Source organism: Blastocatellia bacterium, from assembly GCA_035275065.1.
Lineage (GTDB): Bacteria > Acidobacteriota > Blastocatellia > UBA7656 > UBA7656 > DATENM01.
This window is the reverse complement of record DATENM010000046.1, coordinates 115,344-173,014: the sequence shown is the minus strand read 5'-3', so window position 1 is coordinate 173,014 and position 57,671 is coordinate 115,344. Positions and strand designations below refer to the sequence as shown.

At 59.8% G+C, this 57,671-nt stretch carries 41 protein-coding genes (2 of these 41 cut by a window edge); 18 read left to right on the top strand and 23 right to left on the bottom strand.

The annotated features are described in order from the left end of the window. The 9 genes from VJ464_10705 to VJ464_10665 all read right to left on the bottom strand — a co-directional run. A protein-coding gene (locus VJ464_10705) for a hypothetical protein (GenBank protein HKQ05593.1) crosses the window boundary here: on the bottom strand, positions 1 to 492 show its 5' portion. The gene continues 42 nt to the left of window position 1, outside the view; only the first 492 of its 534 coding nucleotides appear in the window; it begins with the start codon at positions 490 to 492; its stop codon lies beyond the left edge, outside the window. A gap of 36 nt (positions 493 to 528) precedes the next feature. Further along, positions 529 to 2,502, bottom strand: coding sequence for a type IV secretory system conjugative DNA transfer family protein (locus VJ464_10700; protein HKQ05592.1), 1,974 nt, complete (start codon positions 2,500 to 2,502; stop codon positions 529 to 531). 31 nt (positions 2,503 to 2,533) lie between these two features. After that, positions 2,534 to 3,190 carry a hypothetical protein gene (locus VJ464_10695; GenBank protein ID HKQ05591.1) on the bottom strand — a complete coding sequence of 219 codons (657 nt, stop codon included), beginning with the start codon at positions 3,188 to 3,190 and terminating at the stop codon, positions 2,534 to 2,536. Then, positions 3,187 to 4,215, bottom strand: a complete 1,029-nt coding sequence (locus VJ464_10690; protein HKQ05590.1) for a MoxR family ATPase — start codon at positions 4,213 to 4,215, stop codon at positions 3,187 to 3,189. Before VJ464_10690 ends, VJ464_10695 begins: the two co-directional genes overlap by 4 nt. A 1-nt stretch (position 4,216) precedes the next feature. Then, positions 4,217 to 5,761: a hypothetical protein gene (locus VJ464_10685; protein HKQ05589.1), complete on the bottom strand. Its 1,545-nt coding sequence runs from the start codon at positions 5,759 to 5,761 to the stop codon at positions 4,217 to 4,219. Between the two features lie 34 nt (positions 5,762 to 5,795). Further along, complete coding sequence (locus VJ464_10680; GenBank protein HKQ05588.1) at positions 5,796 to 7,028, bottom strand: hypothetical protein; 1,233 nt, start codon at positions 7,026 to 7,028, stop codon at positions 5,796 to 5,798. Between the two features lie 23 nt (positions 7,029 to 7,051). Next, a complete protein-coding gene (locus tag VJ464_10675) occupies positions 7,052 to 7,735 on the bottom strand; it encodes a hypothetical protein (GenBank protein ID HKQ05587.1) in 684 nt (227 codons plus the stop codon). A gap of 133 nt (positions 7,736 to 7,868) precedes the next feature. Beyond that, the gene (locus VJ464_10670) at positions 7,869 to 8,129 is read right to left on the bottom strand and encodes a hypothetical protein (GenBank protein ID HKQ05586.1); all 261 of its coding nucleotides are present in this window, start codon (positions 8,127 to 8,129) and stop codon (positions 7,869 to 7,871) included. Between the two features lie 215 nt (positions 8,130 to 8,344). Next, positions 8,345 to 9,178, bottom strand: coding sequence for a transglycosylase SLT domain-containing protein (locus VJ464_10665; protein HKQ05585.1), 834 nt, complete (start codon positions 9,176 to 9,178; stop codon positions 8,345 to 8,347). A gap of 205 nt (positions 9,179 to 9,383) precedes the next feature. Between VJ464_10665 and VJ464_10660 the strand changes: the two genes are divergently transcribed. From VJ464_10660 to VJ464_10620, 9 genes are all read left to right on the top strand, one after another. Further along, entirely contained in the window at positions 9,384 to 9,851 is a 468-nt protein-coding gene (locus tag VJ464_10660; GenBank protein ID HKQ05584.1) for a hypothetical protein, read from the top strand. Between the two features lie 25 nt (positions 9,852 to 9,876). Next, positions 9,877 to 10,233, top strand: coding sequence for a hypothetical protein (locus tag VJ464_10655; GenBank protein ID HKQ05583.1), 357 nt, complete (start codon positions 9,877 to 9,879; stop codon positions 10,231 to 10,233). After that, positions 10,221 to 13,064, top strand: a complete 2,844-nt coding sequence (locus VJ464_10650) for a hypothetical protein (GenBank protein ID HKQ05582.1) — start codon at positions 10,221 to 10,223, stop codon at positions 13,062 to 13,064. The genes VJ464_10655 and VJ464_10650 overlap by 13 nt, the downstream gene beginning before the upstream one ends. A gap of 49 nt (positions 13,065 to 13,113) precedes the next feature. After that, entirely contained in the window at positions 13,114 to 14,016 is a 903-nt protein-coding gene (locus VJ464_10645) for a hypothetical protein (GenBank protein ID HKQ05581.1), read from the top strand. A 13-nt stretch (positions 14,017 to 14,029) separates the two neighbouring features. Further along, the gene (locus tag VJ464_10640; GenBank protein ID HKQ05580.1) at positions 14,030 to 16,129 is read left to right on the top strand and encodes a hypothetical protein; all 2,100 of its coding nucleotides are present in this window, start codon (positions 14,030 to 14,032) and stop codon (positions 16,127 to 16,129) included. A gap of 41 nt (positions 16,130 to 16,170) precedes the next feature. Then, on the top strand, positions 16,171 to 16,683 hold the full coding sequence (locus VJ464_10635) for a PH domain-containing protein (GenBank protein HKQ05579.1): 513 nt from the start codon (positions 16,171 to 16,173) through the stop codon (positions 16,681 to 16,683). A gap of 407 nt (positions 16,684 to 17,090) precedes the next feature. After that, positions 17,091 to 18,329 (top strand): hypothetical protein, encoded by a 1,239-nt coding sequence (locus tag VJ464_10630; GenBank protein HKQ05578.1) that lies wholly within the window; start codon positions 17,091 to 17,093, stop codon positions 18,327 to 18,329. Positions 18,330 to 18,502: 173 nt separating this feature from the next. Further along, positions 18,503 to 18,775 (top strand): hypothetical protein, encoded by a 273-nt coding sequence (locus VJ464_10625; GenBank protein ID HKQ05577.1) that lies wholly within the window; start codon positions 18,503 to 18,505, stop codon positions 18,773 to 18,775. Positions 18,776 to 18,821: 46 nt separating this feature from the next. Further along, positions 18,822 to 20,000 (top strand): tyrosine-type recombinase/integrase, encoded by a 1,179-nt coding sequence (locus VJ464_10620; GenBank protein ID HKQ05576.1) that lies wholly within the window; start codon positions 18,822 to 18,824, stop codon positions 19,998 to 20,000. Between the two features lie 695 nt (positions 20,001 to 20,695). Here the strand turns inward: VJ464_10620 and VJ464_10615 are convergent. The 5 genes from VJ464_10615 to VJ464_10595 form a co-directional block, all read right to left on the bottom strand. Then, positions 20,696 to 24,919 carry a tubulin-like doman-containing protein gene (locus VJ464_10615; GenBank protein HKQ05575.1) on the bottom strand — a complete coding sequence of 1,408 codons (4,224 nt, stop codon included), beginning with the start codon at positions 24,917 to 24,919 and terminating at the stop codon, positions 20,696 to 20,698. Positions 24,920 to 24,928: 9 nt separating this feature from the next. Then, positions 24,929 to 25,963 (bottom strand): hypothetical protein, encoded by a 1,035-nt coding sequence (locus tag VJ464_10610; GenBank protein HKQ05574.1) that lies wholly within the window; start codon positions 25,961 to 25,963, stop codon positions 24,929 to 24,931. Then, positions 25,915 to 26,889, bottom strand: coding sequence for a MoxR family ATPase (locus VJ464_10605; protein HKQ05573.1), 975 nt, complete (start codon positions 26,887 to 26,889; stop codon positions 25,915 to 25,917). Before VJ464_10605 ends, VJ464_10610 begins: the two co-directional genes overlap by 49 nt. Positions 26,890 to 26,900: 11 nt before the next feature. Continuing rightward, entirely contained in the window at positions 26,901 to 28,244 is a 1,344-nt protein-coding gene (locus VJ464_10600; protein HKQ05572.1) for a toll/interleukin-1 receptor domain-containing protein, read from the bottom strand. A gap of 651 nt (positions 28,245 to 28,895) precedes the next feature. Further along, positions 28,896 to 29,477: a dihydrofolate reductase family protein gene (locus VJ464_10595; GenBank protein ID HKQ05571.1), complete on the bottom strand. Its 582-nt coding sequence runs from the start codon at positions 29,475 to 29,477 to the stop codon at positions 28,896 to 28,898. Between the two features lie 422 nt (positions 29,478 to 29,899). Here VJ464_10595 and VJ464_10590 point away from each other — a divergent pair, with 422 nt between their 5' ends. Together VJ464_10590 and VJ464_10585 are read left to right on the top strand one after the other, a co-directional pair. Further along, positions 29,900 to 31,831, top strand: a complete 1,932-nt coding sequence (locus VJ464_10590; GenBank protein HKQ05570.1) for a HAMP domain-containing sensor histidine kinase — start codon at positions 29,900 to 29,902, stop codon at positions 31,829 to 31,831. A 19-nt stretch (positions 31,832 to 31,850) separates the two neighbouring features. Further along, positions 31,851 to 32,537 carry a response regulator transcription factor gene (locus VJ464_10585; GenBank protein HKQ05569.1) on the top strand — a complete coding sequence of 229 codons (687 nt, stop codon included), beginning with the start codon at positions 31,851 to 31,853 and terminating at the stop codon, positions 32,535 to 32,537. A 93-nt stretch (positions 32,538 to 32,630) separates the two neighbouring features. On the opposite strand, the gene VJ464_10580 is transcribed toward VJ464_10585, so the two are convergent. The 5 genes from VJ464_10580 to rffA are packed head-to-tail and all read right to left on the bottom strand — an operon-like array spanning position 32,631 to position 38,075. Next, positions 32,631 to 33,362 (bottom strand): Wzz/FepE/Etk N-terminal domain-containing protein, encoded by a 732-nt coding sequence (locus tag VJ464_10580; protein ID HKQ05568.1) that lies wholly within the window; start codon positions 33,360 to 33,362, stop codon positions 32,631 to 32,633. A gap of 45 nt (positions 33,363 to 33,407) precedes the next feature. Beyond that, positions 33,408 to 35,246, bottom strand: a complete 1,839-nt coding sequence (locus tag VJ464_10575) for a glycosyltransferase family 39 protein (protein HKQ05567.1) — start codon at positions 35,244 to 35,246, stop codon at positions 33,408 to 33,410. Positions 35,247 to 35,264: 18 nt separating this feature from the next. Continuing rightward, positions 35,265 to 35,867: a class I SAM-dependent methyltransferase gene (locus VJ464_10570; GenBank protein ID HKQ05566.1), complete on the bottom strand. Its 603-nt coding sequence runs from the start codon at positions 35,865 to 35,867 to the stop codon at positions 35,265 to 35,267. After that, positions 35,845 to 36,879, bottom strand: coding sequence for a glycosyltransferase family 2 protein (locus tag VJ464_10565; protein HKQ05565.1), 1,035 nt, complete (start codon positions 36,877 to 36,879; stop codon positions 35,845 to 35,847). The genes VJ464_10570 and VJ464_10565 overlap by 23 nt, the downstream gene beginning before the upstream one ends. Next, positions 36,876 to 38,075, bottom strand: coding sequence for a dTDP-4-amino-4,6-dideoxygalactose transaminase (gene rffA / locus VJ464_10560; GenBank protein HKQ05564.1), 1,200 nt, complete (start codon positions 38,073 to 38,075; stop codon positions 36,876 to 36,878). The genes VJ464_10565 and rffA overlap by 4 nt, the downstream gene beginning before the upstream one ends. A gap of 328 nt (positions 38,076 to 38,403) precedes the next feature. Between rffA and VJ464_10555 the strand changes: the two genes are divergently transcribed. From VJ464_10555 to VJ464_10545, 3 genes are read left to right on the top strand one after another with little or no spacing between them, the layout of a single operon-like run. Continuing rightward, a complete protein-coding gene (locus VJ464_10555) occupies positions 38,404 to 40,077 on the top strand; it encodes a glycosyltransferase family 39 protein (GenBank protein ID HKQ05563.1) in 1,674 nt (557 codons plus the stop codon). Between the two features lie 43 nt (positions 40,078 to 40,120). Then, positions 40,121 to 41,683, top strand: coding sequence for a DolP-mannose mannosyltransferase (locus VJ464_10550; protein ID HKQ05562.1), 1,563 nt, complete (start codon positions 40,121 to 40,123; stop codon positions 41,681 to 41,683). 13 nt (positions 41,684 to 41,696) lie between these two features. Then, the gene (locus tag VJ464_10545; GenBank protein HKQ05561.1) at positions 41,697 to 43,286 is read left to right on the top strand and encodes a DolP-mannose mannosyltransferase; all 1,590 of its coding nucleotides are present in this window, start codon (positions 41,697 to 41,699) and stop codon (positions 43,284 to 43,286) included. A gap of 74 nt (positions 43,287 to 43,360) precedes the next feature. Here VJ464_10545 and VJ464_10540 read toward each other — a convergent pair whose 3' ends face one another. Further along, positions 43,361 to 45,112: a glycosyltransferase family 39 protein gene (locus VJ464_10540; GenBank protein ID HKQ05560.1), complete on the bottom strand. Its 1,752-nt coding sequence runs from the start codon at positions 45,110 to 45,112 to the stop codon at positions 43,361 to 43,363. 130 nt (positions 45,113 to 45,242) lie between these two features. Between VJ464_10540 and VJ464_10535 the strand changes: the two genes are divergently transcribed. Further along, entirely contained in the window at positions 45,243 to 48,443 is a 3,201-nt protein-coding gene (locus VJ464_10535; protein HKQ05559.1) for a PSD1 and planctomycete cytochrome C domain-containing protein, read from the top strand. Positions 48,444 to 48,466: 23 nt separating this feature from the next. Then, entirely contained in the window at positions 48,467 to 49,909 is a 1,443-nt protein-coding gene (locus VJ464_10530; GenBank protein ID HKQ05558.1) for a DUF1501 domain-containing protein, read from the top strand. Between the two features lie 48 nt (positions 49,910 to 49,957). Here VJ464_10530 and VJ464_10525 read toward each other — a convergent pair whose 3' ends face one another. Beyond that, positions 49,958 to 50,587 (bottom strand): outer membrane beta-barrel protein, encoded by a 630-nt coding sequence (locus VJ464_10525; protein HKQ05557.1) that lies wholly within the window; start codon positions 50,585 to 50,587, stop codon positions 49,958 to 49,960. A 411-nt stretch (positions 50,588 to 50,998) separates the two neighbouring features. Between VJ464_10525 and VJ464_10520 the strand changes: the two genes are divergently transcribed. Further along, positions 50,999 to 53,311 (top strand): sulfatase-like hydrolase/transferase, encoded by a 2,313-nt coding sequence (locus VJ464_10520; GenBank protein ID HKQ05556.1) that lies wholly within the window; start codon positions 50,999 to 51,001, stop codon positions 53,309 to 53,311. A 70-nt stretch (positions 53,312 to 53,381) separates the two neighbouring features. Next, positions 53,382 to 54,008, top strand: a complete 627-nt coding sequence (locus VJ464_10515) for an SCO family protein (GenBank protein HKQ05555.1) — start codon at positions 53,382 to 53,384, stop codon at positions 54,006 to 54,008. Between the two features lie 56 nt (positions 54,009 to 54,064). Here VJ464_10515 and VJ464_10510 read toward each other — a convergent pair whose 3' ends face one another. Beyond that, positions 54,065 to 56,881 (bottom strand): protein kinase, encoded by a 2,817-nt coding sequence (locus VJ464_10510; protein ID HKQ05554.1) that lies wholly within the window; start codon positions 56,879 to 56,881, stop codon positions 54,065 to 54,067. A gap of 128 nt (positions 56,882 to 57,009) precedes the next feature. Next, positions 57,010 to 57,671, bottom strand: partial view of a carbohydrate kinase gene (locus tag VJ464_10505; protein ID HKQ05553.1) — the 3' portion only. The gene runs 253 nt beyond the window's last position; the window shows 662 of its 915 coding nt (coding positions 254–915); its start codon lies beyond the right edge, outside the window; it ends in the stop codon at positions 57,010 to 57,012.

The window sequence follows — 57,671 nt, the reverse complement described above, 5'->3', positions numbered from 1 at the left end:
CCCCAGCACGTTCATCTCCCTGTATTGCGGGACCGAAGGCAGCTTCTTCACCTCATCGAGTGACAATGGGGCACCTTTCCATCGCCTGAGTCCATCGGGGGTGAGAAGAAGGAAATGCGTTGCTCCTTCTTCGCGGCGCGGCCCCGTCGGGATGATCCAAATCGTGCAGGACTTTGCATCTACCGGGTAGTAGATGTAAGTGTAATTGGCGACCGAAAGGCTGCGGCCATCAACGCCGAAATCCGAGGCTTTGCTGTGCTTCCATACGCGCGTCTCAAGCTCGTGGAAGTTGGATGGGAAACTGCCCGTTTGCTGGTAATAGCTGCGAAGTGCTTTGACAAGGCTGTCCGCCGCCAGCCGTGGTATCTCTTTCTGAGAACGCCAGGCCGCCGCCATCGTGACACAGGCGTAGGTCACGATGAGCGCGCCCAGACTGAGGCCGACCATCACCACCGAGATTCGCAACTTCGATTTACCTGCTCCTTCGCTCATCACTTCACCAGAATTTCATGCGGGCCGCGATGATCCCTATTCGCCTTGACGGGGTTGATTGAGACTGGCTTCCCAGTCCGTTTCGATAAAACCATTTCGCGCCACTCTCCCGATGATGGAGCGGGCGTCTATGTTCATTGCTGCTGGGTAACCATCGGTCAGAGCGTGAGCGCTATCAATCGCTGTACTTACGGGTGCGCTTGATACATTCAGTTGATTTGTGTCGCTCTCGCCGACATCAGTCTCTCTTAGGTGCGGCTGTTGGCGAGTAGTTTCTTGAGCCTGCCGCTTTATGTACGCCGATTCCGCATCCTTCAATGAAACGGCGTGGGCCACTTCGCGTGGCAGTGGGTGAGCTACAGGCCCGCCTTTGCTGAAGGGCGGGAAGCCAAAGATCACCGGCGGCGCAGTCCCAGTGATCGCCACCGCCTGGCTGTGCTCGACCATCTGCCTCAATTCGGCAGCGTCGAGAAGATCGCGACCCGTTTCAGAATCGCGCTCGTTGTCGAACTTCGAGCCGGGCGCGTCAACGCTGGTGTGCTGCAAGACCGTTGTGCGCCCGATCCGGCGCGCCGCATACTGCGCTGTCTCGCTATCGAGGCCCGGTAGAAAGACCATCGTGCCGACCGAGCCGAGAATGGCGTTCGCGCCATCGTGCCCGTGTTGTTTGTAGAGCTGCCCGATGTTTTGATAGCCAAGCACGATCCCGCAGCGGCGGCCACGGCCCACGCCGAGCTGCTCGCTCAGGTGGTGAATCGGGATGTTGCCTGCTTCGTCCAAGGCCATCAGCACCGGCGCGGCGTGCGGGTCGCCGCTCGTCTTTCTCACAACACTCGCCACCAGGCCGAATAAAATAGAGAGCACGATGCGGTAGCGCGTCGCGTCACCCTCAGGAACGATGACGTAGATAGCAGTGCCCGGCTCTCTCAGATGATTCAGATCAATCTCACGAACGCCGCGCCGACGCTCCTCTGCCGAAGCGGATTGCATCACCGCCATCGCGTGCGGCGTGCGCAGCGGGGCCAGCTTAGTGCCCAACCCCACGAACACACCGCCTTGCGTCTTCTCGCGATCTGCCTTCTTGAAGATGCCCCACTGGATGCGCGCCTCTTCGTCGGGCGATTGAGTCATCTCCGCATCGAGCCGCTTGAGTTCCCGTGTGGCGAGAAACTCGGCCAGCATCGCTGGAGTCGGAAAATCGGCAATCTGTGGCATGTGAAGCAGCACGCCGGTGGCCAGGGCGGTCTCAGCCTGCGGCCAGAACGGGTCGCCGTTGTAAACCTTGTTGGCGTCGAAGCCGACGATGATAGATGCGACTTCGTGCGCCAGCTCCGCATCCCCTTTACACGCCGGGACGAAGTTCCACCGGTCGGAGAGCCAGGGCTGCGCGAGGTCGAGCCGGTAGACGGTGCGAAAGTGCCGGGCCGTGTGCTTGAACAACTCACCTTTGGGGTCGAGGAAGATGGCCGAGCCGGTGCGCGACCAGTCCCGCGCCATCGTCATGATGAAGCTCGATGACTTGCCGGAATTGGGCGGGCCGAAGAGGGCCGTGTGGCAGATGACCCGCTCGAACGGGAGCGCCAGGTCATATTTTCGGGTCAGCCGTCCGAGCCTGAGCGCGCCGTTCGGCAGCGGTTGATTCGTTAGATGCGCAAGACCCATACTGCGCAGCGTGGGCACGTCAGCCCACCGCGCCGAGCCGTGCGTCAGTCGCTGTGAGATGCGATAGTAAGGCAGTATAAGCGATAACGCTTCCGACAGGCTGATGAGTACAGCAATGACCATTCCGAAGATGAAATAGATTCGCGTCTCGAATGTCGCCTGGAGAACATTTGCGATCACCCAGATGATGAAGGCGGTAATCACACCACACGCCAGCATGATAAGTCCTTCACCGGCATCGCGCAGCAAGCGGAAGCCCGCCTGGTAAGCATCGAGGTGCAGGGCATTGGCGGGGCGCGGCAGCCTGTACTTGGCGTCAATCCGTTTGAAGAAGTGATCTAATGACACGAATCTGATCTCAATCGAGAAAGTTGAGGAATCATTTGAGCGAGCGAAGAGGCTCAAGCGACCAGCCTGCCGAGATAACTTCGGAGGCAGGCGCGAAAGCCGGAGGTAAATTCACATCCCGGATGCGGGTCGCCATAAACAGGCTGGCCCCGCCATCCTTGGCGTTGTCATCAGGCACACGCACCAGGAGCGCCGGACCATCCCTCGGTTCGCGCCCCAGTGCCAGAACTTCGATAGCTAGGGGCACGGGCCGGTAACGCACAAACAGGTTGCTGTGAGCCGAAGCCATCGCGCCTTCACCTTGAGTCAGTGCCAGGCCCGGAGGCAGCAGGTTTTGCGATACTACTCCAGCGAGAAGATCATTGACGGTGCGGGGAGTGCGCCCTTTGATCTGTTCAGTGGCCGCGTAGAGGCTTGTCGCAATCGCTACTGCTTGCGCCTCGCCGGCGCGATTAGCTGTGCGCGCCACCTCCCCGTCCATCGCCGTGACGACGACTCTGCGGCGCACCTCTTTGTCCTTTGACTCTTTCTCCTCCGCGCTCCTGCTCCCCTCCATCGTGACACGCGGATCAATGGCGCGAGTGCGCTTGCCGAGAAAGTGATTGGCGATGGCTGAGGAGGCGACCACCAGTATCGCGGTAGCGCAAACGACGGTCAGTGGTGAAATCCTAGCAATGATGCTTCTCATGCGACGGCCTCCAGAACTTTCCCCTCCTGTGCGCAAGCCCATTCGATCCATTCATCAATTTCACGGTCGGACGCGTGTGCCGCAAATTCCAAGCGGGCTATGCCTTGACGAAGGTTCATCAGCTCTTTCTGCCGCTTGCCGAGAAAGCACAGATACTCGTCAATGACTTCGGCCTTGAGGGTTTGAACATTGTCGCGCACCAGTGCTTCCAGCAGGTCAATCGATTCGCGCAGGCCCGGCTTATCTCTCACCGCCGGCATATCGCGGCGGATGCAGTTGATCAATTTTGTGACGCCGAGCAGCAGATCGGGCCTGGCTTCTGGCACACGGGAGCGAAGGATTCTCACCTCTTCGCGCGGGGTCGGTGGCTCAAGCCAACTGTAGAGACAGCGCGACCGCAGCGGCGCTGAAAGATCATGGCGGATGTCGTTAGACAGCAGAATCACGATAGGCCAGTGCTTCGGGTCGCGCACGCCGATGTCGCCGAAGCGTGGAACGTGCGCCCAGCCGCGCCCTAAGAGTTGAAGCAGCATATCTTCGATCTTCTCTTTGAGCTTGTCGGCCTCGTCAACGATGAGAACTGGCACGGCATCAAATTGAGAAGCGTAGTCGAACGCGCCGAGCGCTTCACCGAGGAGGAGATACTCGCGGGAGAATTGCCGGGTTTGCGCTTCTTTGAGACTACAGCCTGCCGCAATCTCCTGCCGCACCATCTGCGTTTGCGCCTCGCGGTCCCAACTGTAGAGCACATCCGCGAGAGTAAGTTCTTCCATCCCCTGTAAGTAGAAGGTCGAGAGGTTGCACGCTCTGGCCAAGGCTTCAGCAAGGGCAGTCTTGCCACCGCCGCGAGGCCCTTCAATGAGTAGTGGCTTGCCGCTGCGCAGACTGTGCGCGAGATCGATCAGGATGCGGCGCTGGATGATGTAACCGGCTGAAGCGAGCAGTTCGGCCAGCCCATTCACGTCGCGTTCTTCAATCACCTGGCGCGGGTCAATGCTGGGGGCGTTCGGATTATTGGGCTGCATATCAGTTCCCGGCCTCGGCGATGACGGCTTCGGCGATACGCCTCATCTGCGGTGTCATTCGCGGCATCGCGGCGCGGATCTGTTCGGGTGAGCCTGAAGACAGAAGATCGGCCAACTCGCGCTCGCTGAGGCCCGTCGAAGCGCGTACATCGTTCGAATCGGAACGCTCGGCCAACTCTTTCGCGCTCAACTCCGAAAGCGCGTCTACGCCGCGAATCTCCTGCGGCAGATCAGTGACCATCACGTAGCCTTGGGTGCCGGCAGCGACTTCAACGAAGCCGCGCTGCTGTTGGTTGGTGCGCTCGCTGATTAGGCCGCTCAACTCGGAGGAGACAGGGTTGACGACGCGGTAGCCGTAAGCATCACTGACGACGACCGAGTTGTTGCCCAGGCCGCTGAGCATGAGGCTGGCGACGTTCACGGCGGAGGTCCCGATCCGGCTGAAGGTGCGTGACCAGGCGCTCGTGAGTGAGCGGCGGCGACCGCGCAGTCCTGATCCGCCGTCACTACCAAGCACGTCACCGGTAAGCTTCACGAATCGTCCCGACTCAGGGTCAATGAAGCCGACGATGGCGAGGTAGGCGCGATCATATTCGCTGCCGCGATTTACTCCTACGATCACCGTCCCTTTCCGCATCGCCCAGCCTTGCCCGCGCACGTCGCGCATCAACTCCAGGCGGACGAGAGAGCCGGATCGCAGGGTGTAGAGGGTGCCCAGCGTTCGCACCGGCAGCATTGAGCCGAATGCAGGTAAGATCACACTGGATTCAGTGCGAGGGGAAGGTTCAGACCCTGACGGTTCACTCTGATGCGGCACAGTCCGCGGTGTCATTGAATTCTTCTGTGCCGCAGGTGACGCCACTTGCACAGCACAGCGGATCGAATGTTCAGGGTTACGTCGTGAGGTTGTGGCGGTTGTCTGGTTATTGGTATGCGTCGCGTCAATAGGTTCCGTCCCTGAAGTAATAGAAGTGCCGGTGTTCTTCGCTGTCGGTACGTCTGTTGTCGTGCTTGTCGCTCCCGTGACTGAAGGACTGACCGTCCCGCCCAGACTTTCAATCGGAACCGTGACGGGCGTGTTGGGTGAAACGCGACCAGAGCCGCTCGGCGCATTAGGAGTTGGAGATGCGGGTGAACTGGTTTCCGGCGTCGCGCTACGCACTTCGGCGATGGCCTGGGAAGTCACATCGTCGGGGCTATGTTGCGCTTCCTTCGTCTTCAACTCCTGAGTTCGAGTGTCACGCACGCGCAGGTTGAGCGGCGTGCGGTTGCTGCCGAACATGAAATACAGCACGAAGGCAATGCTTCCGATCAAAAGCAAAATCAGAAGTGTTCCGATGATGAGCTTGCGCCGCCTGCGACTCTGTCCTTGAGGTGTTGCTTCTATCGCCGGCGCGTCCAACCCTTCCGCGTCGAACACGATATATTCGTTGCCAATGGAGTGAGCTTCTGAAGCGGCAGGTTCGCTATGCTCGACGCCGACGCCGCTCCCCAATGCTTGGTCTCCACGATGGCCGTTGCCACTTCCACTTCTATTGCTTTTCATACCAGTCTCCTGATGGGCGAACTTGCCGTTGGAACTACTTCCTGGAAGATGTCAGCTCTGCCGCTGAAGGCTCATCCGCCGCGTTGATTTGCGCAACGGCGATGCGAAGACGCTGGCTTGCTCCGAGTATCGGCGTCTCATACACCAGCGCGTAGTAACAGGTCGCGCCCGCAGGGATAGCGCCGTCAACAGCGGTCGTCTCCACGTCGAGCTTCTTGATCTGCTCAATCTGGAGCGGAATGCCTTTCTTATCCAGTGTCTGGACGTAGATGTCGGGCGCGCCCGGCACTACGCGGATCGCCGTGCCCTCGATATTGCGGACGGCGATCACGACCACCCGCGAATGGTTATCCACATCGCGCACCGGCGAAAGCGACACAGCCAGGCCGTGAACAGGGTTATTCCATTTCTTGAAACGGCTCGGCGACTTGACTGCTTCAGCCAAGGCGTTGCGGGCAGCGAGATCAGGGTCGCCGGCGTCGCTCTTGTTACGCTTTAATGGCGATTGTGTTGTATCGATCTCGGCGACCGACGGTTGAGACTTGGTCGTCCGGGGGCGCGAACCGGAGGCAGATGCGGAGAGGGATGCATCCTCTGGAAGCGCCCCGGACGACGGCGCCACGCGCACCGATGCCGTCTTCGGCTTGTCCTGCTCAGTGCCATCAAGATTGACGGCGAGACCGGCAGCGCGGCGCGCGCTAACCACTTCGTTGCGGTCATAGCCGACCACGCAACGGTGAGCCTGTTGTGAGAGATACTGCACCGGGTAGATCAGGAAGGTGACGACCATTCCCGATTGCATCTGCACGATGATCGAGGTGGCGGGGCCGCGCCCCGCGTTAGCCTGTATAGTTGGGGAAGCGAAACCACTGCCGGCGCGCATGACCAGGAAATGATCCGTCGCCTTGGTGGGCGAATCGTCAATTGTCACCAGGTCGCTGTTGCCGGGATGAATGGCGAAAAACCTATCGGCCACTGGAAACTCGACCATCGTCACACCATTGGGCGAAAGACCCAGGCGGATGATCGGATTCATATTGCCTTTGACCGAGACGTTCGCCTCACCCGACAGGTAATCGGCGGCAGGTTGCTGAACAAGAGCGACCGGTGGCACAGGGGCAATGGTTTGGACGGGCGTGCGGCTTTCCTGACGATTCTCCTGACGCGCCGGCGCTCTCCTTTTCCGTTGCGCAGCTTCCACCGGAGGTGTCAAACTGACGGCTAACACAAGCAGCGTGATGAAAAATGTTTTGATCGTCTGCGACATAACTCTTCTCCGTGTTAATCAGCTTATTGCCGGGGTGTCTGTGAAGTCTGGCCCGTGTCCGATCCCAGTTCCTTGTAGTCAAAGGCAGCGACGAGAAAGCCGGAGCGCAGGTTGCGGTCGGCGCGGCGCTGCGGGTCAGCTACGAGCTTCATCGTCAGGTTTAATTGGCGCACCTCGTGCTGGGTCGCGCCGACAACTACCTTGGTAATCTCTTGCTTACCAATCACCCTCACTGTGTATGGGTCCGCCGCGTCAATCGTGATGTCTTGCGGTGTCCAAACGGCCTGCCAGCTTTCGGCGCGTTGCTTCTCAAGGATGCCTTCCTGTTTAAGGTAGCGCGCGAACTTCAAAGCGCTGTCGGGCACCATCATCCTGAGGGCGCGCTCAATGTCGCGCGGGCGAGTAGCCGGGTCTACCTGATAGAGAGCGCGGACGAATTCGCCGGTGAGATACTGCTTGTCGGCGCCGGTCAACCGGTCAGGGCCTAACTGCACTGCCTCGGTCTCGCCATAGTCCCGGTCGTTGATCTCAAGCACCCGGCCAGACGAGCGATCCACGACGATGCGGTCGGGGCGACGGACGTATTGATAGAAGTTCAAGCCGATGCTCACGAGAATCAACAGGACAAGCAACATCCCGGTTGAAGCGAGGCCGAGGATGGTGCGAACGTCTGATGGATCGCGGTGCAGGACTTGAACGGCTGACATTGGATTAGTTGCTTCTCTATCTTCAGGCTGTGAAGTTTGGGATTCTTCCACTTCACGCAAATCTGCCAGAGGCTCAACGGTGTTTACGTGGCTGCTCATGGTCATCCTTTCCAAAGCGGCTCGGTCGAACCGTTCAGTTAATCGTTTCTTTCTCACCATCAACTTCTTTGCAGGAGGTTTCTTCAGTGATTGCGACAGGCCCAGTGACTTCGACGAGCATCAGCCGGGTACGGCCAGCTTCGAGGCCGAGCATCCAGCCGCAGAGACCGCGCATAAAGAAATCACCCAGCGCCTGCATCTCTTCCGGCGAGATGTCAATGATCAACTCACCGCCGGAGGTCAGCGCATGCTCGGCGACGAAAGCCTGCAAGAAATCTTTAAGCGAATAACTCATATCTGATAACTCTTTCGTCGTGGATAACATTCAACAAGACTTGTGCCACGCAAAATCGTATTGGAGTGCGAGTGGAAAGGAGGCTTGCAGGCTATTTGGCGCGGCAGGAACAGCATTCGGTTGATGATGATTGGAGGTTAAGAGGGGAGGGGTGTGACGCTGGCGTCACACATGGGGTGTGACGTTTCACACACACCTCCCTATGGGAAGACTGGTCAGTGAATGTAGGTCGAGCGGGTCTTGTGTATTACAGTTGATGCTCCAAATGGTTTCGTCGGTGAAGAAGGTTGCTCGGATTTAGTGCTAGCCGGAATGACAACATATCTGTTTAGGATCTGGAGTTGCGGAGGTACGGGAATGTCTCTTTGCGGAGGTGCATTATTTTGAGGATGCGATTCAGCGACTCGCTGCGCGCCGCTGAATCTACCGACTCCGAAGGCGATCAGGGCGAGTTCATCCTTCGTGATTTGACGATCTCCATTGAGATCGAGACCTTTGTTTAACGAATAAGCTTGGCGCTCCTTCGATGAACTATTGAGAGGGGCCACCACCGTTTCAGGCCCACCCTCTATAATGAAGCCCCGAAAAACTGCAAGATAGACATCTGCCAGGCTATTCAATTGGCCTTTGAAGGGTGTGAAGTATTTTTCAACAAATCGTAGTTGCTCAACCGGGGTCATCCGGCGAACGGCTGCCGTCGTGGTGCCCAGGCCAACAGCCGTTTGCCTGATGAATTGCAGCAGCCCGCTCGCCGTCTGTCCAGGCAAAGGATTATGGGCCGAAGCCACAAAAGAGGACTCGCACGCCATCACATTCAGCAGCCATTCGGGACGGGTTCCGAGCCTTGCCGCGACCCGTTGCAACTCCGGCAAGAATTCCGGGTAATAGGCGATCAAACGTTCAAAGTTCCGTCTTGCCTCCTTTGCTCTCGCCTCAGTCCGAGCGAACAGACTGCTCAATTGACTTGGCTGCATCATCTCCTGAGCCTGTGCCATCGAAGCCATAAACAACATAAGGGCTGTAGCGCCCATGAGTATCAATCTTCGCATTCGAATGTTCCTCCAAAATGTCGGTCTGGTCGCTTCTGCAAGGTGGATGCCGCCGATACCGGCTGAACGAGTGGCACAGCCCTTGATTAACAACGCGAGCGAAACTCATCCGCGATGACGACGCGAGATCCTCACACGAGAGGGAGTGATCGTCACTTCACTTCGGGCGGGGTAACAAACTTATAGGTCAGTTAAGGAGCAAGTGATGAAAAGGTTCATCGAATGGATAGGTGTGCGCACGGAGGCTTACAGAATCAATGATGAGGTTTATGCAAGCTCACGAGCCGCCCGTTTCGGACAGCGTGCGATTCAACTGGCGGCGATCATTCGTGCCATCGAACCGCTGCTGGTGATCGGTGCTACGGCCCTTTTAATGATCGTTGTGGCTGTGCACCCGGCACTCGCACAGACGCCCGGCGGCTCCATCTTCGGCGGCAATGACCAGTCGCTCGGCAACGGCGTGCGCGAGGCCATCAAGTGGGGGCGCAATCTGCTCTTCCTGCTCGGCGTGGTCGGCGTCGGCTGGGGCATCTTCAACCTGATGACCGAACGGGCGTGGGGGAGGCAGATCATCGGCGGCTTGCTGTGCCTCGGTTTCGGCGGCGCGGTATCGCTCATCTACAGCTTCTCGCAAGGCAACGCTGTCAATCTTGATACCGACCTCGGCAACTAGAAAGCGGTTATCCGTGAGGGGATACATGCGACCACGACCCATCAGATCGAACATCTACCTGCCGGTGGTGCGCTTCGGCGTCGCCACCAGTGATTGGAAATTTGTACTGGCAGCCACCCTTATCGGCTACGGCGTGCCGTTCTGGCTTGACCTGAGGCTCTGGAAAGTGCCGCTGGAGTTGTGGACCGGGATACTGGCGGCTGGGTTGAGCATCGCCTTCTTCAACTTTGTGCGGATCGGCAGGCGATCTTTCTGGTTGCAGCACCACTTGCGGGCGATCACGGAGAAGTCCTGCCATCGCCGCACTATCCCGGCTGACTCAGCGAGAGAGCCACGCAGATTGTGGATGATACAAGGAGGAGATTCGCAATGGATGCAATAACGATCATCAGTGGAATTATGACGGCAGCGGGCGCAGGACTCGGTCTCGGAGTTGGCGCGCGCCTCTTGCCCCTTGGACTGCGCGCACAACGCGATCTGCGAAATTGGAAACTGAGTCCCGAGGCCGCAAGTCACCGGCGCACCACAGAAGTCGAAGAACGCAGGCTGAGACTCGCGCAGCCAAACGGTCGCAAGCGTGACTCTTCAATCATCGGCATCTATGAAGAGACATTGCGACATACGGACGGCGCATACACCAGAGGCTACGAGGCCGAACTACAACCGACCATGCTCGCCCCTGATTCAGTTGTCGAAGCGCGCTATGACGAACTGGCGCGGATGCTCGCGGTTGAGAAACCAACAGGAACCGTCATCCAGTTCCGATTTTCATCCGGTCCCGACCCGGGCCGTGCCATCGCCGCTCATCTTATGGCGCGTGGTGACGAGGCGCTCACCCACCCGGAAGCCTCACTGCTTCACGCGATGAACCTGGATTTCTACAAGACGGTCGCCGAATCCAGGGTCTACCGTCACGGCAAGCTCTCGGTCTGGGTGCGCGTGCCGGTGCGCTTGGCAGGCGATGCGACTAGCAAGGGATTGAGCGCATTCATCCCTGCTGCTGGGCGTGAGATCAGGAGGCAAGGGCTATCACATCTCGCGCGGGCCATTCGTTCAAGCTACGCTGCCACCCGTGATGACGGCGTGGTACGACGCATTCTGGAGGACGAGCAGGCAGCAAGAGAACAGGCCGAGAAAGTCTTCCGTCTGGTCGAGCGTGAATCTCCTCTACCGCTGCGGCGGTTTGATCGGGATGAGCTCTGGGAGGCCATCTACCTCGGCCACCGGCAGAACGCTGGAACCGTTCCCATCCTTCCTGATGTTCCTGGCTTCGACATCCGTGATTACCTCTGTGGAGAGACGATTGATGGGGATGGCTGGTACGTTATGCATGGCTCTTATCCCGCCTGCATCGTCTCGATGTTTGTGCCACCACAGCCGACGGTGTCGGCTGACGCCTTACGCAGCCTGACGCTTCATCCCGGCCTTACCTTCCGCCACACGCTGGTTGCGGAATACATCACCCTCAATCAGCGCAAGGCCGTAGAGCGGCTCGACCGGCGCATCCGCCAGGTCCGCCGCACACATATTCGGGCTGATGGGCGACACCGCCAGACGCCGGAAGCGAGGGCGGCGCTCGCTGATCTTGAGAGCGTCAGATATCACATTACCGGTTCCAGGGAAGCGCTCATCCAAACGCGCTTCTACGCCATCATCTACGCTGATCCGGCGAGGACGCGGGCGGAGCTTCAGCAGTCACTCCGCGACCTTGATCATTACTCGGAGCAGATGGTTACCGCCATGCAGTCCATACCGGGTGTCGAAGCGGCGCGCGAAGAGCCGGCGAGTTTGCGCAGCCTTTACCATCGCGCGCTTGTCGGCGAGATGGATGCTAGACCCACCGGGCGCGAGTTCACCGAGGTTGCTCACTCGCTGGCGGCACTGGCACCAACCGAATCCGCCTGGGAAGGTGCGCGGCGACCACATACGCTCTGCTCCACGCCGACGGGCAGGCTCATTGGCTTCGACCTCTTCGACCGGGCGCGTATCATCTCGCCGCTGGTCTCGGTGCTCGGTCAGCCAGGCTCAGGCAAGTCAACGATGATGGCGCGTATGATCAATGATGTGCTCGCCAGCCTGCCCGAAGCGCGGGTGCGCGCCGTAGACTTCGGCGAATCGCTCGCGCCGCATGTCGACGTCACGCGCGGAAGACATCTGCGGTTCAGCGTCGAGGACACTCGCACCATCAACATCTGGGACTATCCCGGACTCGAACACGGCGAGATGCCGAACGAGACCGAGATCGCCCTGGTCGTCATTGATGCGATAAAACTGGCGCGGGTCAAGCCGGATGACAACATCGCCGAAGACATCCTTACGAACGTCGTGACCGAGGTGTTTAAGAATGAGGTGCCGCGCAACGGCCCTGACCGGCCTAAGCACGAGCCGACGCATTCCCACCTCCTGGCGATGCTGGAGACTTATCCCTTTCAATCCCAAGCGGTCAGGGACCGGGCGGCGACGTTGGCACTGGCGCTCGAAAAGTACCGCAACCACCCCTGGCTCGATGCGCCAACGCACCCGGACTTTGCCGTCGACTCGCCATACGATGTTTACGAACTCGATTCGCTCGACGCCTTTCCCCAGGACGTGCGCGAGACCCTGGCAAATCGCGTGGCGGCGCGAGTCATTCGTTCTATTGGCCAGATCAAGGCCGACGGAACACGCACCCCGACGCTGCTGATCTTCGATGAGGTGTGGAAGATCGTGCAGTATTACCCCGGCATCATGCGGGTGATTCAGAAAGGCGCGCGCACCGGGCGGCGCGAGAACGCGGTGACGGTACTCGCCACCCATACCTATGAAGACTTCACCGGACTGCATGACATCACCAACACGGCAGGCGTGAAGATCATCGGCAAGCAGATCGGCGACTACTCGCGACTGGTGGCGGACGCCGGGCTGTCGGAGAATGCGGCGGCAGCGATCAGCGCGATCAAGAATGTCGCCGGGCACTACGCTCAATACGTGCTGGTGATCGGCGCGGGTCAGGATCAGACAGTAGAGATGATCCAAATGGACCTCTCGCCCGCCGAGCTATGGACGTTCACCACCAATCCTTATGAGCGAAATGCGAGGGCGCGAGTCTCATCATTGAGGCCGCAGTGGCCGCTCGCGGATGTCATTGCGTGGCTGGCGGCGACCTACCCGCGCGGCTTGGCGTCCGAAGGGCTTGTCGAAATTGATGAGTCGCTATTGGCCAGCACCGCTTAAGCGAAGACACAACGGCCAGTGAGAATGATACGAAGGGAGATCAACCGAAATGAGAAGACGTCGACTACCATTCATACAGCAGGCGTTAATTGGCATCTTGCTTGGCCTGTTCATCATGCCCGCGCCGGTCGCGCAGGCCCAGTGGACGGTCTATGACCCGGCGCAATATGCGCTCCAGTGGGAGAAACGGATTGAAGAGGCCAACCGCTGGCTTCAGACCATCAGTCACTACGCACGAATCTACGAGAACGCCGTCCAACAGTTGACCACGATTAAAGGGGTGCTCACGCAAGCGGAGAAGCTGGTCTTTCATAACTCGGTCTGGCTCGCCACGATGAGCGACATTGGGCGGACGGTGCGCGGCGTGTTCCTGCTCAAGAACCAGCTCGAAGCGCTGATCAGGACGCGCATCCGCGCGATTAAAGCGATCAACGACCGCCTGCACAATGGCATCTTCGACCCCGACGCCGACCTGCGTGATCTTGAAGAGTATCTGAAGGATTCCATCGGACGAACGAGCCAGGACACGGTCGCCAACCTTGAGCGACTCGCCCGGATGGACAATCAATTGGAGCGCCTGCTTTACGATATGCAGACCGCTTCGGCAAAGAAAGCCGGGGCCGAGGCGCAGAAGAAACAGGCGCAAGCGAACCTGGATAAAGAGCTTGCCAAGCCGGAAAGCCAGCGGTGCGCTTCATGTATCTCTGACCTCAAACAGGAAATATCCAATTGCGAATTGCTGATCACCCAACTCGACGCTGACATCAGTCGCCTACAGGCTGAGATCGTCACGCGCACCAAGAAATACAACGTTGTCCTGGAGGAGCGCGTCAACTTCGGTCAGCAGGTGCAATCTTCCAACGACGCCTGGAACAGCTTCAACAAAAACAAGGATGAGTTGACGAAGCTGCTTGATGAGATTGAAGGCCGCCGCCTTCAAGACAACCCTTGAGGTGAGACAAGCTATGCGCATCATAACAATCAAAAGATGCCTTCTGGCAATTCTGCACTTTGTTGTCATCAGCCTGTGCCTGGGGTTGCCCGTCATCGCCCAGACACCTGGGCCAGCGCCAACCCCGACGCCGACGAGCGGCAGGACGCTTTCGGAAAATATCGCAGGGCTTGCACAACGCGCCGGCGAGTTGATCCCCAAGCTGCAATCGGAGGTCGAAAGCCCGCTGCTCTCCTGGTTCGAGAAGATCGCCATCGTCCTGGCGGCGCTGGTCGTGATGTTCAGCTTCGCTCGGCTCTGGCGCGAGAACAACGGCGCCGGCGCCGACGCCTTCTGGTGGTTCGGGCGATTGGCCGTCTGCCTCGCTCTTCTGGGAAGCGGGCCATTCCTGATCAACTACCTGAACAACATCGGCAACCAGATCGCACGGGGCAACGAGTTGATCGGGGACTCGGTTCTGAGCCGCTTCTATCACGGGCAGAGGGACAGCTTCAATGACAGCTACCAGAAGTTCACAGAAGGTTTGTTCACGGTCAAAGTCAACGGGCAGGATGTGCCGGTTGCGCCCGGCCCGAATGGCACCGATGTCGTTCTCGGCGTGCTTTACGACAAGGAAGCTAATCTCAAAGATGTCGAGCGCAAGCTGGACGTCTCGTCCTGGAATATGCCGACGATGTTCAGCGTGATGAGCTTCGCGCGTGGCATCATCGAATTCGGCGACCTCTTTCTGATCATGCTCGGCGGCTTCCTGCTCATCGCAGTTAGACTGGCCGCGCCTTTGATGATCGCCGTCGCCATTGATCGCAATCTAGCCAATAAGATTTCCTACCCGTTCCTCTGGGGCGTGGTCGTGCTCACGCTGGTCTGGCCGGTCGTCAGCTATCTCATTCGAGGACTCGCTTATCTCGGCGGCAACCTGGCGATGGCAGTAGGCGACCCCGACCCACTTTATGTCTGGGACCCGGCGACGATGCAGGTGATCTCAAACCCACTGGCGCAGCCCATCTACACCATCGTGATTGCGGCGGCGATCATGCTCATCACCGGTCTCTGCGTCTGGTTTTCGCCGGTCATCGCTTACAAGGTCTCGATGGGGCAGGTCTACGAATCGGTGTCTTCAACCGTGTCAGGGTGGGCGGCTGCGATTGTGGGTACCGGAGTTGAACTGGTCAGCGCGCAGGCGGCTGCTGCGCTACAAAATCAGGCCGAGAGGACGCAAGCGCAAGGAGCCTACAGCGGCGAGGTAACGCGCGCCGGCGCCGGGCTTGAAGCCGGGAATCTGGGAGTCCGGGCGAGGCAGATCGCCGCCATTGCTTCGGCGCACGGCGGTCAGGTCGCAGCCCTCGGACAGATCTATGGGGGGCGCACACAGGCAATCATGAGCGCGCAAACCGGGCAGTTATTCGGCGTCAGTTCGGCAACCGCCGCGACTGCGCTCAGCAAAGGCGATATTGAAGTACGTAACGCTCAGGCTATCGGCGACCTCAGCGTGCGGCGCGACCAAGAGAGTTCCGTAATTGAGACTAACCGTGCAGCGGACACACAGAACTGGGTTGGCGGCAAAGTCATCAAAGGGTCAGATTGGCTGGGTGGGATTGTTGAAGGGGATGGTAAGTCAACTGGCAGGACCATCATCGGCGAAGGCATAAAGGTTGGCGGCGGCGCATATGGCCTCTATCAACAGTATCGATCCATTCAAAACCGAGCCGAAGGACAGCAGAATGCACTGAACACAGCGACCGGAAGGTTCATGGAGAATCAAAGCAATGCGGCAAAGGGCCAAAGCGCCAATCAAGATGCCTACCTCGCGCAGGTGACTGAAGCGCATCAGAAATTCGCGCAGGGGCAAATTGATGCCGCTAACGCCGGCGCGTCGCAGGCGGCGGGCGGCGTCACTCGTGGCACCGCGATTACCCTCGGCGGTGTTAATCGAAGCGCGGCGTTAGAACAGCGAGCGAATCGGATTACCTTCGATGGGTCGGTCAAGGCAGCCGGTCAGGTGCGAGATGCTGCGGTTGAAGCCGCGCGGCTGCATGCGATGGCGAGCGTCATCAGCGCCGTCGGGCATAACCTTGCGCGTGAGATCGAGCACGGTTTAGCATTACGGTATTAATGCCAAGATTAAGAGAGGGTGAAATGCCTGGAGCATTAGCAATGAGCGGGACGAAAGCAGTCGCGGGGGATCGGGTTGGGGCGAATCAGATCAAGCCTGTTCTGATTGATCATCCCGACCTGCGATTGATCAAGCTCGGCTACCTAGTGCCGCTGGCTCTGGTGGCCGCAGGTGTGGTGATCCTTCTGCTGTCAGTCAGCGACGCCGCTAAAATCGGCATCGGGTATGCGCTCATCATGGCTCTGGGAAGTATGCTGACCTTCCTCCTCTCTTCCCACGCGAGACTGCGCAAAGCGAGCTACACGGTAACCGCCGACTATATCGAAGCCCAGACTGGCACCTTCGAGAAGACCTCTCGCCGCATCCCGCTCAGCTACATCCGTGATGTCACGCACCGGCAGCATTTCTTTCAGACTCTGTTCGATGTTTCCGACATCAAGGTCACGGCGACGAACGGCGATTCGGTGGTGTTTGAAAATGTCAGCAACGGCTTACATAAACGAGAGATCATCTGGGAGCTGGTGATCGCCAGATCGCCCGGCGCTTCGCGGTAAAGAAATTAACAGTCAAAGAGATCGAGATGCTGGACTACCCGTATGTCCGCGCAAGCGACGTGTGCCCATTATGCTGGAGCCATAAAGACTATGGCCTGATCGCCTGCTGGCCTTGTTATCACGCACGTGGTTTACGCTATGGCAACAACGAAATTGAAGAATTGTTGAAGCAAGCCGAATCGAGATTATGCGAAGAAGTCAGCCATCGCGCTGAAGGAGGTCAACCAAAGCGGTTATAGCTCAAGTTCGATCCGCATCATCAAGTTTCCCCTTCTGCTTCATTCTGCTCGCCAGCCCATCGAGCGCAACCCTGGACTTCGTCTGAGGGTGCTCCACTTCGTTTCGCCCCTGCGGGTGCGCTCTTTCGGGCACCCAGGCGGCGCTTGTTGCCGCTAAGGGGAAAACGATTGAAAGGCAGGATCCATAAGACCCTGCAATCAACAAAGGGCAATATGATTCAAATCATCAGGCGAAATCAAAGAACCCTAATCTCTAGCGGCTTTGCTCGCGTCAATCGACGACGACCTTGCGCCGTTTGTGGCAAACCGGATTGGTGTGTTTACACCAGAGATGAACAGGTCTCCATTTGTATGCGGGTCAGCGCGGGTGCCGTCAGGATGAATAGGCAGGGCGGATTCATTCACCTTCATTCCGATTGTTCACCGGTTACGGGACTGGACGCGCAACAGCCAGCCGACGACATCAAGCCTTCAATCCATCTCGCCCGGCTTGAGGTGCGAGATGCCGTTTATAGTGAATTGATTCGGCTCTCGCCGGCGTCGAATTATGATCGGGAACTGGTCAGCAGCCCAGGTGGCCTACTGTCACGCGGCTTTCTGCGAAAAGAAGTAGCGAAGTTTGGAGCGCTGCCACCAGAGATGAGCGAACGCGACAATCTGTCTCACAAATTGCATCGCTTCGTCAGGAAACATTCTCCTTCACTCGCGCCGCAACGCGGAGATGTGTCGCTCATCGGCATCCCCGGTTTCTGGCAGGAGCCTGACGGACGAGTGCGGTTGTGGAAGAAAGTGAATTACGATCACCCGTTTCTCATTATTCCCTACCGTGATGCAGAAGGACGCATCCAGGCATGTCAATTGCGAGCCTCTAGTGAAGATGCGGAGAAGAAGAAACGGTATTGCTGGCTTTCATCAGCAGGTAAACCTCAAGGAGTTGGAACAGGTGACCCTATCCATTTCACATTTATTGAGAGGAACTGCTCGCCAGGCAGCCTACGTCTGGTCACCGAAGGCGCGCTCAAGGGAGAAGCGTTCATGTCACTCAGACCGCGCAACTTTGTCATAGCCACATCAGGGGTAGGAAACTCTCGCGCTCAATTGATTGCTGCCACTCGCTGGCATGACCTGTTGATCGGCTTCGACATAGACCACCGTTCGAACCCTTCCGTCTGCGGTCAACTCGCGGCGCTGATCGCGGAGCGGGCACGCGATTCAGCGGTGTGCCGCACCCCTAATTCAAGAACGGAAATCATAGTCTGGGATAGTCCCACCAAAGGAATTGATGACGCGGCGCTAGCAGGCATTCCTTTAAACACGATTAATGTCACACGATGGGTTGAAACACTTGAGAGGGATTCTCTTGAACGTGTTAGGGAGGTGTGGGACAGATTGGAATTTAGGCTCTGAGAAGCAGCCACAGCCACAGGCCACAAGTCGCTATGTGATCAAGCATATGGAAAAGTTGAGTTCGCAGGGGAATCTATCAGGGAATTATCTTGGTTACGTGCATTGGCCGGTGTGACAATTGCCGAACAATTATAGATGCAGGACACCATATGACGATTGGACAGAGGAGAAAGATGAGCAGTCAACCAAACATTTTTCCAACGAGACGTGAAGCTGAATTGAGTCTTAATCTCCCTGTGCCGCGCATCTGGACCCCGAAGCACCTGGCCGAGTTTCTCGGTGTCTCTATCTCGTGGGTCTACAAGCGCACCGAAGCAGCAGCGGAAGATCCGATCCCGCGCGTGCTAGGGGTTGGTCGTTTGCGCTTCGATACGTATGCGCCGGCATTTCAGGCTTGGATGCGGCGGCAGCTTGGCTATGTTGACAGAGGTGAAACCGATGGATAGAGTAGCGGCGAAAACAGCCTGTGAGTCACAACAAAGGAGGTTTGTTATGACTCGCAGAGTAAACGATCAGAAAGGAAACATCCAATTTCACTGCGGAAGTTGGACGCTTCGCTATCGCGAGCTTGATCACGCGACGGGCACCTGGAAGACGCGCCGCGTCGTGCTGGGCAAGTTCAAAGACGAAGACGCCGCGCTCAAAGCAGCTGAGCCGATTATGGCAGAGGTCAACCACCGTAATAGATCGGAGCCGCAACAGCTCTACGCCGATATTACCTTCAAGGAGTTTATCGGAACTCACTGGGAGGCATACCGGCGCACGGCGAAGCATCAGCCGACGACTATAGAGAATCACAACAGCCTGACGAAAAATCACCTCATGCCGTTCTTCAAAAAAAGGAGATTGCGCGAGGTGCAGCCGTCGGATATCAGCAGGTTCCTACAGTCGAAGACTGATGAAGGGCTTTCCGGCAACACGTTGCAGAATCTCTATGGGCTGCTGCGTTTGATGTTTGACATCGCCGCACAGTTCGACATCATAGATAAAAGCCCCGTCAGGCCGAAGCTGCATAAGCCTGAATTTGAGAAGGTGAAAAAGCCAACTCTCGCCGCCGCTCAAATCAAGGACATCATCGCTCGTCTGCCGGACGAGACGGAGCGCGTCTTCGCGTTACTCCTCGCCGTTACCGGCATGCGGATCGGTGAGGCGCTGGCCTTGCGCTGGACAGACTTCGACCCGGCAAAGTGTGAATTGTCCATCCATCACACTCTTCACAGGTTTAAGTTGAAAAAGCCGAAGACCGCAGGCAGCTTCGGCACACTTAAGCTTGATCTGCGCATTGCATCGCTGCTCTCCACGCACCGGACAAGATCGCCATTCAAAGCAGAAAAAGATTTCATTTTCTGCCGCGCCGATGGTCGCCCGCTCAACCAGTCTGCGCTTAGGAATCACCTTTACGCTGTCATGGACGAGTTAGAGATCGCACGTGCGAAGGGCATGCACGGCTATCACATCTTCCGGCACTCGGCGGGAACAATCCTTCACAAGCGGTCGCGCGACCTGAAGGTAGTACAGTCTCTGCTCCGACACTCCGACATCTCGACAACGGCGGACATCTATGTTCACCTCGACGACGAGGTTATCAGCGAAGGAGTAGGTATCCTTGCGGACGAAATCCTCGGGAACTGTGACCGAACTGTGACCGAGGAGAGTAAGATGGTGAGTTAAATCCTATGTTCATCGCAGATCCGAAAATCCAGCGATTATTAAGGATGTAAAAAAACGGTTCGGCCCTTTTCTGTTTCCATCATTTACATCAAGACTTAGGCGGAATGCTTTGCAGAGTTTTGCACGTAACTGTGACCCACCTGTGACCCAACTGCGGCTTGATTACGCCCTGAGCCGACAACCACAAGGAGGACATGAGAGCCGCAGAATGAGTGCCGATCCACAATGAACAACCGCCTGTTTTTCTTGGCTGAAAGAGGCTCACAGAACTGTGACCCAACTGTGACCCAGTGATATCCAGAGACAGGTTGGAAGGAGTTGGCCGGGTCTCGAAGATGTGCAATGGGTTGATGCATCGGAGAGGTGAAGCGCGGGCAGCGCATCCGGCATCAAGGGCGCATGGTCTGAATGGCTAGTGCGCCTTTATTCTCTCAGAAATGCTGTTCAAGCAACTCCTTTCTTAATTTATCCATTGAGCCTGATAATCTTCGTTATGTAGTTTGATTTGCTCTATGGGTTTCGGATTTGAGCCACATCCGATAAGCGAATTTTGTTAAGACTGTCTCCCTATTTGTCAAATAGTGCAACACGGCTGGCTGCTACAATATGAGATGGCTCCACAAACTACTCCACACTATAAGCAGCACTGCATTCACTATTCACCGACACAATTAGCGCGAGCGGGGATCTAGGCATTATGGCAAGTTTACGCGGTATTGCAGACTAGTGCGCGTATCGGGGTCGCAGTAAAACGTGAAGACTATCTTCAGCGCCAATCGCAGGGGCGCAGGCGCATTATGCTTCAGGAAAGCATCAAGTTTATCTTTCACGAATTCGACGAGCATCTCATCACGAGCCCGGTTATTTTTCTGAGCGCTTTCGGTGACGCTTCGCCTGGCATCCTCGCGGGAGATTCTCCTCACTCCGTTGGGACTTGCCTCCCCCTGCCTGAGTACGAAATTGACTGCGGCTTTGACGACATCGGCATTCAGGTCAGACTTAGGTTCTGTGAGTTGGATATCCCCCTCCGGCCCGTGCCAGAGCCAGCCTCCATTTTCAATGTTCTCCACCGCGCCAGTAGCGATGGCGCGCACGAAGATCTGCATCATCTCCGGGTCTTCCAGCAGCCGCGTAACGCGCGGCGGGATCATCGGCACGTCGGCGAGTCCACTTTTCTGTATGTAGCTACGCTCGATGTACCAGGCTTCCATCTCCTGCCGGAACGGATGGAAGACCTGCGCCCGGCGCAGTTCCAGGTCGTGGGTTTTGTCGTCGTTCAGGGACCCGGCGCGCAATGCGAGATAGTCTTCCCGGCAGAATTGAATGTCTGCGAACTGTTCGCTGCTGGGCTTCTTGATCTTAATCAGCGTGATCGCGTTGCGATCAGAGTAAGAGTGCTCGCTCTCTGTAAGCGGCGCCCTCTCCTGTAGTCTTTTGCAAATGGCATCAGCCAGGTTTTGCTTTTCGATCTCATATGGTTTGCGATAGATCAGAGTGCGCCTCTCAGATACGCCGCCCGCGTTGATCAACGCGGCAGCTTTAGCATCCAACAGGTCCGCGACTTTGAAGGGATCAATGACTTGACGTTCCTGCGCCCAGCGAAGATAGTCAAAGACATCCCTGTAGCTCAACCGCTCGTCAATCCGATGGCGGAAGTACTCGTGCAGTTCATGAGTCAAGTTCCTGATCTCGCGCGCGGAGTATCGCTTTGGCCCGAAATCATATGACTCGATGACCAGATGGATTTCGGGCGCGCCATCGGCTGTCAAACTCGCTTCCCAATAAGAGTCCCGGAGCAAGGTATCAGCTAAACCGGCGGCTGACTGATTGCGCATCTCTTCGCGATAGCCGTGCATCTGCGGGTCAGGTTCCTGCCCAAAGCTGATCAGGATGCTGGCCTTGCGCGCGGCATTATAGAGTCGTTCCTCCAGTATGCCCTTGAGATAGACTTGCGTCACGGTGAAGAGCGCCGAGGCTTCGCCTTCGTTGCCCGACTCGCGCCGCACCAGCGTGTCAAAAAGCCGACCGCACAGGCGCTCCCACTCGCGTAGTCGCTGCCGCGCGTCGAGCGCAAGTTTTTGCAGGTCTCTCAGCAGTTCGCGCTTCAGATACCAGCGGATATAATCGGAGTACTCATTGCGCGCCTGCTGCTGGTACTCTTCTATCCACGCGCCGAAGCTGAGGAAACTGGACCTTTTACTAGTCCGTAACTCATAAATCGCCTGATTGCGGCGGCTGTCGCGCCCAGACTCTTCCCTGTCTAATACAACCAGGATTTGTCTAATGACCTCGTGGATTCTTTGCAGCGGCCCCTGGTCGTCCAGCATCCAGATTACTTCGGCCAGTAGCCGGGTCAATACGCTGCCCTGCTCTAATGTGTTGAGGTCTTGTCCGAACAAAAGGCGGTACCTGCTCAATTCCTCAATGAAGATGTCGTCAATCCGCGCCCGCAGCCGCCGAGAGACCGTTTCGTAGACATAGCGGCGGCCTTTCTCAAAAGAGTGTTCGCCGTCAACACGGCTTGTGTAGCGCCTCATTACCTCTTCCAGCCGGTCGGCAAAGCGGTCCCTGGACTCTTCCTGTGTCTCTTTTACGCCTTTGGTCAGCCTGTTTTCTTTGAACGTATTGGTCTCCCAGCCCATCATATTTTTAGGCCACCCCGGCTCAGTCAACGAAATAAAGGGGTTGGCATAAGCCAGCAGCGCCGCCTGTTCCTGAGCAGTGCGATTGTTGCCGGTCAACTCGTACCAGGCGGTGACGATACTCTCGGCATCGAGGCTGCGCGCAAAGGCTGCCCTGTTGCTCTCAGACCTTTGCTCCAACTCCAGCAGTTCTCTGAACGCTACGAGCAACGATCTAACCTTAGCCGTCGCGTTGTCCTGACGATCAGCATCGGGGCCGGAGTGGAGTCCCACAACGCGCCCGCTGACCTCTTTCGGCGCTCCCGCCCGGAGCAAGTATTCAGCCACCTGCTCCCAGGCGAATATCTCGGCAAAGATCTCGGTGGGTACGCAGATGCTCGCCGCGCCGAGAGATGAAACGGCGTAGGATTCATTGATCCTGTATTGCAACGCAGGGCCGGAGTCGGAATCCAGATAAGGCTCAATGGCGCTCGCCGCTGAGGTGAAAAATCTTCTGCGCGCGGCTTCGGTCAGGCAGTCGCCGCCGAGGTAGAGCAGATCGTCAAACAACCGATTACGGACCCGTGCTGTCTGCCGCCCGTCCCTGTCGTAGACGACACGCGAGGAGATGAGTTCGCGGCTGTTCAAATCAACGTAGCGGTCACCTGATGAAAAGCCCTCTTCCTGCACCCTGTCCAGTTCGCGCAGCATGCTGTAAGCGTGGCCTTGACTGATACCGGGCACATTGGTGTAAACGCTAGGCAGCACAATCACACCAGTGAGGTTGAGCCTGAAACTCATATAGTCAGCGGCGAGCCGCGTCAGATAGGCAGCATCAATCAGACATCCCGCGCCCGTGCCGCCAGCAGAGGAACCGATCAGCCAGATGTTAACCTCCGAGTCTCTGGTCATATAGGCCAACTGCCGGATGGTGGATTGCAGGAGGGCAAGGATTCTTTCCGCATTTTTGAACATGGCGTACCGCCCGATCTGCCGCTGCTGCGCCGCACCAGTCACAATGTTGAGGTGACTTGACGCTATGTGCTCGCTCAACCAGGGTGCGTGCAGCCAATCATTCAAATGCGGATAGGCGTCCGGATTGCCCGCTGGCAATAGATAGCGGAAGACATGCGTTTTGAGATCAGGGTCATAGTCGGTCAAGTAAAAATACTCCGTTATCGGGTCGAGCGAGGCAGCCTGATCATTGCCCGCGGCTAATCTTTCCTCTGCCTCAACGCCGAGAATTTGAACCGCCTTGCCTGGCTCCCAGTCGGCAATGGTGTCGAAGAGCAGAAACTTGAGCGCCTCCGGCACACGGCCATGTTTGAGCACGGCCAGTTCCTTAAGCGCTGTGAGGATATACGCGCCCGTTCCGCCGAATCCCATGATCAGACCTTGCATGCCTGCGGAAGTCAGTTTCTGCGAACGATAGCGCAGCCAGTACGCGTCACCGGCTGCCGTGCGCAGTTCTACCACTCTGGACTTAACCCGAACGGTCTTAGTTTCGCCCCGCCGCAGCGTGATGAATTGACGCGGCTCGTTAAGCGGGCGCAGTTCGAAAAGCAACGGATCGGTGCGCGGCACTTCCAGCGGGACGAAGCCGGGAACCTTGTTCGGGCGAAAGGTAAGGTCATAGCCAGTCAGCGTCGCCCATAGGCGTAGTTTGGGGATGGAGGCTGGAAAGATGTCAGCGAGCGCGTCAATCGGTGGCAGCGCAGGATCAGCGGCATTGACGCGCCTGCCGTCGAGCAACCCGCTAGTTACGAAGCATAACAGCGCGTAGGATTCCGTCGCCTGCGCTTCCTGCGGTAGCCGCCGGGCCGCGCTCGCGAACCAGTGCGCTATTCCCCGGTGAGCCGAAGGGTCTTCCAGCACCTTGTCTAACGCAAGGCGCAGACATGATTCAATGGCCTGCCGGGCATCGGGCGGGGCGCTCAGTGCCAGCCATACGATTTCTTCTTCGAGAATGATCGTAGCCGGAGCGCTGCTGTGCGCTTCCATAAGTAGCGCGTGCGCGGCATCAAGCCGTGATTGGTCTGCGGCCAGTCCCAACCGCAGTTCGCGTGCGGCGGCGGGGTCCAGCGCGATCCAGTCAGCCGTGCGCGTTTCGACCAGCGGGCTGAACCACAGATCAGCCTCCGCCGCCGCGTCGAAGGGCGTCAGATCCAGCCGCACCGCGCGCAATAATTCAGGTTCGATACGGGCCGCCAACGACACAAGTTCGCCCAGCCGCACAGCGTCACGATTGCACAGCTCTAAAAGGGCGATTGCTGCCTGGATGTCTGGCGCCGTAGGCATATGACTGTCTCAGCACTTCTCTTTGGCCCGCCGGACACCAGCCGCAGTGGTGCCGCGATCCCATTGTATGATTGTCAACTCTTTGCTCAATTTCCACGGCCAGCGCTGGCGGGGATAAGGGACCAGGGCGAGCAGCGGGCACTCTGCTACTCGCAGGTAGCGAGCTAAACGCACCCAGTCTTGAACCACCACGCGCCGCAACGAAAACTCCGGGGCGGCGATGCCCAGGTCGCTGAGCAGCAACACAGGCGTAGCGCGCGGCGGCGGCTGGAAAGGGATGAACCTCGCATCGGCCTCCGTTTCCAGACCGAATATTGGGCAGTCTTTGAAATAAAAGACCTGCACCTGTTCGTGCCCGACGACCGACCGCAGAGAATCAACCAACTGCCAGCAATCTCCGGCGAAGGGAGCCATTCCGTCGCTGACATCAATCATCACCTGGCAGCCGCGCGCCAGCGTCAGTGCGTAAAGACGGGGCAACTCAGCTGGCGCTGCGCTAAGCGCCAGAACCTCCACGGTACGAGGGATGTCCACCGCGCCATCCTCACGCCAGCTCGCCGCCGCTTCGCTCAACAGGCCCCTCGTCCATTGCGGCAAAAATAGCGGGCGATAGCGCAAGCTAAAGGCAGCAACGCGCTCCCACTCTGGCCAGGGGGCCGCCGGTTGCGGCGCCGGCTGCGAAGCAGCCGGAATACGCTCGACATCAGGCTCGGTGATGTCATATTGGACGCGTTCATCAGAGGGAGATTCAGTCGGGGGCTCAGACTTATCTTCGTTATCATTCTGCTGGGTCGTTACGTCAGATTGGAACGGTAGCGGCGTAATCTCGGCGGCTTCGAGCGGCGGCGGCGCATCAAGTTGCGGCGCGGCGTCAAGTTGTTCGAGTCTGAACCCAAGCGACCGGGCGATAGTGGCGGTTATTTGCGGATCGCTGCAGCCTATGGCTGCAATGGCGCGCGCCAGATCGCCAAGGAAGATTTCGCCGCCGAGATGTCTCATCCTTCCACCTGCTTGTCGAAAACGGCCGCCTGGATGATCCGCCATTCAGGAGTGTCTCCGGGAAAGATGTTAAGTTGAAGACAGGCGCGCACGGCGTCCAGATACTCAGGTGTGCTCGGCGTCGGTCCCCCGCGCTCGGCCGCGTTGCCCCTCATTTCCACGACCCTGGCGGCAAGTTGCTTAAACAACTCCTGCTGCTGCCCCTGCTCAGGGAAATGCTGATTGGCTATCTCCACCAACCTGACCGCGTCGGGAGGTTCGAGCCGGTGTACAATGCAGCGGCGCACGAACGCGGCTGGCAAAGCGCGTTCATTGTTTGAGGTAATGATGACCAGAGGTGTTAGCTCAGATTTAACTTCGTGATCGGTCTCTGTGACGCGGAAACGCTGCGAGCCGATGGCGACTAGTAGGTCGTTAGGCACATCAGGGTCGGCTTTATCTATTTCATCCAGCAGCACGACGCTCGGATGAAGGTAACCGCGCAGCATAGCGTTGCGCTGACCCTCATCACCTTCGGTCGGCGGAGTGTCCGGCTGAGGCGGGGCGGACCGACCGCGCCGGAGTGCGTCCACAGGATTGAAGGCCCACCACAGCACACGTGGTTCAATGTAAGCGGTTAGTTCTTCCACTTCGCTGCGGGCCTGCGCGTCGCGCAACCGCCGGACTGCGTCGAAGCTCCACATCAAATCCTGCGCTCTGGTGCGCGAGGTGATGACTTGCTCGAAATAGTTCCAGTTCATCGTTCGCGCCACGAACGCGGCTAGCGAGGATTTGCCCGACCCCGGCGCACCGCATAGCAGCAATGGGCGACCTGTAGCGAGCGCTACTTTGACGACCAGCACTGTCGGGTCTCGCTCTAGCGGCTCAGTGAAGACATAAAATGAGCCATCACGTAAGTCACGCCCGGCGGCTGGCTTGCCGGTAGGAGGCAGCAACGGATATTTAGGGTCAAACACTGTGGCGTACTTCATGGCACTAATCCTTACGGGTTGTCGAGTCTGTCGAGCGGTTCACCGATCAATTTCAGCAGCCGACCATATTCCACATAGGCATCGCGTTCAGTCTCAAGATCAAGCGGCGGCGCGAGAAAATCGGCGCAGGGCAATTCCAGATCAGCGAACCCGGTTTGCGTCAGCGTTTCGCTATGGAAAAAGAGTGTAACGTTGGGGAATTCGTCGAGGATCATTTCGGCTCTGTCTTTATCTACAGCGTCAAGCGGAATGATTAAAAATACGGGCTCGCCCTCCTGCTCGCGATCTTCAATTACCTTGCGAAGCTTCTCTCTGGCATCTTCATATCTGCCTTTTGGAGGACGATGAAAGAAGGCATGATACAAGCAACTTACGATATGCTCCAGGAAGCTATCATGACTGCCGATGGGTTTACGGCCGCCGCCGTCCAAATTGGAAACATAGACCGCACAGGCGCGCGGATGGCAGTAGCCGCGTAGCAGATACATTCTTTCGCTCAGGCCCCACTCGCGCGCCCATGCTACAGCCCGCGTTCTGGGCACTCGCGCCGCGATGTCGGGCAGTTTGCTGGCGGCTTCGGCGTTGACCCAACAAAAGGGGAAGACAAAGTCTAGCAACAGCGACCGTTGGCATTGATCAAGCTTCTTGATACGCATTCCATCCAGCATCGTGCGCAGCCTGCGGAAACGAAAGACACTGGGCTCAGTCTCCGCCCTTAGCAGCGCGCGGACAATCATTTGTGCGCGATCTATTTGGGCTCCTGCCAGCAACGGCCCGATGGCCAGCGCATCACTGATCCTCTTTAACTCTTCATCAGCAAATGAAAAGCAAAAAAACGAGAAGAGATGTTCTTCGATTTTGTGTTGGGGGATGCGTTGGGGAAGTAGGTTGAGAAATAAAAGCAGTTCCTCCAAAACCTGGGCTTCGTTGGTTTCAGTAAGCCTCAGCATTTGTCTTTCGGTAATCTGCTGCGGCCCCATTCGCTTCTTCAGGTACGCCTCCGTCACTTGGGGGAAACAAACAGGAAGCAGCATCAAGTGATTAGGATGAAATTGCCGACGTTGCTGTAATAGCGTAACCTCCTGCTTAACATAATCAGAACGGGCGGCGGCTTCGGAGAGCAAGACAATCGCTGCATCGCAGCTTAACACCCACTCCCGAATCACCTCGCTCCACTTCTCGCCTGTCAGTATGTTTGTCTTATCCAACAGGACTTCAAACGCTTCTGTCCCGTCGTTGTTTCTGGCTTGCTTGAGCGTTTGATAGAGGCGATCCAGAAAGCAAACAGCGAGTGGATCTCCGGTTTTAGTGCTATGGCTAATGAATACTTTGGGTTTGTGTGGCAAACATTGCATAGGTTAGTGATAAACTCCGTTCGACATCAAGAACTCTCTAAACCGGAATGCAGAAGGTGGTATATTCGACATTGAGATTAAGCCCTGTTTATTGGCGTTTTCGCATCATCGAGTGTCCCGATCTCGTGCTATCTGGTTTAGATTAGCGATCCTAGATTCGCCAGGGCCTAATTCGACTTCATAAATCCATACCTGTCTGAAGAATTTGATCCGTAACGCACTCGCCTTAGACGGCGAATCAGACAGAATACGAATTCTCATTCCTCACTACCCATCTATTAGCGGACTATTTTGAGGAGCTGCCAGAAGTATCACCCCTTCAAGCAAACGCAATAGCGAACGGGTATGACAGCTGATTTTACACAATGAGAGACGCCAAATCCAAGAAGAACGCGTCTGATTCCGATTGCAAAAACCGGCGCTCAGCCTCGCGCTTCCAAGACTTAATGAGCAGTAATGATCCATCACAATAAGATGAGAAAAAAGCTAACCCTACAAAGGAGGGGCGCGCCGCTTTAGCCCGCGCCGCTCATCCCGCGATTACAAAAAGCGGCGAGCCGAACAGCCGCGCTAACGGCTACTTCGTCCGGCCCGCCTTTGCCATGATGAGCAAGGGATGATTGCGCTGCGACGGCTCCGGTGCAGTCGGGGTTAGGCGGTCTTCAAAGGCCCGGCGACCTTGTAAGTACTGAGGATGATGCCGGACGGCATTGCTGTCGTGCTGACAAGCTCGAATGACCGTGCCGGGGTTCCCTCCGCAAAGAAGCGCTTCCCCGTGCCTAACAGGACCGGATAGACGACCAGCAGGACTTCATCCGCAAGCCCATGTTCGAGCAGCGTCGATGTCAGCGTGGAGCTACCCCAGAGGATAAGCTCCGGGCCGTCCTGCGACTTGAGGCGGCCAACGCCCTCGACGATGTCCGGTCCAAGGCCCTCGAACGGGCCCCATTCAAGACTCTCCGGACGGTGGGTTGCGATATATTTTGTTGCCGCATTGAGGCCGTCCGCCATCGGACTGCTCGGCGCCTTTGGCCAGAAGCCCGACCAGATATCGTAGGTGCGACGGCCGAGCAGCAGGTCGAAGCTCGCGCCCTGCGCGGCGATGAGTGCATCCCGGCCCGCGGGGGTCCGATAGGGCGCGGTCCAGTCGCTGTAGGGGAAATCGTCGTCATCGTCGGAGTGCTGGATCACGCCGTCCAGCGAGATGTGTTCGATGATTTTGAGCTTTCTCATTTGAGTCTCCGTGTTCTGGGGTTGGTGTTTCTGAGGATACCTTCATCCTCGCCTGGCCGACTGAAAGCATATTGAGCACCTAACGCCCGCGTTCAGCGGGGCCCCGAGCGGCAGCATATTGCAAGGCACATTGCATTGCAAGGCAGGCCCGCGGCATTCCTACCACACGGCCCGGCTGTGGGCGGCGAAAACCTATGCCGCCGCCGATACAAGTTACCGCAAGTGCCGAGGCTACGTTTGTCAAAGACGAAGCGGGTCAGGTCACCGCTCTGGTGATTAACAGGGGCGGGCGGGACATTCGGGCGAAGAAGATCAAGTGATTTACTCAGCTGCCGCGGGGCTTCGACGCTGGCATATGTTAAGGATGTAAAATCGGCGCGGCGACGAACACGGCGCGAAGACGTGATGTTATAATCGCCCCTGTGAAGCACTGGAAACGCAAGCCGTCGTTGATGCTTGTGCTGGTCGTGGCGCTGATTGCGCTGCTGCCGCTGCTGGCCGTATTGCAATTCCGCTGGCTTGGCGAAGTCAGCCGCGCCGAGCGCGACCGCATGCAAGCGAGCCTCAAGACGGCCGTCGCCAATTTCACGCAGGACTTTGATCGCGAACTGTCGCGCGCCTGCTTGAGCCTGCGCATGGATGCGCGCACTGAGCGTGCGCGCGACTGGCAGACTTACGCGCGCCGCTACGATCAATGGGCGCAGTCCGCGCCTTATCCGCAACTGGTCAGCGGCGTCTATCTCGTCGAGCCCGCTGCCGGTCAGCCCACCGCTGCGGGCCGCTTGCAGGCTTACCGCTTCGAGCGCGCCGCGCTGAGCTTCACGCCGACGGACTGGCCCTCCGGGCTGCTACCGTTGCGCGCCACACTGGAGCAGGAGTACGAAGACGCGCTTCAGTCGTCGCGTTTCGTCTATCGATCCGCCGTTGAGGTGATTGACGGCGATGCGATGGCGCTCGTCATGGCGGTCGCCGACCCGCTTATGCTCGAACAGCCCGGCCTGACGCCGCCTGCTCCTGTCACCAGCCATGTCATCGTTACCCTTGATGCTAATTGCATCCACAACTACATGATTCCACGACTGGCGGCGCGTTACTTCACGGGCGGCGACGGCCTGGATTACCGGCTCGTCATCACGCGTCGCGATAATCCGGCCAGTGTAATTTATCAAACAGAGAGCGGCGCGGCGGCGAACATCCTGGCGGCGGCTGATGCCAGCGGCGCGCTGTTCGGCGTGCGCGCCGAATCGCCGGTTCGCATTGAAGGCGTCACCCACGAGATCGAGCAGTCTACGACGACCGCCGGCAAGAAAGAACATACCGCCGTCCGCTTCTTCAATCTGGCGATGAAGCGCGATGGCGCTGTGGTCAAAAGCGCCCTCGACAAAGACAGGCTGTCGGACGCTCTGGCGGACGATACGGAAGCGGGGCGCTGGCTGCTGGCGCTTCAGCACCGCGCCGGCTCGCTCGACGCGGCAGTCGGCGCGGCGCGGCGGCGCAATCTCGCCGTCAGCTTCGGCATCTTGCTGCTGCTGAGCCTCAGCATCGCCATGATTCTGGCATCGACGCGCCGAGCCGAGCGCCTGGCCCGCCAACAGATGGAGTTCGTCGCCGGCGTCTCGCACGAGATGCGCACGCCGCTAGCGGTCATCTGCTCGGCGGGCGAGAACCTCGCCGATGGCGTCATCGAAGAAGGCGAGCAGGTTCGCCGCTATGGCTCGCTGATCGAAAGCGAAGGCCGGCGGCTATCGGCAATGATCGAGCAAGCCCTGGAATTCGCCGGCATTCAATCGGGCCGCAAAGCCTACGCCCTGCGACCGGCGGACGCCCTTGAGGTGATCGAAAGCGCGTTGGCGGCCTGTGCGCCGCTCATCGAAGAAGGCGATTTTACGGTCGAAAAACAGCTCGCCGCCAAGCTCCCGCCTGTTGCGGCAGACGCGGCGGCGCTCAGCCGCGCGGTGCAGAACTTGCTGAACAACGCGATGAAGTATGGCGGCGAGCCGCGCTGGATTCGTGTAACCGCAAAGGCCGCGGCTGACGAGGTGCAGGTCACCGTCGAAGACCGCGGCCTGGGGATCAACGCAAGCGATTTGCCGCACATCTTCGAGCCATTTTATCGCGGCGCCGAAGTCACCGCGGCACAGATTCATGGCAACGGCCTGGGGTTGAGTCTGGTCAAGCATATCGTCGAAGCGCACGGCGGGCGCGTCCGCGTTCAGACCGCCGCCGGGCGCGGCAGCGCCTTCACGCTGATCTTGCCGGCCTTGATGCAGGGGGCAGAAAACAGGAGTCAGGAGTCAGGTGTCAGGAGTCAGAATGAAGAAGGAAGCCGGCTGTCGCCGCCGCTTTCATTCTGACTCCTGACTCCTTGTTGATATGACCAAGCGCATTCTGCTCATCGAAGACGAGCCCGGATTGGTGCTAACCCTAAGCGACCGCTTGGGCAAAGAAGGCTACGCGGTCGAGGCGGCGCGCGATGGCGAAAGCGGTTTGCAGCGCGCCGCAACCGAAGGCTTCGACGTCATCCTGCTCGACGTGATGCTGCCGCGCAAGAATGGCTTTGATGTTTGCCGCGACCTGCGCCAACAAGGCGTGCGAACGCCTGTGCTGATGCTGACGGCGCGCGGTCAGGTGGTGGATAAGGTCGTCGGCCTGAAGCTCGGCGCCGACGATTATTTGACCAAGCCTTTCGAAATGATCGAGCTGCTGGCGCGCATCGAAGCGCTGCTGCGCCGCGCCCCGGCGGCAACGCTTGATACCGCCGAGGTCTATCAGTTCGGCAAAGTGCGCATTGACTTTCGCAAAGCCGAAGTGACCCGCGACGGCCAGCCGGTCGAGCTGTCGGCGCGCGAGTTCGCCCTGCTGCGCTATTTCATCGAGCACCGCGAATCGGCCATCACCCGCGACACCCTGTTGAATGAAGTGTGGGGCTATCACGCCATGCCCTCGACGCGCACCGTTGACGTGCACGTCGCATGGCTGCGGCAGAAGCTCGAAACCAACCCGCGCCACCCGCAATACATCCTCACCGTTCACGGGCTCGGCTATAAATTCATCGGCTGAAGAAGGCCGCTTGCGTCCAGGTCGCACGCATTGGCAAACCGCTATAAGAAGATCGTGAGGCTTGGTGTCTTGGTGGCAAAGCCTTAATTGGTATTACCGCACGCGGCTCTTTAAGTGGCCGATGATCAGCGCCAGGACGACGCCGGCGAGCGCCGCGGCCAGGCCCCAGCTTGCGGCGCTGCGCCAGATGGGCGGCTTGCTGCCGCCGCCTGCGACGATTCGCTCTACCAGATGCGTCTTTGCCGTCAGCAGTGGCGACGTGTTGTTGGTCTTCACTTCTTCTAATTCCGATTCGATCTTGAGAGATGTATCGCGCGTTGTCGGTGACGACTGCAACGGCTTGAGTTGCTCCTCAAGCTGCTGCTGACGCGCCAGGTGCGGACGCATCGCCTCTTCATAAATCTGCGCGTGCCAGGCGACGATCTCGTCGGCCACGGCCTGTGCGAAGCGCACCGACTGATCAGGATTATCGGTCGTCGCCACGATGCGAATCAGGATGGCGTAACGCGCATGAGGCACGCCACTGACATACGCCTCGGCCTGTACGGCGCGCAGCAGTTGCTTGGGCGCTACGCCTAGCTTGCCCGCCAGATCGTGGATGAAGCCCGGACTGTTGGCGGTCTCGGCGGTGATGAATAAATCCTTGAGCGGCTGATTCCACACGCGCCCGACTTCGACCAGCGCCGTCGCCTCATACGAAGCGGGCTGGCGGTTGGCGAGAAAGGCCGCCACACCTGTCGCTAGCAGCGCCAGCAGGATGATCCACCATTTCGCGCGCCACACCGCCAGCACGTAGCGGTCGAGGCGAATTTCGTCTGCGCTCATTTCTGTACTTGTCATCACTAATCACAATCCAATCGAAACTCGATGCTAATCACGCCCGTAGACCGCGAGATCGGCGACCGCGCCGAGGCGGCGGTAATACTGGCCGATGAACTCGCGAGTCTTCTCGGTCGCGGCAATCTCCTGAACGATGACGAGCTTCGGCTGGCGCTCGCTGATCATCTGCATCACGCCATCGCGCTCTGCGCGGCTGATGCCGACTGAGCGCCACCACAAGAAGCGCGTCGGGTTGCGGCGGGCCGCGAGAAAGTAGAGCGCGCTGGCGCGCTGCGAAAACGAAAAGATCGGCTCGTCCGCCGCGCTGTTGTCTTGAATCAGCTTGACCAGCCCATCAACCAGCGCCGCCTGCTGCTGGCCGACCAGGATGCCGCGCCCGCGCTCAATGGCCAGTTCGTGGCGATTGACGAAGCGGAAGCGGCCATCGAATTGCGGCCGCCACGTCGCCTGCCAGCCGGTGACGACAAGCAAAAAGACCGGCAGCAAAATCACCAGCCACCCTGCGCGTGGCGCCGCCGCGAGTCGTGATCGCAAGCCGCTTTCGATCACCGGCCGCGCCCGCGGCAGGGCGGCCAGCAACAGCAAGAAGACCGGCGGCAGCACACGCACCAGATGATAGTAATCGGCGCGCGGGAACATCTCCAGGTAAACGCCCAGCGCGTACAGCATCACTGTGAGCATTGCGCCATTGCGTTGCCACCATTCGCGCCGCGCCTCGCGCGTTTGAAACTTGCTCGCTATCGCTTGTCGCGTGGCGTTCAGCCGGTCTCTGAACGCCGGCTCGTTGCTTGATGAACGCAATGCCCGGACGCCCGGCCACAGCGCCGCCGCCGCCGCCAGTGCGAACAACGTCGGCGGCAGGTAAGCGACCGCCGCGGTCGCCGCCTGCTTGAAGATGAAAGCGCGACCGGGCCATAAGACCAGCGCCGCCATCAGCGCAGTCATCAGCGTAACGAAAGCCGCTAAGAGGCGCGGCGCTCGCTTAATGATCATCACCGCGCCAACGAAAGCGACCGCCAGGCCGAGCGCCAGCGGCCAGAGCTGTTTCGGCGACGGCAAGCCGATGGCGCGCGATTCGCTGTAGGCCGCGGCGTGGTGCCGGAAGTGTTCGACCATCGCGCCGAGCGCGTGCCGCGAATATAGATAGGCCGCCATCGCGGCGACCACAGAGCCAAAGCCGATTAAGTAAATCGCCGCGCGCTGCACCAACCCGCGAGCCATCTCGCCGCGCGTTTGGTAAGCGCCGACCGCCCATTCGCGCAGCCCCAGAGCGATCAGGCCACAGCCCATCACAAAGACGCCGACGTTGTGCTTGAAGAGAAAGACGCCGCCCGCCGCCAGCCCTCCGAGCAACAGCCAGCCGGCGCGCGACGACTGATCGTAATTGAGCGCACAGAGCAGGCCCGCAAGCGCCAGCGGCATGAAGTAAACATCCGGGTAGGGATTGAACAGGTGCTCGTAGCCAAGCCACGCAACCGTCAGCGCCACCGGCAGCAAGCCCAGCCAGAAGCCCGCGAGCCGCCGCGCCAGATGATAGACCAGCGCCAGCGTCAGCAGCCGCGTCACCAGCAGCCCTGCGCGCACCGTCAGTAGCGTTACGCCGAACCACTTCATCAGCAGCGCGTTCAGCCACAGAATGCCCGGCGTGTAGTTGAAGAGGAAATCGCGGTAAGGCACTTCGCCTTGCAGGACGCGCTCGGTCGGCGCGACGCTGTAGCCGATGACCGCCAGTCCCAGCCCGCGGCGATAGAACAACCCGTAACAGACCGCGCCCGCAACCAGCGTAATGACGAGCGGCAAACGGTCGGCAAGCGCCCGGCGGCGCGCGCTCGGCTTGTCTTGCTCGATCTCCTGTTCGCTCGTTGCCATCGCGTTCATCAGCCGCCGTCAGCGTTTATTGAAGACGTAAACTTTTTCACGTCCCCCCGGAATCAAGAAAGCCCGATCAAGCTGTTCGGCGTAAGCGGCGAAAAAATCGTCCAGCGTCTGCTCGGTGAAGCGGTGCGGCTGCGCTCCCGAGCCGGGATCGGTCAGATGCCGCGCGACCCACCGCATCAAGGGCCACTGGCTGTTTGCCAGATTGCGAATCGGCTCGGCAATGATCACCTGCTGCCGAGCCGCCGCAAACATGCGCTCGACCACGGGCAAGGCATCGGGTAAGAAATCATACAATGCGCCCTGCATGATGACGTAATCGGCGGGCGGCAACGGCTCATCTTTGCGCAAGTCCCAGACCTGCCCCCGACCGCCGCTGCTGACCAGTTGCTCGATGAACCCGGCATTGATGTCGAGCCCCATATAGCGCACGCCCCTTTGCCGCAAGTGGCGCTTGAAGAGGATCGGCGGCCCGCAACAAAGATCGAGCACGCTTGCGCCGGTAGCAATCAATTCGGCGATGACGCGGTAACGCGAGTCGAGGTGGCGGCCATAGAGCGTGCGCATGACCAGTTGATAAAGCGGCGTGCTTTTATAGATCAGACTGGTTGCCAAGGCTCACCTCTTGCCGGGCCATCCGCGGTTGCGCGGTCCGCTCGCGGTTGATGACTTCGCGGATGGCCGCCTGCGGTTTGTTATTGACGCGCAGATAGGTCTGTCCGGTGTATTCGCCGAGGATGCCGAAGAAGACCATCTGAATGCCGCCGACCAGCAGCAGCGCAACCATCAACGACGCCCAGCCGGCCACCGCATTCGAGAAGGCTTCGGGGAAGAGCAGGCGGTAGCCGACGACTACGAGCGTCAGCACCAGGCCGAGGAACGCGAAGCTGAAGCCGAACCAGGTGACCAGCCTGAGCGGCTGCACCGAAAACGAGAAGGCCAGCCGCGCCCAGACCCGCACAGACCCCCAGAAGGTGTAAGTGCTGCGGCCAGCGAAACGCGTGTGATGCTCGACCGGCAGTTGCGTGATGCGTGAAGTCACCTGGAACAGCAATCCGTCTACGTAAGGGCGCGGGCCGTCATAAGCGCAGATCAGCTTGGCGACTTCACTGTGGATGACTTTGTAAGGCGACAGATAAATCTCTTTCGGCTTGTGGATGACCCATTCGGCGACCTTGCCATTGAACCAGCTGCCGAGATTTTTCCATGCCTTCTGTCGCTTGACGCGAAAGTCTGCGTAGACGACATCATAGCCTTCCTCGGCTTTGTCGAGCAGCGCCGGCAAATCGCGCGGGTGGTGTTGCAGGTCGTCATCCATGATGGCGACATAGCGCCCGCGCGCCAGCCGCAGGCCGGTCATGATGGCGTTGTCCTGTCCAAAGTTGCGGCGCAAATCGACGCCGATAATGTTGGCGTGGTCGCGGCACAGGGCGCGGATGACCTTCCACGACTGGTCGGGCGAGCAATCGTTGACGAGGACGACTTCATACGTCCGGCCCACAGGCACAAGCGCCTGCTCGATGGCGCTAACCAGCGCCGGCAAGCAATCCTCGCTGCGATAGACCGGGATGACGACCGACAGGTCAGGGGCCGACGCGGACGCGCCAGCCTCGGTCGCGCGGCTCATGGCGCGGGTTCCTCTGGCTGGCCGGCGGCAAGAACGTAAGGCTCGCGGCGGTTGTCTTCCGGCGTCTGTTTCAGGAAGGCCGCGATCTGCTCGACGACTTCGGCCTGCTCATCCGTAGTGATGTCGTTGAAGAACGGCAGCCTGAGCAAGCGGGCGCTCAACTGGTCTGTCACCGGAAGCTGACGGTCGCCGAAGCGTTTGCCGAAGGGCGAAGAGTGCAGCGGCACATAATGAAAGACCGCCTGAATGCCTTGCGCTTGCAGATGGCTCATCAACTGGTCGCGCATCGAAGCCGTTGGCAGCAGGATGTAGAACAGATGGTAATTGCTCTCGCAGTCGTCGGGAATCGTCGGCAGGCCGAGCAAACCGGCGCGCGCCAGCGGCTCAAGGCGGCGCTGATAGAACGCATAAATCTCGCGCCGCCGCTGCGTGATGGCGTCCATCTGTTCCAGTTGTGCGTAGAGGAAGGCGCAGACGATTTCGCCGGGCGCAGACGAGCAACCGACATCAACCCAGGTGTACTTGTCGACTTCGCCGCGCAAGAACTGTTTGCGGTTGGTGCCCTTGTCGCGGATGATCTCGGCGCGCTCGATCAGGTCGGGCGCATTGACGGTCAGCGCGCCGCCTTCGCCGCAGAGATAGTTCTTGGTGTAATGAAAGCTATAAGCGCCGAGGTGGCCGATGGCCCCCAGAGGTTTGCCGCCATAGAAAGCGTTGACGCCTTGCGCGGCGTCTTCGATCACCAATAAGCCGTGCGCCGCCGCGGTCTTCATCACTTCATCCATCGCGCAGCCGACGCCGGCATAGTGAATCGGGATGATCGCCCGCGTGCGCGGCGTGATGGCCGCTTCGATCAAGGTCTCGTCGAGGTTGAGGGTGTCGGGCCGTATGTCAACAAAGACTGGACGCGCGCCACAGCGAATAACGGCATTGGCGGTCGAAGAAAAGGTGAACGACGGCATGATGACTTCGTCGCCCGGCCCCAGGTCGCAGAGCATCGCCGCCATTTCGAGCGCCGTCGTGCCCGAAGGCGTAATCAGAACTTTGCGGATACCGAAGCGCGTTTCGAGCAACTGCGCGCAGGCTTGCGTAAAGTGGCCGTCCGAAGCGACGTTGCCGGGACGGAGAGCTTCGGCAAGGTAATCGCTCTCTTTGCCCACCAGGAAAGGTTTATTGAAGGGTATTCTCGATGGCATCGCGAAGTCTCAAGATCAGATCGAAGCGTAATATAGCTCATCATGGCCGCATCGGGCAAATTGCGCCCCTGGCGGATCGCGGGCCGGTAACTTGATCTGCTGTCGCGGGCTTCATTTCCATGCGACCGCCCCGCTCTTGAGCAGAGCCTATCGTTTATCGAGATGGCGGCCCCCTGACGGCCCGCCGACACGAGGCCATGCGCCAATAGACGGCGCACACGCCGCGGGCAATCAAGCTGGCGCGGGTCTCGCCGGGTGCGATATTCTACAAAATCAAAACCAACGCCGCAGGGGATGCCTTCAGGTTGCGCGCCGTCCGACTGGCCGAATGATGGAACGAAGAAAGAAGCTGACAGCCAATCTTGACCTGACGCTGCTGGCCACGGTTGTCGCCGGATTCAGCGCCGTCGCGGCGCAGCGCCTGGGCTCTGTGCCGGTGCCGGACACCGGCGACGAAGCCATGATCCTGCAAGTTCCCTACGAGATTCTCTACCGCGGCAAATTCGCCTGGCCGATGTACCGTTATCTCGGCGGCAATATCGAAGACGCCTGGCATTCGTTCAGGCCGGTTTACTACTGGCTGATGACCGGCTTCTTCAAGCTCTTCGGCTGGGGGCTGGCGCAGGGGCGCGCCTTCAATCTGCTGGCGGCGGCCGGCTCATTAGTGATTCTTTACTTCATAGGCCGGCGGCTCTTCGGCTGGCCGAGCGGCTTGATGGCCGTGCTGATGGTCGCCGCTGATCCGAACTTCGTCGAGCGCAGTCGCATGGTGCGCAACGAATGTGTCGCCATGCTGTTTGTCCTGCTCGGCTATTACCTTTATGAAATCGCCGAAGCGCGCAAGCAGGCGCGCTACTGCGTCGGCGCGGGATTGGCGGCTGGCGCTGCCGTGATGTGTCACACCAACGCGGTCTACATTCTGGCGGCAATTGGTTTATTGATCGTCATCCGGCGCGGCTGGCGTTTCTATGCGAGCGGCGCGATCTATCAGTTTCTTGGCGGCGCGTTGGCCGTGATGGCTTACGAGATCGTTTATGACCTGGTCGGTTATGCCACCGTGCGTCAGCAGTATCACGGCGACAAGGCGCACTTCGGATTGCTTGAAGCGGACGGCGTGTTGAGCAACCTTGTGAATGAGCAGGCGCGTTACCGCGTCTGGTATTCCGGCGGCGAGTTATCAATCGATGTGCCGTTGATCTTGCTGCACCTGTTTCAACTGCTCCTGGTGGTCGCGCTCGTCTATCTGGCTATCGCCGGCGTGCGAGGCTGGCGGCGCGGCGACTGGATCAATGATGCGCGAGTGCGTGTGCTGATCGTTACGGTGCTGGCCATGTTGTTCATCGCGCTGGTGACCGGCGCAAAGCGCAAGTATGTCATCTATATGCCGTACCTGACGCCGTGGTTTGGCCTCTGTGTCGGCATCCTGCTGCGCGATGGCTGGTCGCGGATTCGCCAATGGCAATTCGCCGAAGCGGCGACGACGAAGACAGCGCAGCGGCTGGCGACCATCGGCCTGGTGTTGGTCGTCTCGGTTTATGGCCTGCTGCTGGTCCGGCAAGAAGCGAAGTTCGTTGCCGGCGTGCGCAATCCGAACCTCGCGTCTTTCGACGAAATGCGCCTTGCCTTGCGCGACGTGGTGCCCGAAGGCGTCTGCCCTGTGTCGGTGATGTACCCGGTCATGTGGCTGGCCTTCCCCGAGGCCGACCGCTGCTATGCCAGCATGGAGCGGCGCATGGCCGACCTGATTGATATAGACGGCAAGGATTATGCCTTGATTCTGCCGGCGGATCAGCACCCGGTCTGGTTGAAAGACGCCGACGAAAACTATCACCTGCTGGGCGAAATTCAGAACACGCCCTATGGCGATTTCCGCATTTATTACACCGGCACAGAGGCGCGCTACCGCGAGCTTGCGCCGAAACGCTATCGGTTCTTCGGCAAGCGGCGCGGCCATGTCAATTTAACCGCGCCGGCTGAATTGCGAGACCAATCATTGCCGTGAGCGGCGGGCATCGCGCAATCAAATGTCAGGGAGCTTATCGAAAATGCAGGCGGCGAGCGCGCCGGATGAAGCGCCAGCGACGGGCGCGTGGTGGCGGCGCGCGCGCAACGTGCGTGCTGCATGGCTGGCGCTGGCGGCCTTCGCACTCGGCGTCAGCGTGATGCTGCTGCACCATCCGGGCCGCCTTGCAGAGCGCGGCGATCTCGCCATCTGGGATTACGTCGCGCAATCGATCCTGCGCGGCCAGGTGCCTTATCGTGACGTGGTTGAGATCAAGACGCCGGCCAGCGCTTATCTGAGCGCAATAGCGATGGCCGTAGGCCGCAGTGCCGGGATGCAAGACATTGCCGCCGTTCGTCTGCTTCAGGTCTTGCTCGTCGGCCTGCTTTCAGCCGTGACCTTTCTTGTCGCTGAAGCTTACCTGCGCAACCGGCTGGCCGCCCTCATCGCCTTTCTGATTCCGCTGCTGCCCGATCATCTGGTGGTCATGATTGCGGGGACACAGCCGAAGCTGCCGATGATTCTCTTTGGCATGCTGAGCTTGCTGCTGATCGCCAGGGATAAGCCATTCTGGGCGGGCCTCTGTTCGATGCTAGCGTGTTTGTGCTGGCAGCCGGGGCTGATGTTCACGGGAACGGCGGTGCTGATCTGCTCGCGCTACCTGACGAGCTGGCGCGACGGGCGAGCGTTGAAAGTGATGGCCGGTGCATTGATCCCGCTCGCCGCGATGTTGATTTATTTCGCCGCCGTCGGCGCATTGTCTGACCTGTGGACATGGACGATGACTTTTAACGCCAGCGTCTATGCGCCGCGCCAGGTGAAAGGGCCGTTGAGCGCCCTGGCGTTTATCTGGAAGATTAGCCGCCAGCAACTCGGCAGTGACATCATCGCCGTCGTCCTGAGCGCCGCGGGACTGATCGGCTTCGGCGTCGAGCGGCTGCGCGCCTGGCGCAAGGGCGGCGGCCTGGCATCAGCCGACCTATTTCTTGATGCGCTGTTGATGCCGCCGCTGATTTATTTCGCCTTCTGCGTCGTCAATTTTCAAGGCGGCCCCGACCTGTTGCCGCTCTTCCCCTTCTTCGGCATCTTCACCGCATGGCTGGTGGTGGCAATCAGCCGCTTCCTTGCATCGAGCCAACGGGTCAGCGCCGCGCTCTCCGCAAGTTTAATCACCGTTGCGCCGGTGATGGCTAGCGTGCTGCTCTTAGCCATCCTGCTCGTGCGCGGGCTGACTTACGGAGGCGAATCCGAGGTGTCACTCGAAGATCAGCGCCGCGAGTTTCAAGCCGTCGCCGAGCGGCTGGAGCCGCGGGATCGAATTTACGTTCACGGCACTCTGGAAATTCTCGTGCTGCTCAACCGCGCGAACCTGAGCCCGTACATCATGTTTGACGAAGGCAAAGACGATTTCATCATGGCAAGGAAGTATGGCGGCTCGTTTCGCGCCTTTCTCGACGAGCTGGGAACTGCCGCGCCCGAAATCATCTCGCTGTCGCGCCTGAAGCATGTCACGCACGGGGCCGAGTTCGAGCGCTGGGTTCTGGGGCGTTATGACGTGCTGCCTGTCAGCGGCTATGATGACATCTACGTCCGCAAAGCAGAGTGAGAGCGATTCAGGAATGGTCGAGGAAGTTTCAAGCCGGTCAATGACGCCGATGGCGCAAGCCGCGCGCCGCTTACAAGCGTTCTGGTGCGAGCCGGCGGCGACGCGCCGGCTGGCGGTCATCGCCTTCGTGCTGGGCGCGCTCGTCATGCTGGCCTATCGCCCTTGGCGACAGTTCGAGGCGGGCGACACGGCGGTTTATGATTACATCGCGCAATCGATCCTGCGCGGCCAGATGCCCTATCGTGATGTCGTCGACATCAAGGGGCCGCTCGGCCCTTACCTGAGCGCCGCGGCAATCGCCGCGGGCCGTGCTGTAGGCTTGCGCGACATTCTTGCGGTGCGCTTCTTTCACCTGCTGATGGTTGGTTTGCTTTCAGCCGTGACTTATCTGGTCGGCGAAAGCTATCTGCGCAACCGGCTGGCCGCCCTCATCGCCTTCCTGATTCCGCTATTGCCGGAGCACTTCGCGCTAATGACGATCACCGGCACGCAGCCGAAGCTGCCGATGATTCTCTTTGGCATGCTGAGCTTGCTGCTGATCGCCAGGGATAAGCCATTCTGGGCGGGCCTCTGCTCGATGCTAGCGTGTTTGTGCTGGCAGCCGGGGTTGATGTTCACGGGAACGGCGGTGCTGATCTGCTCGCGCTACCTGACGAGCTGGCGCGACGGGCGAGCGTTGAAAGTGATGGCCGGTGCATTGATCCCGCTCGCCATTGTGCTGGCCTACTTCTATGCGCGCGGCGCGCTTGCGGACCTCTGGGCCTGGGCGATCACTTACAACTTCAGCGTCTTTGGCCCCGAAGCAAAGTCCGGCCTGAGCCAGGCGATCACCAGGCTGTGGCAGATCATCATCCGCGTCTTCCGGTACGATAGACCGCTGGTGATTCTCAGTCTGCTCGGCTTGCTGATGTTTGTGGGCACACGGCTGCGCGACAAGCTCAAAGGCCGCGCCGCGCTTGCCGCGCCCGATCTCTTCAGAGACGCCGCCGCCATCCCGGCGCTGGTCTACTTGGCCTTTTGCATGATCAATTTTCAGGCGAGCGCCGATTTGATCCCTTTCTTTCCCTTCATCGGCCTATTCGCCGGCTGGTTCTTTGTCGAGGCCGGGCGGCTGGCGGCGACCATAGCGACGCGCTGGCTGAAGCGCGGCCCGCGGCTCTGGCAACGCGAAGGGCTGATTCCGGCTGTCGCGGCTTGCGCCATCTTGCTTGTGCTTACGGCGCGCGTGGCGACTTACAGAATCGAAGGCCGGACGTTGCAGGACCAGGACGAGGAGTTCAAGACGCTTGCGGCGCTGCTCGCGCCTGACGACAAGATATTCGTTCACGGCACGGTCGAGATACTGGTGTTGTTGAACCGCCCGAATCTGAACCCTTACGTGCTGCTCGACTGGGACGCTGATAACTTCGCCGGCTCGCGCCACGCGGGCGGCTGGGAAGCGATCATGGACGAGATGAAAGCGCAGGCCCCCAAGCTGGTCGCCATCACGCGCCTGCGCGCCGTCACTCACCGCGCCGATTTCGAGCAGTGGGTCGAGCAGGATTACGACAAGCTGGAACTGTTCAAGTACGACCGCGTCTACATCAAGAAGGGTGACAAGTGACAAGTGACAAGAGGGATTACCCATACCGACGCTTGCCTGGATAAATCGTCTTGTCACTTGTCACTTGTCACTTGTCACTCCTCCTGCCGTTCGAGGATGACGACTTCGCCGAAGGTGGCGGTCGCGCGAAAGTTGCGCTCGATGTAATCGCGCAGCGGCGCGTAACGCTCTGCCGCCATGTCGCGGTCGCTTGTGAGAATCAGGTTGACGTGATTGGCGTCGAGCCCTTCAAGGGTGCGGGCGCGTTCCATTGCACTGACGCCGACGCCGCCCCAGAACTGCGCCCCCGACGGGTTGCGGCGGTCGGCCAGAAATAGATAAGACGAGCCGGCGTACGACTGCGGAAAGAAATAGCCATCCGGCGGCACGCGCTGTTGAATGTAAGCGACAACACTTTCAATCTCATTCGCCTGCGCCGGCGGAAAATAAACCCCGCGCCCGCGATCTAACGCCAACTCGGTGTTGCTCCTGAGCCGCGGGCCGGCGTCGAAGACGGTGTTGAACAACAAGCGCCCGCCGGCAAGCGCAAACGCCATCGTTAAGATCACCATCAACGGCGCGAGCAAGCCGGGCCTGGGAGCGCGGGCGTCTCGCCCGCCTATTTCACCCATGCGAAAGAAAGCGGGCGAGACGCCCGCGCTCCCAGGCGTTATCAGCACAAACAACAGCAAGACGACAAAAGGCATGGCGGCGATGGCTTGCTCGCGGGCGAATCGCGGGAAGGCTTCCATGAAGGCCGCCGCCGCCGCGACCGCTACGGCCAGCAGCGCGCGCCGCCCGCTCGCTTCCGTCTCTTTATTGAAGAGGACAACCGCCACCGCCGCGACGATGATCAGGATCGGCAGGTAAAAGATCAGCTTGTCTATGGCGCTCTGCGGGCCGAGCAGAAAGAAGGCGAGATTCGCAATGATCGTCGCGCCCCAGATCATCGATATCGTCGAGCGACTGACTTGCATCTTCATGGTGATGAGGCCAATCGCTGCCAGCGCCGCCGCGTAGAGCAGCGGCACATCCGGCGACGGCACGCTCGCCAGCCGGTTCAGCAGGAATTCGCCCGGCCCGAAGAGTAAAGCCCGCGTCATCGCGCCGAGCGCGTGCTGCGATTTCATGTAGATCAACACCGGCACGACCGGCAGCAGAAACCCCGCAAGCAGCGTCGCCGCGCGTCGCCATTGCCGCAACAGCGCCGACGGTCGCAGCGAGAGTCGTTCGTCATCAAGCAGCGCGACGATCAACGCTCCCGCCAGGGCATAAGCGCCGATGTTATGTTTGAACGTCGCCAGCACGCCGAGCGCGATGCCCGCGGCAAACAACAAGCCTGCGCGCGGCCTGCGCGCGTGTTTTAACAACAGCCATAAGGCGATGGCCAGAAACAACGCGCCGTAATGCATCGGCACGGCTTTGAAAGGGCCGTTCGGTCGCAGCCACACGAGCGCCAGCGCCGCGACGGCGAGCGCCTGACCTCGCGATAAAAGCTCGCGCCCGCTCAGGTAGATGAACAGCACGGTCAGCGTCTTGAAAACGAAGACGCCAAACAACGCGGTGTAGAGCGACACGCCGAACCACTGGAACAGCCGGGCATTCAGATAAAGCGTCTCCGGCGGATAGAGCGTGTGAAAATCGCGGTAAGGCACTTCGCCCGCGAGAATGCGTTCGGCGCTGTAGAGGTTGTAGCCGATGGAATAACTGAGCACGCTTTCACGGTTGAAGAGCGCGCCGTAGACGACTGCCGTCACCACGAGCACGGCGACGAGGGCGGCGACGTCTTTGAGGGTTTCAGCGCGGCGGCGTTGGCTGACGGGCGCGGGCGGCGCGATGGTTTTCATCGGCTGGATTATACGGCATCGAAGACATAAAATGCGCCATCGGATGTGGCGCAAGCTGTTAGCTTGCGCGAGGCTCTGCGCAAGCTAACAGCTTGCGCCACATGGCAACGGTTCTAATTCGGGTACTTCGATGACAAAGAAGCAATTTTACCTGGCCATCACTTTCGGCTTCATCCTGCTGGTCTTCGGCGTTCCGAGATTGAGCGCGTGGGCCGATCAAGACAAAGAGCGCGCCGCGTCCAGGCATATAGACTTTGTAAGAGAGATTCGCCCGATCTTTGAGCGGGCATGTTATTCGTGTCACGGCGCGGCGACGCAGGTGTCGGGCCTGCGGCTCGATGCGAAAAAGCCGGCGCTTGCCGGGGGGCAAGCGGGCCGCGTCATCATTGCCGGCCAGGCGACCGCGAGCCCGCTCTACCAGCGCATCGTAGGGCTCGGCGACCTGACGCGCATGCCAATGAAAGGCAAACCGCTCAGTGCCGCAGAGATCGAATTGATTCGCGACTGGATCGATCAAGGCGCGGAGTGGCCCGACGACACAGATGATTCCGAACGACCCGCCTGCGTCGGGTGCCCCGATCCGCAATCCGCAATCCGCAAACACTGGGCGTGGGTCGCGCCGCAACGTTCGCCGCTCCCATCCGTGAGCAACATTACATGGCCGAAGAACCCGATAGATCGCTTCATCCTCGCGCGCCTCGACCGCGAACGCCTCAAGCCGTCGCCTGAAGCCGACCGCATCACCTTGCTGCGCCGCTTGAGCCTCGACCTGATCGGGCTGCCGCCGACGCCCGAAGAAGTCGCCGCCTTTGTCAGCGACAAAAGCAAAGACGCATACGAGAAGCAGGTCGAGCGCTTGCTGGCATCCGCGCACTATGGCGAGCGATGGGGCCGTCACTGGCTCGACGCCGCGCGTTACGCCGATTCGGACGGCTACGAGAAAGACAAGCCGCGTCAGGTGTGGTTCTACCGCGACTGGCTGATCAAGGCGCTGAATCGTGATCTGCCCTACGACCGGTTCATCATCGAGCAAGTGGCCGGCGACCTGCTGCCCAATGCGACCCAGGATCAAATCGTCGCCACGGGTTTCTTGCGCAACTCGATGATCAACGAAGAGGGCGGCGTTGACCCCGAGCAGTTTCGCATGGAAGCGATGTTCGACCGCATGGATGCCATCGGCAAGAGCGTTTTAGGCGTCACCATCCAGTGCGCCCAATGTCACAATCACAAATACGACCCGCTCAAGCAGGAAGAGTATTACCGCCTGTTCGCGTTCTTGAACAGCTCGCACGAAGGCAGCGTCGCCGTCTACACGCCGGAAGAAGAAATGCAGCGCACGGCCATCTTTCGCCGCACGCGCGAGATCGAAGCCAACCTGCAACAGGGCCAGCCGGACTGGTTATCGCGCATGGCGAAGTGGGAAGCGCAAGTCAAAAGCGAGCAGCCGCAGTGGACAATCATCCGGCCCGCCGTTGACGACATTTCGACCGGCGGTGAAAAGATGCTACCGCTGGCGGACGGCTCGCTTCTGGCGCAGAGCTATGCGCCGACCAAGCACCGCTTGAAGCTGACCGTAAAGACCGAGGCGCAGAACATCTCGGCGATCCGCCTTGAATTGCTCCCCGACCCGAACCTGCCGATGGGCGGGCCGGGCCGCTCGATCAAAGGCACGGGGGCACTGACAGAGTTTGCCGTAGAGGCCGCGCCGCTCAACCTGTTCGCCAAACCGCTCAAGCTGAAGATTGTCAGAGCGACCGCGGACATCAACCCGCCGGAAGCCCCGCTCGAAGCCATCTTCGATGACAAGAGCAATCGCCGCCGCGTCACCGGCCCCATCGAGTTTGCCATTGACGGCAAGGACGAAACCGCCTGGGGCATAGACGCCGGGCCGGGCCGCCGCAACCAGCCGCGCAAAGCTGTCTTCACGCTCGAAAAGCCGATCAGCAATCCCGGCGGCACTGTGCTGACCTTTTACCTGACACAGAATCACGGCGGCTGGAACAGCGACGACAATCAGACCAACAATCTTGGGCGCATTCGTTTATCGATAACCAGTGCGGCGGACGCCGTCGCCGACCCGTTGCCGCAGCAGGTGCGCGAGATTCTTTCGATTCCGACTGAGCAGCGCACGCCGGCGCAGACGCAGGCGGTCTTCAGTTACTGGCGCACGACGGTCCCCGAATGGCAGGCGGCAAACGCGCAGATCGCCGAGCTGTGGAAGCAGCACCCCGAAGGCTCGTCGCAGCTCGCTCTGAGCGAGCGCGACGAAGCGCGCGAAACTCACATCCTGACGCGCGGCGATTTTCTGAAGCCGACCTTAGCGGTCACGCCCGGCGTCCCCGCTTTCCTTCATCCGATGCCCAAGGATGCGCCGCCGAACCGCCTCGGGTTTGCTCGCTGGCTGGTTGATCGCACCTCGCCGACAACGGCCCGCGCGCTCGTCAACCGCGTCTGGCAGGCTTACTTCGGCACGGGCATCGTCAGCACCTCCGAGAATCTCGGCACCCAGAGCGAAGCGCCTTCACATCCTGAGCTGCTCGATTGGCTCGCCGTCGAATTCATGGATAAAGGCTGGAGCATGAAAGCGCTGCACCGGCTGATTGTGACTTCGGCCACTTATCGCCAATCATCGAAAGTCACGCCGGAGCTTTACCAGCGCGACCCCTACAACCGTTTGCTTGCGCGCGGCGCGCGCTTTCGCGTCGAAGCCGAGATCGTCCGCGACATCGCGCTGGCGGCAAGCGGTTTGTTGAACCCGGCAGTCGGCGGCCCGAGCGTTTATCCGCCGGCTCCGGACTTCCTGTTCCAGCCGCCCGTCAGCTATGGCCCGAAAATCTGGAACGAGGCGAAGGGGCCGGATCGTTACCGCCGCGCCATCTACACGTTCCGTTACCGCTCGGTGCCATACCCTGTGCTACAGAATTTCGACGCGCCGAATGGTGATGTCTCTTGTGTGCGGCGGTCGCGCTCTGATACGCCTTTGCAGGCGCTGACGACGTTGAACGAACCGCTGTTTATGGAATCGGCGCGGGCGCTCGCCTGGTTGACGGTCAGGCAAGGCGGGCAGACGGATGAGCAGCGGCTCGCGTACGCCTTCCGCCGCGTGCTTTCGCGAGCGCCGAGCGCCGAAGAGAGCGCCGAGCTGCTCGGCCTCTTCCGCAAGCAGAAGGCGCGCTTCATCGCCGGCGAGCTGAATCCCTGGAACCTGGCGGCGAATGATCCGGACAAGCCGAACCCGCTGCCCCGTGACGTGACCATGGACGATGTCGCGGCCTGGACTGCCGTATCGCGCGTGCTGTTGAACCTTGACGAAACGATCACCAAAGAGTGAAGCCGAAAGTCGGAGCGAGCGCCATGAAAAGAAAACCAGATTCATCACCAACGCAAGCCGCCAGTCAGATCAGCCGCCGCTGGTTCATTGAACAATGTGGCGTCGGCCTGGGGGCCATCGCGCTCGGTCATCTGATGGGAGGCGCAGGCGTGGCCGCCGATCAGGTGACGGCGCAGGCCGACCCGCTCGCGCCACGCAAGCCGCCGCTCGCGGCGAAGGCGAAGAACGTCATTTTTCTGTTTATGGCCGGCGCGCCCAGCCACCTCGACCTGTTTGATTACAAGCCGCAGCTCGCCAAGTTCAATGGGACGCTGCCGCCGCCCGAGTTGTTGAAGGATTACCGCGCCGCTTTCATCAATCCCAACTCAAAGCTGCTCGGCCCGAAATTCAAGTTCGCCAGGCATGGACAATCGGGAGCGGAGCTTTCCGAGCTATTGCCGCATCTGGCAGGGATCGCTGATGATGTCGCCATCGTCAAATCGATGGTCACCGACGCCTTCAATCACGCGCCGGGGCAGTTGTTGATGAACACCGGCTCGATGATCTTCGGGCGACCGAGCATGGGCGCGTGGGTGCTGTATGGGCTGGGCAGCGAAGGCCGCGACCTGCCGGCTTTCGTCGTCTTCAGCTCGGGGAGCAAAGGCCCGAGCGGCGGCAACTCATGTTGGGGCAGCGGCTTTCTGCCGACCGTCTATCAAGGGGTGCAGTTCCGCAGCGGCGGCGACCCTGTGCTCTATCTTTCAAACCCGCGCGGTGTTGACGCAGGGCTGCAACGCGCGACGCTCGATTCCCTGAGCCGCCTGAACCAGATGCGGCTGGATGCGGTCGGCGATCCCGAAATCAGCACGCGCATCAACTCGTTCGAGATGGCGTTTCGCATGCAGAGCGCCGCGCCCGACTTGATGGACATCGCCAAAGAGCCGCCGCGCGTCCTTGAGATGTATGGCGCCGAGCCGGGCAAATCATCGTTTGCCAACAACTGCCTGCTGGCCCGCCGGCTGGTCGAGCGCGGCGTGCGCTTTGTGCAGTTGTATCACGAGGCATGGGATCAGCACGGCGCGCTGGTCAAGGATTTGAAGAAGAACTGCCAGGACACCGATCAGGCGTGCGCGGCGCTCATCAAAGACTTGAAGCAGCGCGGCATGCTCGATGACACGCTGGTCATCTGGGGCGGCGAGTTCGGGCGCACGCCGATGATGCAGGCGGGCGACGATGGCCGCGACCATCACCCCAACGCTTTCACGATGTGGCTGGCGGGCGGCGGCATCAAGCCGGGCATCACCATCGGCGAAACCGACGAGCTTGGCTTCAACGTCGCCAAAGACAAAGTTCATGTTCATGACCTGCACGCCACCATCCTGCGGCTGTTAGGGTTCGATCACACGAAGCTGACCTACCGATTCCAGGGCCGCGACTTTCGTCTGACCGACGTTCACGGCAACGTCGTCGAGAGCCTGCTTGCTTGAGCCCACGGCGAAGTCGCTCATTCTCATCCTTAGCCTTTCAGCAGGTGTTTAGAATTTGAAGACGAAGCCGGCCTGATAACGATAGTTGTGAAGCCAGTCACTGGTTGACGAAGAAATCGAGCCAACGCCGCCGCCGCCGGTCAGTCTGGTGTCGACGTCTGTGTGGATGGACAAATAATCGACCTGCGCGGCGCGAATCGCGTAATGCTTGCCCAGGTTGATGTCGATGCCGCCGCCGAAGGCCATCGCGAACTCCGTGTTGCTGGCACTAAACCCGCTCCCGCCTTTTTCGTCTCGCAGTTTCGAGTCGGCTCCACCAAACAGAGCATGCGCGAATAAGGTCACGGCCTTGGGGCGGTATGAGAACCGCGGACCGCCCAAAAAGGTATTGATACGGGTGTCCAGCTCCGGGATGAGGACGAGCGCTCCAGGCACCTGGATAGTCACCGGCCCGGAAGCGCCATGGTTGCTGGTAAATTCAAAAACCCCGCCGAAGTACTTACTGAGATTCCCCTGGATGCCCGCGCCATACCCGTGCAGCGTCTCGTTATCGAGAACGTCAAGGTCGGCAACATAGAGCGAATAGCTTCCCCACACCTCGACATGCGGGTGGTGCTGAGCCCGTGCGGATACCGACACAACAAACAAAACGGTAACGAGCAAAAAGATTCGTTTCATGCTGATTTCTCCATTGTGAGCAGTTTTTTACCGGTTGGATTGGATAGACAACCAAATGCCAAGCGTCACTTGATTTGCGCGGCAGTGGGCACGTGAATACCACGCATGGACATGCGGATTTTAGGTTTGAAGCGGGCGGGTGACTACTGGCAAAACTAACAGGTCGAATGGCGCAATCGCTCAAGTGACTTTACGGCCATTCCCTTCTCGACAGTCAAAAAGATGAGATAAACACAGAGACACAGAGGCACAGAGGTACACAGAGAGGACTCCGTGCCTCCGTGTCTCTGTGTCTCTGTGTTTTTCTTTGATGAACTTGTGAAGCGTTTTGCCGCTCTGTTAGCTTAAACGTTTAACGCGCGCCGCCTTCTCCCGTCATGCGCGGCGAGTCTCGAACCCAGAGGAGTAGGGATGTCCACCTCGAAACCTTCTGCCGCGCCGCAGGCCAACCCCTCGCCTGCCGCCAGCGCGGCAAATCAATCGCTGCCACTCGCGCGGCGACTGTTGCGCTACACGCTTGCCGGCGGCGTGGCGGCGTTGCTGCTCGCGGGGCTGGAGTGGGCTGAGACCAGCGTTCAGCTCACGCCGGTCTTCGCGTCGTTCGGCGAGCGGCTGATCTTCACCGCCTACTTCAGCATGAACCTCTTGAGCGGTGCTGTGATCGGCCTCGCGGTCGGCGCGGCCTTCTGCATTGGCCTTGCCTTACAAAAGAAACTCGCAAGCTGGATAGCGCGCGGCGCAATCCGTTGGCTGCACGAAGTGATTGCCGCGCTGATCGTTTGCGGCGTGTTCGCCTTCGCGCTCAACCAGCAATGGTACGCGCACCGCTTCGCCATGTCCTTAATCCGCGAAGCCGAAAAGATCGAGCGCCTGAACGCTCTGCTGCTCAACCATGAACGCGCCACCTCTTACCTGATCCTGCTGGCCTTCGTCATCTTTGCCGCAAGCCTCAGTTGGCTGGCGCACGCCGCGTCACGCTTTCCGTTCTGGCTCAGAGCGGCGTACCTCATGGCGCTCGCCTTGTTTGTGGGCATCGCTTACACCCTCGACGTGCGCACCGAGCCGCTGCTTTACGAGCACTCATTTCATCAATTGATGTTCGTGCTGGCGACTGCCGCGGGGATGGCGCTGGTGGCCACGGCTTATTCAACCTCGCCGCGCTTGCAAAGCGTCTGGCCGCGCCTGCGACCGACGACGCGGCGACTGATGACGATTACGGGGCTAGTTATCTTTATCGGCGCGCTGCTGTTCACGTTCTTCTACTTTGATCGCAATCAAAATCTCAAGGTGCAAATCTTTTCGCGCACCGTGCAGGCGAAAAAGCATTTCCGGTTGATTCAGTGGGCGGTGGATTTTGACCGCGACGGTTACTCGGCGATTCTCGGCGGCGGCGACCTGAATGACAATCGCGCCGACATCAACCCCGGCCAGTTGGAAGTTGTTTCTGACGGCACCGACAACAACTGCATCGGCGGCGACCTGACGCGCAAAGAGCTTGAGCGATGGCGGCGCGAGCGCGAGTCACACTACGTTGCGCCGCAAGCCGGGGCGCGGCGCTTGAATGTGATCTACGTCTTCATTGACGCGCTGCGGCCCGACCGCCTTGGCGCTTACGGCCACACACGCAACACCAGCCCGAACCTTGATAAGCTGGCGGCGCGCGGCACGGTCTTCGAGAACGCTTACACGCCGGCGCCGAATACCTTTGAAGCGCTGCCGAAGTTCATGCAGTCGTCTTACTGGGACGCGCAGTTGCCGACCTGGACGGAGGTGCTGGCGCAGAACAACTACAATGCGATTCTCTTTCCGCGCCGCATCGTCACCCTGCTGCGCCACGTGCGCGGCATGACGGTCGCGCCGCACTCCGCGGACGGCACCTTCGCCGGCTCGGTTGACACGGCGATTGATCTTCTAAGCAAAGCGCCGGCGGATCGCCCGTTCGCGGCTTATCTCTACGCCACAGACCCGCACCGCCCGTATCGCGTTCACGAAGGCTTCGACTTTGGCCGTAACGACAACGAGCATTACGACAGCGAGATTGCTTACGACGATCACCAGCTCGGTCGCCTGTTCGACTGGATGGAGCAAGCGGGCCGCATGAAAGACACGATGGTGGTGATTATGGCCGACCACGGCGAATCGCTCGGCGAGCGCGGCGTTCACAAGCATTCGTCGCAGCTCTACAACGAACAATCGCGCATCCCGATGATTATCTATGTGCCGGACACCGCGCCGCGCCGCGTCAGCGCCTATGTCAGCTCGGTTGATCTGGGAGCGACGATCTTAAACGCCGTCGGGTTGGATTACCCGAAAGATTATGCCGGCGTCAGCCTGATGCCGTTGCTGCGCGGCGAAGCGATGGCGCACCCGCCCATCTACGCCGAGCAGACGACCGAAGAAGATTCGCCGTACCTGCCGCCGGAAAAGAATCTGGTGCCGAACGGCAAGAAATACATGGTCATCACTCAGGACGGCTTCAAGCTGGTTTACAACCGCGACTACTACGCCTTCGAGCTGTTCGATTTGAAAAACGATCCGGGCGAAGTCCGCAACCTCTATAATGCGCAGCCTGAGCGCGCCGCAGAGATGCGCGCCCTGCTCGGTCGCTATATTGATGTGGTGCAGGCGAGCCGCCCCGCGGATGCCGACGAAACGCAATATCACTTTGGCCCGACCCGTGGCCGCGAAGAAGGCGACGACCCCGCGGGCGGAGAAGAGCATTAGCGGCGTGCCTCGACAGTCGAAACAAAGCGCCGTATGATGGCAGCTCAATACGGATAAGGCGGATCAATAGATGAGCACACGGTCAAGAAAGATAGGCAGGTCGTCGGCAGCGGCGCTGGCGGTTTTCATTATCGGCGCTGGCGCGCTGGCTACTCGTTGCGCCGCGCAAGCCGGCAACTCTGCGACCGCGCAGGGCACGGCGGCGCAGAATTACTTTACCGATGTCGAGCTGGTCAATCAGGACGGCAAGCCCATGCGCCTGTACAGCGATCTGATGAAAGACCGTGTGGTCATCATCAACGCTTTCTTTACCACCTGCACCAGCATCTGCCCGCCGATGACCGCTAATCTGAGTAAGGTGCAGAACTGGCTGGGCGACCGCCTCGGCAAAGAGGTGCAGATGCTTTCAATCAGCGTTGACCCGCTGACCGACACGCCGCCGCGCCTGAAAGACTACGCGCAGAAGTTCGGCGCGCGGCCCGGCTGGTACTTCCTCTCCGGCAAAAAAGAGAATGTCGAATTCGCGCTGCACAAGCTTGGGCAGTTCGTCGAAGAGAAAAACGATCACACCAGCATCGTCATTATCGGCAACCTGCGGACGGGGCTCTGGAAAAAAGCTTTCGGCCTGGCAAAGCCGGATGAGCTGATTAAAGTGGTTGAGAGCGTCTTGAACGATAAGCCGGTGGAATCGAAGTAAGACCTCAGGCTCAATCCCCTCTGCTTTCTAAAGACTGTTCGCTGACGCGCTGCTGCTTAATTGCCTCTGCCAGCCAGCGCCGCGTCGCACTCGGCGAGCTTGCGGGTTAACTCATCAGGCTTGTCTGAGCTGTCGCCCTGCAAGAGATTGCGGCTGCGCAGGTCGTTGTAAATCGTTTGACCCTGACTGTACGACGAGCGCGCCGCGCGCCAGTGCGCCGCCGACTTGCGACTTGCCGCCAGCCGCGCCTGTACGTCGCCCAGCACCAGATAGGCGTCGGCGAGCGCCGTCCGCGCTTCGACGTTCGCCGCATCTTCTGATGACAGCCCTTCAAGGATCAGCCGCCCGCGCTCGATGCTGTCAATCGCCGCCGCCATCTCGTCACCCGCCGCCTGCACTTTGCCGAACTTAATCAAGCCGTCGGCCAGATAACTTTTCATCTCGGCGTTGTCCGGGTTCGCGCCGGAAATCTTTTCGAGGATCGCCAGCCCTTTATGATAATGATCGAGCGCGGCGCGGCGGTCGCCCGAACGCGCCAACAGCTCGGCGATGTTGTCATAGCCGATGCCGAGATCGAATTGCGCATCCACATTGGCCGGGTCGGCGGCGGCCAGGGCTTCGTCCGATGCGAGCGTCTTACGCTGATAGCCGAGCGCTTCGCTAATGTTGCCCATCGAAGCCAGCGTGTCGGCGATTTTTTCGTTGCTGGCGGCGACGGCGCGGCGGGCCGGGGCGCTCGACGGGTCTTCGGCGGCAAGCGCCTCGCGAATCGCCAGCCCTTTGCGGTAATGCTCAAGCGCGTCCGCCGCGTCGCCGCCGGCCATCAGCATGTCCGCGACCTTGTTGCGCATCAACGCCAGGTCGCCGCGCGCCCGCGCCGAAGGCTCGGCTTCGACAGACTTCTCGGCCAGCTCAAGCGCCTTGCGAAAATGATCGAGCGCAGCAGTATTCTCGCCGGTCTGCGCCAGCACCTGCCCAACCTTCAAATAACCGATCATCGCCGTGCGCCGCCACTCGCCATCGTCTGCGCGCGCGGCGGCGATGGGTTGCGAGATCGACAGCGCCTTGCGTTGATGTTCGAGCGCGCCCGTCGTATCGCCGGTCGCCAGCAGCACATCGCCGATGCGCTCGTAACTGACCAGCAAGTCGCGCTGCATCTGGATGTCGTTCGGGTGATCTTTGACCAGCGCCTCGCTGATGGCCAGCGCCTTGCGATAACTGTCGAGCGCCCCCTGTGTGTCGCCGAGGTTCGATTCGAATGGGTAGCCCTGCACGTCGCCGACTTTTTGATAAGCCTTCGCCAGCTCGCGCTGCAACTGCGCATCGCCGGCGGCCTCTGTGGCAAGGCTGTCGAGGTATTCGAGCGCCCGCGTCACCAGCAGCTCGCGCACAGGGGTCGAGCCCGGCAGCGGCTCGATGCGGTCGTGGATCTCGAACATGAACGAGTTGGCGAGCCGCCGAACGTCGTTGAAGCGGCGCTCGGCGCGCGCCCGTTGACGATTGATGGCCAGCAGCCCGCCACTCAGCATCAGCAGGATCAACAGCGCCGCAACGACGCCGGCTTTGTGGCGCGCGACGAACTTGCCGGCGCGGTAAGTGAAGGTGTCTGTGCGCGCGATCACCGGCAAGCCGTCGAGGTGGCGTTGAATGTCGCTGGCGAACTGCTCGACCGAGGCGTAACGCCGCTCAGGCTCCTTGCGCATGGCCATCAGCACGATGTTGTCGAGGTCGCCGCGCAGCCTACGACTCAGGGCTTTCGAGCGCGGCGCGCGGGTTGGCGGTCGCGAGTTGTCCTGAGCCTCTGTGCTGACCGTTTCCGCTTGCTGTTGCAGCTCGGTCGCCAAGGCTTCGCCGCGCGGCCCGTCGGCCACCGCTGTGCTGGGCCTGAACGGCTCCTGTTCGCAGATGGCCCGGACGATATCTTGCGGCGAGCGGCTCTTGATTCGATAAGGACGCCGCCCGGTGAGCAACTGGTACAGCACGACGCCGAGCGAATAGATGTCTGTGGAGATGGTGATCGGCTCGCCGCGCGCCTGCTCGGGGCTGGCGTATTCCGGCGTCATCATGCCGTGGCCGGTCGCGCCCGTATCAATCAGGCCCTCGCTCTGCGTCGGGTCGAGCAGCTTGGCGATGCCGAAATCAACCAGCTTCGGCTCGCCGTCGGCGGTCACCAGGATGTTCGACGGCTTAATGTCACGGTGAACGACGAGCTTTTGATGAGCGTAGTGAACCGCGGCGCAGACCTTGCGAAAGAGCTTCAGCCGTTCGGCAGTCGCGAGTTTGCGAGCGTCGGCGTAGTCGGTGATGGGCTGGCCTTCGATGTACTCCATGACGAAGTAGGGCAAGCCGTCTTCGGTCGCGCCGCCGTCTAAGAGTCGCGCAATGTTCGGGTGATCGAGCGCGGCGAGAATCTGCCGCTCATTGCGGAAGCGGCGGACGATGAAGCTGCTGGCCATGCCGCGCCTGACCAGTTTGATGGCAACCTGCTTTTTGTACTGCGCGTCGGCACGCTCGGCCAGGTAGACCGCGCCCATGCCGCCTTCGCCGATTTTGCGAATGACTTGATAAGGGCCGATGTTCGAGAGCCGAAACATCTCGGCCTGCTCGTCGCCGGACAAGCCGATGGTGGCGGCTTCAGCTAGCGCGCCGGTCGCCGCTTCAACGGTGGGCGCTTCGACCGTCGGTAAGTCTGTGCGGACCTCTGTGGGCTGCGAGGGAGCGAGCCGGGCTTCGACTTCGCGCCTGAGCGCCAGGTCGCCGGCGCATGCCTCGGCGACAAACGCGGTGCGCTCGCGCGGCGCTCGCCTGAGCGCCGCTCGGAGAATCGATTCAACCTGCTGCCGGCGATCAAGGTTCGATGGTCCACTGCTCATATGCTTAAAACTATACTGAGCCGGAAAACCTCTGAGCAAGATCAGCAACCGTTCATCTCTCACGCAGTCGTTGTCACCAACGGTTCAGCTCTGGCGCGCTTCGGGCGCGTGCCCATGAGCATTATGATTTAAGAGACCTCCGCGCCTTCGATGACTTGCCGCAAGATCGCCGCCTCGACCGTAGGCGTTGCGCCGACCTGCGAGGCGACCCATGCGCCCAGCAGGTTGGCGGCCCGACCGATCTCGGCTAGCCGCGCGCCGCGCAAGTAATGATGCGCGAGCGCCGCCGTGAACGCGTCGCCCGCGCCGATGGCGTCGGCGGTCGTCACCGGAATCCCCGCGTGGCTGACGGCCTCGGCGGCGTTGACCAGAAGGCTTCCGTGCGCGCCGCGCGTCACGCAGACCATCTCAAGCGAGTAAGCGCGCAGCAAGGCCCGCGCCCGCGCTTCATCCGTATCGCCCGCAAGATCGAACATCGCCGCGACGATGGGCAATTCCAGATGGTTGAGCTTGACGACTCTTGCCTGCCGCAGCGAATCGCCGAGAACCTCTGCCGAGTAGAACGATTGCCGCAGGTTGACATCGAACACCCGCAAGGCATCCTTGCGGGTGGCGCTTAAAAACTTGCGAATCGTTTCGCGTGACGCCGTCGAACGCTGCGCCAGCGCGCCAAAACAGACAGCGTCGGCGTCGACGGCCAGCGCCTGCCATTGTGGCGTGAACTCCAAAAAGTCCCATGCCGCCATTTCGGTGATCGTGAAATCCGGCTGCCCCTGTTCATCGACGCGCA

What these genes read in the sequence shown, in the direction of transcription:
- VJ464_10695 (HKQ05591.1), bottom strand. Translation starts at nt 3,190, where the DNA reads ATGAGAAGCATCATTGCTAGGATTTCACCACTGACCGTCGTTTGCGCT.
- VJ464_10690 (HKQ05590.1), bottom strand. Translation starts at nt 4,215, where the DNA reads ATGCAGCCCAATAATCCGAACGCCCCCAGCATTGACCCGCGCCAGGTG.
- VJ464_10685 (HKQ05589.1), bottom strand. Translation starts at nt 5,761, where the DNA reads ATGAAAAGCAATAGAAGTGGAAGTGGCAACGGCCATCGTGGAGACCAA.
- VJ464_10680 (HKQ05588.1), bottom strand. Translation starts at nt 7,028, where the DNA reads ATGTCGCAGACGATCAAAACATTTTTCATCACGCTGCTTGTGTTAGCC.
- VJ464_10675 (HKQ05587.1), bottom strand. Translation starts at nt 7,735, where the DNA reads ATGTCAGCCGTTCAAGTCCTGCACCGCGATCCATCAGACGTTCGCACC.
- VJ464_10670 (HKQ05586.1), bottom strand. Translation starts at nt 8,129, where the DNA reads ATGAGTTATTCGCTTAAAGATTTCTTGCAGGCTTTCGTCGCCGAGCAT.
- VJ464_10665 (HKQ05585.1), bottom strand. Translation starts at nt 9,178, where the DNA reads ATGCGAAGATTGATACTCATGGGCGCTACAGCCCTTATGTTGTTTATG.
- VJ464_10660 (HKQ05584.1), top strand. Translation starts at nt 9,384, where the DNA reads ATGAAAAGGTTCATCGAATGGATAGGTGTGCGCACGGAGGCTTACAGA.
- VJ464_10655 (HKQ05583.1), top strand. Translation starts at nt 9,877, where the DNA reads ATGCGACCACGACCCATCAGATCGAACATCTACCTGCCGGTGGTGCGC.
- VJ464_10650 (HKQ05582.1), top strand. Translation starts at nt 10,221, where the DNA reads ATGGATGCAATAACGATCATCAGTGGAATTATGACGGCAGCGGGCGCA.
- VJ464_10645 (HKQ05581.1), top strand. Translation starts at nt 13,114, where the DNA reads ATGAGAAGACGTCGACTACCATTCATACAGCAGGCGTTAATTGGCATC.
- VJ464_10640 (HKQ05580.1), top strand. Translation starts at nt 14,030, where the DNA reads ATGCGCATCATAACAATCAAAAGATGCCTTCTGGCAATTCTGCACTTT.
- VJ464_10635 (HKQ05579.1), top strand. Translation starts at nt 16,171, where the DNA reads ATGAGCGGGACGAAAGCAGTCGCGGGGGATCGGGTTGGGGCGAATCAG.
- VJ464_10625 (HKQ05577.1), top strand. Translation starts at nt 18,503, where the DNA reads ATGAGCAGTCAACCAAACATTTTTCCAACGAGACGTGAAGCTGAATTG.
- VJ464_10620 (HKQ05576.1), top strand. Translation starts at nt 18,822, where the DNA reads ATGACTCGCAGAGTAAACGATCAGAAAGGAAACATCCAATTTCACTGC.
- VJ464_10615 (HKQ05575.1), bottom strand. Translation starts at nt 24,919, where the DNA reads ATGCCTACGGCGCCAGACATCCAGGCAGCAATCGCCCTTTTAGAGCTG.
- VJ464_10610 (HKQ05574.1), bottom strand. Translation starts at nt 25,963, where the DNA reads ATGGCGGATCATCCAGGCGGCCGTTTTCGACAAGCAGGTGGAAGGATG.
- VJ464_10605 (HKQ05573.1), bottom strand. Translation starts at nt 26,889, where the DNA reads ATGAAGTACGCCACAGTGTTTGACCCTAAATATCCGTTGCTGCCTCCT.
- VJ464_10600 (HKQ05572.1), bottom strand. Translation starts at nt 28,244, where the DNA reads ATGCAATGTTTGCCACACAAACCCAAAGTATTCATTAGCCATAGCACT.
- VJ464_10595 (HKQ05571.1), bottom strand. Translation starts at nt 29,477, where the DNA reads ATGAGAAAGCTCAAAATCATCGAACACATCTCGCTGGACGGCGTGATC.
- VJ464_10585 (HKQ05569.1), top strand. Translation starts at nt 31,851, where the DNA reads ATGACCAAGCGCATTCTGCTCATCGAAGACGAGCCCGGATTGGTGCTA.
- VJ464_10580 (HKQ05568.1), bottom strand. Translation starts at nt 33,362, where the DNA reads ATGAGCGCAGACGAAATTCGCCTCGACCGCTACGTGCTGGCGGTGTGG.
- VJ464_10575 (HKQ05567.1), bottom strand. Translation starts at nt 35,246, where the DNA reads ATGGCAACGAGCGAACAGGAGATCGAGCAAGACAAGCCGAGCGCGCGC.
- VJ464_10565 (HKQ05565.1), bottom strand. Translation starts at nt 36,879, where the DNA reads ATGAGCCGCGCGACCGAGGCTGGCGCGTCCGCGTCGGCCCCTGACCTG.
- rffA (HKQ05564.1), bottom strand. Translation starts at nt 38,075, where the DNA reads ATGCCATCGAGAATACCCTTCAATAAACCTTTCCTGGTGGGCAAAGAG.
- VJ464_10555 (HKQ05563.1), top strand. Translation starts at nt 38,404, where the DNA reads ATGATGGAACGAAGAAAGAAGCTGACAGCCAATCTTGACCTGACGCTG.
- VJ464_10550 (HKQ05562.1), top strand. Translation starts at nt 40,121, where the DNA reads ATGCAGGCGGCGAGCGCGCCGGATGAAGCGCCAGCGACGGGCGCGTGG.
- VJ464_10545 (HKQ05561.1), top strand. Translation starts at nt 41,697, where the DNA reads ATGGTCGAGGAAGTTTCAAGCCGGTCAATGACGCCGATGGCGCAAGCC.
- VJ464_10540 (HKQ05560.1), bottom strand. Translation starts at nt 45,112, where the DNA reads ATGAAAACCATCGCGCCGCCCGCGCCCGTCAGCCAACGCCGCCGCGCT.
- VJ464_10535 (HKQ05559.1), top strand. Translation starts at nt 45,243, where the DNA reads ATGACAAAGAAGCAATTTTACCTGGCCATCACTTTCGGCTTCATCCTG.
- VJ464_10530 (HKQ05558.1), top strand. Translation starts at nt 48,467, where the DNA reads ATGAAAAGAAAACCAGATTCATCACCAACGCAAGCCGCCAGTCAGATC.
- VJ464_10525 (HKQ05557.1), bottom strand. Translation starts at nt 50,587, where the DNA reads ATGAAACGAATCTTTTTGCTCGTTACCGTTTTGTTTGTTGTGTCGGTA.
- VJ464_10520 (HKQ05556.1), top strand. Translation starts at nt 50,999, where the DNA reads ATGTCCACCTCGAAACCTTCTGCCGCGCCGCAGGCCAACCCCTCGCCT.
- VJ464_10515 (HKQ05555.1), top strand. Translation starts at nt 53,382, where the DNA reads ATGAGCACACGGTCAAGAAAGATAGGCAGGTCGTCGGCAGCGGCGCTG.
- VJ464_10510 (HKQ05554.1), bottom strand. Translation starts at nt 56,881, where the DNA reads ATGAGCAGTGGACCATCGAACCTTGATCGCCGGCAGCAGGTTGAATCG.